Source organism: Salipiger pallidus (assembly GCF_014643635.1).
Classification (GTDB): Bacteria; Pseudomonadota; Alphaproteobacteria; order Rhodobacterales; family Rhodobacteraceae; genus Salipiger; species Salipiger pallidus.
The window spans coordinates 1-55247 of the sequence record NZ_BMJV01000003.1; the positions used below are offsets into that span (position 1 = coordinate 1).

Below are 55247 nucleotides of genomic sequence, written 5' to 3' on the forward strand. Positions count from 1 at the left end.
CCCTACAATGCTAACCTTCTCCATGGACGCTTCCTCCTCGTAGCGAATTTCGACACCGCTACCTTGGCACAGCGATGCCGTGAGGGGGCGTCCACACCATCAAGAAGCCCATCGAGGTGATCGTCGGGTACTCGGCCGGGGGTGGCACCGATGTCATGGCGCGCACCGCCGCGCCCTTCATCGAGAAATATCTCGGCGACGGCGCAAGCCTTGTCGTGAAGAACATGCCCGGTGCCTCCGGCCAGATCGGCGTGACCGAGGCGGCCAATGCCGACCCTGACGGCTACACGCTCGGCACCTTCAACCTGCCGGGCATGATGGCGCGCACCATCGACCGCGAGGCCGGCTACGACCGCGACAGCTTTACCTACCTGGCAAACGTGGTGAACGATCCCAACGTCATCGTCACCTCCAAGGACAGCGGTCTCGACACACTGGACAAATTGCTCGAAGAGGCCAAGGCAAACCCGCTCGCGGTGACCGTCGGCATGTCGAGCCTTGGCGGCGATGACCATTTCGCGCTGATCAAGCTGCAGCAGGCCACCGATACCGAGTATACCATCGTTCCCTTCAAGGGCTCGGCTCCCGCACGGACCGCGCTGCTGGGCGGCCATGTCGCCATGGGCATCCTGAACATTTCGGAAGTGGCTGAATTCCAGGACCAGCTGAACGTGCTGGGCGTCGCCACGAATGAGCGTTCGCAATTCGCCCCCGACCTGCCGACCTTCAAGGAGCAGGGACTGGACCTCGTGAACGGCTCCATGCGCGGCTTTATCGCGCCTGCGGGTCTGCCCGAGGACGTGCAGGCCAAACTGATCGACGCCTTCTCGCAGCTGTCCGATGATCAGGAATTCCTCGATGCCATGGCCGCGACCGCGAACCCGGTTGAAGTGGTGACCGGCGAGGAGTTCAAGCAGCTGACCTCGGATCTCTACGACCTCGCCAACAGCGTGTGGCAGACCACCCCCTGGAACTGAGGCCATGTGCGTGAGGGGGAGGCCTCCCTCACGCCATCCAGTCGGATAGGGCATCGCCCTTAGACATCTCACCCCTCATAGCGAAGGCAATCTCATGCCCGAGAGCCGTAATTCCCGTCTGACAAGGCCCGAAACCCTGACTGCTGTCGGCATCATCGTGGTCGCCGCCGGGTTCCTTGTTCCGACCTATGATCTGCGCGCGATTTCCGCGCTCTTACCCGCCGCCATGCTGATCGGACTGATCGTGCTGTCGGTGTTCCTGTTGCTTGCCGATCAGCGCAAGGCCAGCGCCGGTGAAGACGCCGCGCCCATGACCACCTCGCCCAAGCGGGTGATCGGGGCCTTCCTTATGATCGTCAGCTACGCGCTGGCCTGCGATTTCGTCGGCTTCTACATCAGCACCGCCGTGACGATCCCACTGGTGGCGTGGACCTTCGGCTATCGCAGCCCAGTGGGCCTGCTGATTGCGACCGTGATCGTCGTTGGCACGATCTGGGCGATCTTTGATTTCGGGATGTCGCAGGACTTCCCCACCGGTCGTCTTTGGGGGCGCTGAACCATGTATTCCGATCTTCTCCATGCCCTGCCGGATGTCTTCGCCTGGACGAATTTTGCCGCTGTCGTGATCGGTGTGATCGCGGGCATCGTCGTAGGCGCAATGCCGGGCCTGTCGGCCACCATGGCGATCTCCGTCCTCGTTCCCTTCACCTTCGGCCTTGAGCCACTTGTCGCGCTCGGTCTGATGGCGGGCATCTATAACGGCGCGATGTATGGCGGCGCCATTCCCGCCGTGCTGCTGCGTATTCCCGGCACGCCTGCCGCCGTTGCCACCACATTCGACGGCTACCCGATGGCGCAGAAGGGAGAAGGCGGGTTCGCCCTGCAGGTCGCAGTCGTGTCCTCGTCGATTGGTGGCATCGCTTCGGCCTTTGCGCTGATGCTGCTGGCGCCGCCGCTCTCCAAGGTGACGCTGCTGTTCGGCCCGTCCGAGGTCTTCTGGGTGGCGGTCTTTGGCCTCGCGTCGATCATCTTCCTGCTGGGCGGAAACCCGATCAAAGGCCTGATCTCCGCCTGTTTCGGGGTCTTCGTTTCGGTGATCGGCTCTGACCCGATCTATGGCAACGACCGCTTTACCTTTGGCCAGCTCGAAATGCTGGACGGCATCAACATCGTGATCCTGCTGGTCGGGCTGTACGCGCTGCCGCCCGTGATCGACCTGCTGGAAACGCCGCTCAAGACCGATGGTGTCAACAGTTCCAAGCTGGGGACCGAGCCGATCTGGAAGGCGCTGCCGCGTATGAACTACTGGAAGACCTGGCTGCGTGGTTCCTTTCTTGGCATCTGGATTGGCATCCTGCCCGGCGCGGGTGGCTCCATGGCGGCCTTCATGTCCTACAACGAGGCGCGCCGCACCTCGAAGCATCCCGAAACCTGGGGCGAGGGCGAACCTGAGGGCGTCGCCGCCGCCGAGGTCGCCAACAATGCCGACACCGCATCGGCGCTCATCCCCGCGCTGACACTGGGCATCCCGGGCACCGCCGTGGCTGCGGTCATGTTGGGTGGCCTGCTGGTGCATGGCCTGCAACCGGGGCCGATGCTGTTCCGTGACAACCCGGACATCGTCTTCGGCTTCATGTGGCAGTTCCTGTTCGGCGCGATCCTTCTGGTCCTGTTGGGTGGCTCGCTGGCGACCAACTCCTTCGCCCGCCTGCTGAACCTGCCGCGCCCGCTTCTGGGGTCGGTGATCATCGTGCTCATGCTGATCGGCGTCTATTCGATCCATGGCCGCATGTTCGACGTTTACCTGATGCTCGGCTTCGGCGCGATCGGCTGGGTGATGGACCGGCTCAAATTCCCGCTGCCCCCCGTTGTGCTTGGCCTGATCCTGGGCGGCTTCGCGGAAGAGAACCTGCGCCTTGCCCTGCGGATCGGACGCGGCGACCCGATGGTGCTGTTCCAGAACACCACCAGCCTGATCCTGGTTGCGCTGACCGCCGCCGTGGTTGTCGGCCCGACGCTGAAAAAGCGTTTCATCGACAGCCGCAAGAAAGCATGACCGCGAGCCCGCATCATAAGGTCCGCGAGGATTGGCTGGCCCTGGGGCAGGAGGAAACTCTTGCCCCGGAGCAGCCTATCTTGGACTGCCATCATCATCTGTGGGACCGGCCCGAAGGGCGCTACCGGGCCAAGGAGCTGATGGCGGATGTGGGCGCGGGCCATGACGTGCGGGCGAGCCTTTATGTTCAGTGCCGCACCGGATATCGCGATCACGGCCCAGAAAGCCTGCGCCCGGTGGGCGAGGTCGAAACCGTGCTCGACTGGACGCGCGGGCAGGATCGGTTTCCGGCGGGCATCATCGCCATGGCGGACATGCAACTGGGCGGCGATGTGCGCCCGGCGCTCGACGCGCTGACCGAGGCGGGGCAGGGCCGGGTGATCGGCATCCGCAACACCACCGCCTGGCATGCCGATCCGGCGGTGCGCTCCAATCCCAACCCGCCCCCCGAGGGCCTGTTGCAGACAAGCGCCTTCGTCGACGGTGCACGGGTGCTGGCCGCCCAGGGCCTGCCGCTCGATGTCTGGGCCTACCAGACGCAACTGGATGAGGTCCGCACCTTGGCCGAGGCCGTGCCGGAGCTGACCGTCATCGTCGACCACTGCGGCGGCCCACTTGGCGTTGGCCCGCATGACCGCTTCAACACACAGAATTTCCGCGCCTGGCGTGATGCGCTGGCCCCTGTTGCGGCGCTGCCCAACACGCGCATCAAGATCGGTGGCTTCGGCCTTGGGGTCTTTGGCTGGCGCTACGCCGACGCGGCGCTGCCGCCGCATTCCGAGACACTGGCCGAGGACTGGCGCCCGTGGGTGGACACCTGCCTCGAGCTCTTCGGGCCGACCCGCGCCATGTTTGAAAGCAACTTCCCCGTGGACAAGGGGCAGGTGAGCTACCGGACGCTGTGGAACGCTTTCAAACGCCTTGCCGCTCCGCTGAGCGCGGGCGAGCGCGATAGCCTGTTCTGGCGCAGCGCGGCGCGCACCTACGGCATCGACGACCAGATTTTCGCACATGACACTGGGAGGATACTGTCATGAAAACACCCCTTACCGCGCTTGCGCTGGCCCTCACGGCCACCGCCGCATTCGCCGAATACCCCGACAAGCCCGTCGAGGTGGTCGTCGGCTATTCCGCCGGTGGCGGGACCGACGTGATGGCCCGCACCGTGGCGCAATTTCTTGAGCAGGAACTGGGCGATGGTGCATCCGTCGTGGTCAAGAATATCCCCGGTGCCGGTGGCCAGATCGGCTTTACCGAGGTCTCGGAGGCGGCGCCCGACGGCTACACGTTGGGCACTTTCAATCTGCCAGCGGCCCTTGCCCTGACCAAGGACCGCGCGGCGGATTACGACGTGGACAGCTTCACCTATCTTGCGAATTTCGTCGAGGACCCCAACACGATTACCGTCGCGGCCACATCGCCATTCCAGACGCTGGACGAACTGATCGACGCGGCCGAGGCCGACCCCGGCGCGATCACGCTGGGTCTGTCGAGCCTTGGCGGAAACGATCATTTCGCCGCCAACATGATGCAGGACGCAAGCGGCGCGGAATTCACGCTGGTGCCGTTCAAGGGCGCTTCAAACGCGCGCACCGCGATCATGGGGGGCCATGTGGCCGCCGGAACCATGACGCTGGGCCAGACCTCGAACTTCCCCGACGACCTGCGCGTGCTGGCGGTGCTGGCCGACGAACGCTCGCCCTTCCGCCCGGATGTGCCGACCGCCAAGGAGTTGGGCTATGACGTACAGATGTCCTCCTTGCGCGGCATCGTCGCTCCAGCAGGGCTTGACGAAGCGACAACCGATCGGCTGCGCGCCGCGCTGAGCGCCGTCAACGAAAACCCCGACTTCCAAGCGATGATGGCCGAACAGGGCAACCCGATCGCCTTCATGGTGGGCGATGACTTCGCCGAGACCGCCTCCAAGCAGGACGGCATCGCTGCCCGGATCTGGGCTGAAACACCCTGGAAGTAAGACCGCTGCAGTAGAGAGACGACTGAGTTTGGGGAGGAGAACAGTATGAGATACGGGACGGGCACCGCACTTGCGGCGGCGCTGCTGCTTGGCGCGCTGCCGGCATCCGCCGAGAGCGATCCTGACATGTCGGCACGCCATGTGGAAGCCGCAGAGGCCGCCGCGGGACAGGAGCTTGCGCATGTGCTGGGGCATTGCAAAAAGATCGGCAAATCCTTCACCATCCCCCATGACAAGGGGCACGAGATGCTGGAGCGCCTGATCGGAAAAGGCGATCTGCGGTCCACGGCGATCTTCGACAACCTAGTCTTCCTTGGCACGTCCTGGACCACGACGTGGGCGATCCGCACATCCGATGGCATCATCCTGATCGATGCGCTCAACAACGAAGACGAGGCTAAGCGCTTCATTGAGGGTGGGCTGCGTGAGGTCGGGCTGGATCCGGCTGACATCAAAAAGATTGTCGTGTCCCATGCGCATGGCGACCACTACGGCGGTGCCGCCTACCTCAAGGAGAAGTACGGTGCCGAGATCATCATGTCGGACACCGACTGGCAGGAGCTGGAGAAGGATGAACTTCAGTTCGACGACCCGCTCTGGGGCCGTCCGCCCAAGCGCGACGTCAGTGTTTCCGATGGCGATACGGTGACGCTGGGGGACACGACGATCACCCTGCTGGAAACGCCGGGCCACACGCCCGGGACCCTGTCGACCATCGTTCCGCTGACGGACGATGGCACGGCGCACAAGGCGATCATCTGGGGCGGCAACGGGCTGAACTTCGGGCCGAACGCAGCGCAATTTGTTCAGATGATCGAGTCTCAGCGCCGTCTTGCAGCGATGGCGGGGGAGGAAGGTTTCGACGTGTTCCTGTCGAACCACAAAACCCTTGATGCGACCTACGCCAAACTCGACGCCATGGAGGCTGGGTCCGATGGCAATCCCTTTGTCATCGGGACGGGCCAGGTGGAGCGGGCCTTCACAGCGATGAGCCATTGCGTCGCTGCACAGCTGGCAAGCTTCGACCCTGAGGCCGTTCCAACGCACTGAAACAAGATGGACCGGGCTGCAACGCCCGGACCAATGCTTTGAAACCGGAGGAAAATCAATGACCATCAAAACCCTCGGCGCCGCCGCGCTGATCGCCGCGTCCGCCACCGTCGCGCATGCCGACGACTGGACCGCCTACACCTATTCGTCCGTCTCGACGACGTCTGCCGTCAAGGGCATGCAGCGCATCGTCGACCGCGTCGCGGAAGACAGCGACCTGACCATCGACCTGCACCTTGGCAAGACCTTGCAGATCGCGTCCGCAGACATCACGCAGGCCGTGGGCGATGGCATCATCGACATGGCGGCGGATTTCTTCTTCTCGGGCAGCGTGCCGATCGCGCGGGTGTTGAACCTGCCGATGCTGATCGAGAGCGACGAGGAATGGGCCAAGGCCTATGAGGCGATGGAACCGACGCTGGTCGATGCCTTCGCCCAGCAGGGTGTCGTGCTGCTGGGCAGCTATCGCTACCCGGAGCAGACGATCTTCACCACGTTCGAGATCAGCTCGCTGGCAGACCTCGAGGGCCACAAGATCCGCGTGACCTCGCCCGAGCAGGGCAAGTTCGTCGAGATGTTCGGCGGTGCGCCGATCACTTTGTCCGGCTCCGAAGTGCCGACCTCGCTGGAACGCGGCGTGATCGAGGGCGTGCTGACCGCCTCTGCTGGCGGCGCGAAGAACTGGCACGAGTTCCTGCCCTACAACTACCGCTTCGCAGTCAACTACGGCAACTCGATGATCATCGCCAACGAGGACAGCTTCGACGCGCTCTCCGAGGACACCCAGACCAAGCTGCGCGAGATCGTCGCCGAAGAAGGCCCCGCGACCACCGCGGCCTTCCTTGAAGACGAGGAAGCGCAGAAGGCCTCGCAATCCGAGGCGGGCATGACGCTGCTGGACGCGGCTGAGGGCGACGCAGAGATGGCGGGCGAGAAGCTGGCGCCGTTCTGGGAAAGCTGGGCCGAGGAGAACGGGCCGGAGTATGTCGAAGCCCTTGCCACCGTGCGTGAAGCCATCGGTAAGTAAGATGCAGATGCAGAGCAAAACGGGGCCGGCATCGGCCGGCCCCATTTTCGACGTTGCCGCGCGGATAACGGGCGCGGCAACCGGCTTGGTCCTCGTTGCTCTCGTCTCGCTGGTCTGCCTCGAGGCGCTGCTGCGCGGCGGCTTCAACTACTCGCTGGGCTTTGCCGAGGAACTGACGGGCTACGGCGTGGTCTTCATGACCTTCTTCGGCGCGGCCCTCTCGCTGCGGCGCAATGCGATGTTCCAAGTGCATTTCCTGCTGGACACATGGCCCGAGGGCACACGCCGCTGGCTGATCCGCGCCTTCGTGCTGATCGCGCTCGTGATCTGCGTGATCCTGATATGGAAGACCAAGGACCTGACGCTGTCGTCATTTTCGCGTGGCAAATTTGCCCCGACCGTCCTGCGCACACCGCTGTGGATTCCGCAGATCATCCTGCCGGCGGGCTTCTCCGTTCTGGCGTTTTTCCTGGTCGAGAAGCTGCTGCTGACCTTCCGCAAATCTGAGGAAACCTGACATGGAAGCGATCCTCGCCTTCGGCCTGCTGATCGGCCTGATCCTTGGCGGCATGTGGGTACAATTCGCCGTCGCGGGCGCGGGCCTGACCTATATATGGCTGCTCAAGGGGTTTGGCGGCTGGAAGGCGCTCGGCCTTGTCAGCTGGGGCGCGGCCAACAGTTTCACCCTCGCCGCCATTCCGCTGTTCGTGCTGATGGCCGAGATCCTGCTGGGCTCGGGCCTGTCGACGCGGCTTTACAATGGCGTCGCGCCTTTCATGCGGCGCCTGCCGGGCGGGTTGTTGCACACAAACATCGCGGGCAGCGGCATCTTCGCGGCGATCTCGGGCGGCTCGGCGCCGACCGCCGCCGCAATGTCCACCGTCGCCCTGCCGGAATTGTCCGCGCGCGGCTACAACAAGCGTCTCGTCGCCGGATCGCTCGCTGCGGGCGGCACGCTGGGGATCCTCATCCCACCGTCGATCACCATGATCATCTACGCCACCTTCACCGAAACCTCGATCGCGCGCCTGTTCGCTGCCGGTCTGGTGCCGGGCATCGTGCTGGCGCTTTGCTACATGGGCTTCATCATGGCACGTGTTCTGATCAACCCCAAGCTGGCGCCGAAGACCGAAGCAAAGGCAAGTGTCGGTGACCTGGGACGCGCGCTACTCGACATCGTGCCGTTCCTGATGCTGATCGTCATCGTTCTTGGCAGCATCTACGGCGGTTTCGCCACCCCGACCGAGGCCGGGGCCGTGGGCACAGTCGGCGCAATCCTGATTGCCGCGCTCTATCGCAAGCTCAGCCTGCAACTGCTCAAGGATGCCCTGTCGCGCACTGCCTCGATGAGCGGCAATATCCTCTTCATCGTCTTCACCTCGATGATCTTTGCCTATGCCACCGCTCTGTCAGGCATCGGGGAGGACCTCGTCGGCATGCTGGAAGAAGCCAATGTCTCGCGCCTGACCTTCCTGCTGATCATCATGGTGGTCTTTGCGATCCTGGGCTGCTTCATGGAAGGGCTGGGCATGATCGCGATCATCGTGCCGGTGATCTTCCCGGCGCTGATGGCCATGGACGTTGACCCGATCTGGTTCGGCGTCTTCGTGGTGATCCTGGTGGAACTGGGTCAGCTCACCCCGCCGCTGGGAGTGATCCTCTTCGTCGTCGCCTCCTCGTCGAACGAGGTGAAGGTCGAGGATGTGATCATGGGCACCTTGCCCTTCTTCCTCATCATCGTCGCGTTCATGCTGCTTTTGATCGGCGTGCCCGACATCGCGCTGTTCCTGCCGGAGTTCACGTTCGGATGACTCACACCTATCCTTTTCCCGAGCCGGTCATCATCGATGCCGAGGTCTTCACCGAGCTGCCCGCCGCGCTGCGGCGCACCGGCCAGCCATCCTATTGGGCGGAGAAGAACCGGCGCGGTGCCCCCGCGGACAGTTTCCTTGAAGGACCGTCGTTTGATACGGATGGGAACTTGTGGTTCGTCGACATTCCGTTCGGGCGGGTGTTCCGCGCGGATCCGGCGGGCGAGATCTCCCAGATCGCGGAATACGACGGCCAGCCCAACGGGCTGAAGATCCACCGCGACGGGCGGATCTTTCTGGCGGATTACCAGAATGGCATCATGCTGCTGGATCCCGCCACGGGGGCGGTGACCAAGGCGCTTGGTGATGCGGATACCGAAAGCTTCAAGGGCTGCAACGATCTGCATTTCGGGCGCGACGGGGCGCTCTATTTCACCGATCAGGGCCAGACCGGGCTGCAGGACCCGACGGGCCGGGTCTGGAAATGGCAACCTGAAACCGGCGCGCTGACCTGCCTGATCGACAAGGTGCCCAGCCCCAACGGGTTGGTGCTGGATCTGGCAGAACATGTGCTGTTCCTTGCCGTGACGCGGGCCAATGCGGTCTGGCGTTTGCCCATGTCGCCGTCCGGGCGGGTCAACAAGGCAGGGCTGTTCATCCAGTTTTCGGGCGGTCGTGCCGGACCGGACGGGCTGGCGCTGACTTCTGATGGCGGCGTCGTGGTCTGCCAGACCGGTATGGGCCTTGTCTGGGTGCATGATGTGCTGGGACGGCCCATCGCCGTAGTGCGTAGCCCGCGCGGTCTGGGGTCCACCAACTGCGCCTTTGGCGGGCCGGAGGGGAGGACCCTCTTCATCACCGAAAGCGACAGCGGCAGCATCCTGAAGGCCGAGTTTCCCGAAAGCCTCGGTATTGGTGGCGCACCGATGTTCTCGGGCGCGCTTTAGACCGGGTGCAGGATTCCGGGGCCGATTTCTGACAGGTCCCGGAGACCCAGCAGGCCGAGATTGCGATGCACCTCGGCCTTCAGGATTTCAGCGGCGCGCTCGACCATCGGCTGACCGCCCAGCGTTGCTGCATAGAGAAACGGCCGCCCTACCAGCACCATGTCCGCACCAAGCGCCAGCGCCTTGATGACATCGGTGCCGCGCCGAATGCCTCCGTCGATCAGCAGCGCCATGTCGCCCGCCTGCACCCGCGCCTCGGGCAGGATGCGCAACGGCGAGATGGCGTGATCCAGTTGGCGCCCGCCATGGTTCGACAGGACCACCGCATCACAGCCAAGCGCGCGGGCCTGCGCAACGTCGGCGGGCGCGATCACGCCTTTCAGCACCAGCTTGCCGGGCCAGAGGTCGCGCATCAGCGCCAGGTGATCCCAACTCAGGTGATCCTTGCGCCCGAAATCCCGCGCCGCCTGTTTCGAGATGATCGGCGCGCCGCGCACGGCATCGGAATTCTCGAAATGCGGCATGCCCCGCATCAGCGTGGGCAGGAAGGTGCTTAGCACCCAACGGGGCTTGATTGCGAAGTCCCAGATCAGCCGTGGCTTGACCTTGAGCGGTGTGGAAAAGCCCGCGCGCATGTTGTTTTCGCGGTTGGCCACCACGGCGGTGTCAGCGGTCAGCACCAGCGTGCCGAAACCCGCCGCCCGCACGCGGGCGATCAGGGCGCGGATTCGGTCCTCCTCGCCGGGCAGATAGGCCTGGAACCATGCTTTCGGGTTGGCCTTCACCACATCTTCCATACGAGTGAGAGACGACCCCGAGAGCACGAAAGGCAGGCCCGCCGCCGCCGCCGCGCGGGCGAGGGCCACGTCCCCGTCGCGGGCCATCAGCGCCGAAAGCCCCATCGGTGCGACGCCGAAGGGCGCCGTGTAGCTTTCACCCAGAAGGGCGCAGGCGGTCGAGCGCCCCTCGACCCCGCGCAGCACGTTCGGCGCCAGCCGCCAGGCGTCCAGCGCATCGCGGTTGTCCTGCCCTGCCGCGCCTGTCTCGGCAGCGCCTGAAACGTAACCGAAAAGCGGGCGCGGCAGACGCCGGCGCGCGGCAGGTTCGAAGTCATCCAGAGTCAGAAGCATCAGAAACCGTAGAGCCTTTCAGGGTTGCCCCACATGCACCGCGTGAAGCTATCCTGGCTCAACGCCCCGCGACACAGCTCCAGCATCGGCGGAATTTCGGGGACCGGCTCGGGGGTCATCACATGCGGCCAGTCGCTGCCCCAGATGATCTGGTCGGGGAAGGCTGCGCCAAGGCGTTCTATCAGCGCGCTCAGGTCGCCGTAGGATCCGATATCGGTGCTGACCCGCGTGGGCGACAGCTTGGCCCAGACGCAACCTGTCTCGAGCAAGCGGAACAGGGGGGCCGGTGCGGCAGGATCGACATGACCCATGTGGTCGAGAACCAGCCGCAGCCCCTCGGGCAGACTGGCGACCATATCGGCGAGCCGGTCAAAGCTGCGAGGCTCGGTGTTCAGCTCGATATGCCAGCCGATCTCGGCCACGCGTTTTGCAAGTTCTGGAAGCTGATCAAGCGCGCTGTCCCCGAGCCTTGCACGGTCCTGAATGCGGGTCGCGCGGATTCCTGCAGCGTGCAGTGCTTGCAGGTCGGCATCGGCGTCGATCATCGCAACGCCGCGCAGGGCGACGGGTCCGTCGGTGCTCAGAACCTCCACCAGCCGGCTGTTGTCCGTCCCATCGACCGAGGCCTGCACCACAACCGCACGGCGCACGCCCAGCGGCGCGGCCTCGTCCATATAGTCGCGGATGTCGCGTGCGGGCGGCACATAGGCGCCGGTCTGCGGGGCCTCGGTCTTGGCAAAAGAGTGGATGTGGCAATCGGTGATCATAGGCGGGGCTTTCTCAGGCTGAAGAACAGGCTGATCGCCAGCGATAGCACAGTCAATGCCACAAGCCCGATGGTGATGGGCGAGCCCACAAAGATGCCATAGCCACCGCCCGAGGTCAGAAGGGCCTGCCGCAGGCTTTGTTCGAACGGCGCGCCGAGGATCAGGCCGATCAGCAGTGGTGGCAGGGGGAAGTTTGCGCGCCGCAACAGGAAGCCCAGCACGCCTGCACCCAGCATCACCCAGACGTCAAACAGGCTGTTGTTCACGGAAAACGCGCCGAAGATGGCGAGGATGGTGATCGCAGGCAGCAGGTGGCGCGGCTGGATGCGAGTGACGTGGATCGCCACACGGAAGAACAGCAGGCCAAGGATCACCGTCGGGATGGACGACAGTAGAAGCGCCTCGAAGATGGCATAGACCTCAAGCCCGTGGTCGCGGAACAGGAACGGCCCCGGCGCCAGCCCGTGCAGCATGAAGGCCCCCAGGATCACCGCCGTCACCGCATCGCCGGGGATCCCCAGTGCCAGCGTCGGTACCAGCGCGCCGCCGGTGACGGCATTGTTTGCTGCCTCGGGGGCGGCGACACCTTCGGGCGCGCCCCTGCCGAACGCATCCGGATCGGCAGAGCGCGAGCGGGCGAGGCTGTAGCTCATGAACGCGGGTACGGTGGAGCCGATCCCCGGCAGGATGCCGACAAAGGTGCCGATGAGTGAGGACAAGAACAGCGTCATCCGCATCCGCCACAGTTCAACGAACCTCACGACGAAGCTTTTCAGTGGCGGCACCTCGACATCGCCCACGAGCGTTTCACGGTCGAACGCCTGCAAGAGCACCTCGGACATGGCGAAGAGGCCGATCAGTACCGGGATCAGCTGGAACCCGTTCTCAAAGGCGAAGGATCCGAAGGTAAAGCGCGGCGTGCCGCTGATCGGGTCAAGCCCGACGATACCGGCGCAGGCCCCGACGAGAACCATGATCAGCGCGTCAAGCTTCGATCCGCCACCGAACAGAACGATGACCAGCAGGGCGAACAGCATCAGCATCGCCATCTCGGCCGGGCCGAAATCCAGTGCGAAGCGCGCCAGGGGTTCGGCAAGGGCCATCAGGACGAGGCAGCTGAAGATGTTGCCGACTACGCTGGCATAGAGGGCAAAGCGCAGCGCTCTGCCACCCTCACCACGGCGTGCCATGGCGAAACCGTCGATGGCCGTCGCCGCGGAGGATGGCGTGCCCGGCACGTTCAGCAGAACCGCCGAGATCGACCCGCCGAAGATCGCGCCTTGGTAGACGCCAAGCAGCAGGATGATCGCCGGGATCGGCTGCATCGAGAAGGTGACCGGGATCAGCAGCGCGATGGCCATGGTCGGGCCAAGGCCGGGGATCGCCCCGATGATGATCCCCGAGACGATCCCGACAAGCGCGGCGACCAGCACCCAGAGGTTCAGAAGTTCGAGAAAGGCATCGACAAGCATGGCTTGCGCTCCTTTGAGGTCTGGAATGGATCGGCAGGCTCAGGGCAGGGGGATGTTGAGCCCATGCCGTCCGCCTAGGGTCACGACGGCTGCCACTATCAGCGGCAGGACCAGCAAGAGGGGGCGGCGTTCACCCAGCATGAGCGCCACGACGATCCCGGCACCGGCGGCCCCGAAAAAGAACCCGACCTGCGGCATCGCCCAAAGCGCCGCTGCGCTGCTTGCGGTGACGGCCAGGACGCGGCCGAGCCGGACGGGATTGCCAAGCGGGACATCGTCGGAGCGCAGGCTCAGGACAAGGCGGAGCGCCACGACCGCCGCCAGCAGCCACAGGGCAAGGCGGGGAAAGCTGCGCGCGTCCGGTCCGGAGGCGCCAAAGCCGAACACCTGGATCTGGCTGTCGAGACTGTAAAGCCCCCAGGCCGCTGCCGCCAGCAACAGCCCGGCGGTCAGCATCCGGAAGCCGGGGCGGGCGACCCCGCCCCCGTGGCCGTTGGTGCTCAATTTCCGAGATCCTTGGCGATCTCGCGGTAGGCGGCAAAGTTCTCCTCGATCGTCGCCGCGAGATTTTCGCCCGACATGATCCGCACCGGTTGGCTGAGATCGGTCATGAAGGTCTTGAACCCATCCGACGAGGCCACCTCGGTGAAGGCGGATTCAAGCTTGGCGATGATCGCGGGATCGGTGCCGGCGGGGGCCATGATGCCGACGATCGACGGGAATTCCGCGGCCAGCCCTGCCTCTTTCAGCGTCGGGGCATCGGGGAAGTCCGGGTCGTTTGTGCCGTCAAGCACGCCCAGAAGGCGCAGCTGACCGTCCTGCACAAGGTCACGATAGGCCGGAACCAGTGCCGCATCCACGTGGCCGCCCAGCACCGCCGCGGTCGCCTTCGAGGCACCGTCGAAGGGCACGTGCTGCAGCATCGTGCCGGTGTCCTTGGCAACCGAGGCGAAGGCCAGGTGCGCGCCGCCCATGGCGCCCGCGGTGCCATAGGTCACGGCGCCGGACTTGGCGCCCTCGATCAGCGCGTCGAGCGTGTCGTAGGGGCTGTCCGCCGGAACCACGACGCCGTGGAACGGGCCGGAGTAGTTCAGGATCGGGATGAAGTCGGCCAGCGTGTCATAGCCTACATCGCGCAGCGCCGGGGTGACGAAGGACGGCGACGAGGTCGTCGCGATCAGCGTGTAGCCATCGGGCTCGGCCGACGCGACGGAGCGCATCGCATTGGTACCGCTTGCGCCGGGCTGGTTTTCCACGACGATGGGCTGCCCGAGGATTTTTTCGGCCATTGTCGCCATCTGACGCGCCGAAATATCGGTGGTGCCACCCGCCCCATAGGGTACGACAAGGGTGATCGGACGGGTCGGGTAATCCTGCTGCGCGACGGCGGCAAGCGGCGTGATCGCCATCCCGGCCAAAAGGGCCAAGGTCGAACGGCGTGTGTATCTCATGGTATCCTCCCAAGGATCGAAAGTGCTGGCCGATGGCCGCGGCAGTCGGCTGAAAACCTGCTGGCCGTCGGTGCGTCGATGCGCGGCTTACAGTCCGGCCTCCCACCGGATGGCCAATCATGACCTTAATTATTTTTTACTAAAAGCGTTAAAAACTTAAGCTTATAAACAGATATTCTTCACCAGATGTTCTGTCAAAGTGGGGAAGGGAAGGCGGCCACTTGTCCTGATTACACCTCGACTACCTGTGGACAAGTCTTGGATTCACTCTTTTTCGGAGCCACCTTTTCAACTCACTGCACCCAGCCTTGGGCTTAGGTGAACCAGGCATTCCCAAAGCCTATTTCACTGCCATGTCGCGCTGCAAAAACTGCAGAGACCAATGAAGCCTTCATCGGTCTTCGAAGACGGGAGAGCACCGGTTTACACCGCGATGGAAAATGCTCACAAGTTTTGCGACGTTCCGTTGTTGCGCATAGCTGTCATTTGTCTAAGGCGCAGAGAACGACCGTTTGCCGCCCCCTTCATCTGACTTCGCAACTGCGGCGTAAGATGGGCAAGTCGGCGAACGAGAGGCTGGACTCGCGTCCGCTCTTGAAACTTGGACGCCCCGTTTCCGCCGCGGACTTCCGTGTCTGTCCGGTTCGGGTAAGTTGCCCCCTACCTTAGCCAAAGGCGGGTTCGCCGATGGAAAGTGCTGTGCCCTTCGAGTTGCTCGTGCGCCTAGGTCTGTTTCAGTGACAAGGTTCGCTTCGTGCGCTCAGCGGCCACTTTGGGCTTCGGCGCGCACTGCCGCAGCCCATCGACCTCGCCGGGCAGGTGATGCGGTGGCGGGTGTCTGACTTGGAAGCCATCCTGATCGGCGCCGTTCCCGGCGAAGGCTTCGAGACATGAAGAAGTTGGAGCTTCCCTATCTGGACACCATCACCGTGAAGCGGCACACCTACCACGACTTTCGGAAAGGCAAGACAAGGGTTCGGCTCAAGGCGGCGCCCGGCAGCGAAGCCTTCCTTCGGGAGTACTGACATGTTCGTCGCGGGCAACCTTCTGCCGCGTCCCGTACAACCTGGGACCAGCTAATCGCAAGCTGCTATCAAAGCTCAAAGTACAAGCGCCTCGGCAAGGGAACCGCAGCCAACTACAGACGGCATTGCGAAGCGATCCGTGAGAAGAACGGTGCAAGAGACGTCCGTTTTTTCCGTCGGAAACACGCCATCGAGGCCCGCGATGCACTGCAGGACACGTGGTCAAAGGCCAACGAACGTGTGGCCGTTCTCTCAATCCTCATGCGTCACGCCGTTGACCTCGAATAGTTCGGCCGAAACCCGGTCGTGAACGTAGAGAAACTGACGGGCGGCGAGTATGAGCCATGACCCGAGGGCTCGCTGAAAGCGTTCGAGGCAGCGTGTGCGGCCTCCAGCGTGGAGCGCATTGTATCTGAGCTGGCCGACGCGGGCGTCGATATGCGAGACATCCAGGCCGTGACCGGCCACAAGACGCTCTCGATGGTTCAGAAATACACCACCCAGGCGGACCAGAAAGCAGCATCCAGACGAGCGCAAACCGCACGGGAACAGAGCGAAAACGAAACAGGAAAGTGCTAACAAAGTGCCAAACCTGACCGCTCGATCAGGGCGCAGAATCTCCAGCTCAGAAATTCTTCTCGCAAAATCAATATGGTGCGGGTGAAGGGACTCGAACCCCCACGCCAAAGGCGCCAGAACCTAAATCTGGTGCGTCTACCAATTCCGCCACACCCGCGATCCGCACCCCTGTTAGCAAAGCGCAACGATCAAGGCGAGGGGGAATCGTCGCCTCGGAACAGGCTGTGACATTAACCGGATCTTATCCTGAGCTCGGTAACAGTTACGGGGGTAGGAAGCAGCAAGGCAGCGCCCATGGGATCGAAAATGGAGGCGAATAGGGTCCGGTGTGACGATGGAACCCGGGCGGGCAGATCAATCTCCGCGCGTCATGTCGGGCAGTAGTCCGCTCTCAACACCTCATCACGGGCATGGCCTTGCTTACGATGCACGGGGCGCTTCCGGTGATGTGGCGACCGGGTCATCATCCGCGGCAGCGGTAGCGTGACGTTTCGCGATGTGCAGCATCGCAGCGCGTGGGTGAGACTTGTCTCGGGCCGGGCGGAAACACTTGGTATGTCGCGCCCCTGCAGCGACACAGTTCTTCACGCGGGACAGGAGAGCCTCGTGCGGCACTGGCGGGCAAAGGTGCTCTTCGGCGCTGACCTCACGCTCGTTTACACTGAACGGCTGGCGGATGGCGAATTCATCCGGGTCATCGGTACGCGCGCGGTGGAAAGTGATTGAGCTGGCATTCGATGTTCCGCACATCCTTTGCGGCGACGGGCTGGAACTGGTCTCGGGGCCATTGTCAGGACTTGACGGTCTCATGCGGCGGGGCGGTCACGTCGGCCTGTCTCGGTACGGGGGATTCGTGCGGACTTGGTGCCCAGGTGAGCGGGGAACTCTATCTTGCGACAGCTCTGCTCTGAAGTGGTCACCGGCGCTTCAGGGCTCAGACAGGGCGCGGACAGAGGCTGGGACTGTGGTCGGACTTAGACCATGGTTGGGCCGGCACGAGTGGCCGTGCCGGGACCGTGGTTGGGCCGGGAAGAGGGGCCGTGCAGGGAAGCGTGTTCGAGCAGTGAGCCGTGGCCGGTCATGGTCGGATCGGGGTTCAGCCCTGTGGCGTCATGCCGGGGCGTGCCCTGTGGCGCACCAGCCCAAGGTAGCGTTCGCGCAGGATGAGCGAGACGCCGGAGGCGACAACCACTGCCGAGCCGAGCAACATCATCGCCGTCGGTACTTCGGCAAAGAACACGTACCCAATGAGGATCGCGAAGAGGATCGAGGCATAGTCGAACGGGGCCAGGAGCGCCGCCTCGGCCCCCCTGTAGGCGGAAGTCAGGCAGATCTGCGCGACGCCTCCGATGATTCCGACCATCACGAGGATGCCGAACTCTGTCATGGATGGCATGACCCAGCCGAAGGGCAGGGTCAGCAGGGCCAGCACCGTCGAGGTGAGAGAGAAATAGAACACGATGGCCGAGGTTTGTTCGGTGCGCACCATGCGCCGAATGTGGATCTGCACCAGCGCCCGGAACACCGCAGAGGCAAGAATGAAGCCCACCCCGGTCAGGGCGCGGGCGTCGACCTCGCCCAAGGTAAGCAACGGCCACATCACCAGGCCGACGCCCAGCAGACCGCAGACCACCGCTGAAATCCGGAACAGGCGCACCCGTTCGCCCAGTAGCAGCGCCGCGAAGATCACCGTGAGGGGCGGCGCGGCATAGCTCAGCGCTGTTACCTCGGGCAGGGGCAGCAGCACCAGCGCGGCGAAATTGCAGCCCATGGCCGACACACCCACCACGCCGCGCAGGGCGTGGGCCACGAGGTTGTTCGCCTTGAGCCCCGTGCCCAGGTCGCCGCGCCACAGCAGCCAGACGATAATCACCGGCAGGGCAAAGGCCGATCGGAAGAACACCACCTCGCCGGTGGGAACCTCGGGGACCGCCTTCACGAGCGAGGCCATGATGACGAAGAGGATGACCGAAGCCAGCTTCAGGGCGATGCCGCGCAGGGGGGTCATGGAATCCTCTTTGATGCCGGACCGGGATGGCCTGAACATCGGATACGCCCATAACGGGAGGCGGCGCAACCGCCTCACGCCTGCGTTAGCCGGTCTTGGTGCAGTGGCGGCGGAAGGCGCGCTTGAGCATGTCGAGTTCGGCGCGCAGCAGGGCCATCTCGGCCCGGATGTCATCGCCAAGCGCCTCGCCCGCGATCAGGGTGAAGCTGCCCAGCACTTCGTCGCTCGCAGCATCGAGGATGAGGAAGGTCTGCACCCCGTCTCCCAGCGCCTCGACCGGCACCGGCACCTCGAGCGACCAGCGCCCCGGCTCGGAGCTTTGGGCGACTGTGATGCCGCGTACCGGGGCGTCGTGCAGGGTGACGGCGATCTCGGGCGGGGCGGTGGTGTCCGTGGCGGACAGCAGCCCTTCCCAGGTGCCTTCGAGGAACCGCGTCTTGGTCAGGGTGTAGGCGCTCATGTCATGCTCCGTGCCTGGTGCCGCGCTCAGAACTCGGCCCGGGGGCTGCGGCTGAAGGTCAGGTCCCGCAGGATGACCTGGTTCATTTCGGGGCCCTCAAAGATGAGGTCGACCCACATGCGGTCGACCCGCTTTTCGTTGAGCCGGGTGTAGGCCAGGTCGAACTCGACCACGGTGTTCTCTTCGTTGAGGGGCAGTTCGCGCACGATCTGTTCTGTGTTCGGCCCGTGGCGGATGTTGAGCCGGGCAAAGATCTCGAGCGGTTTTTCCATCTCGACGATGGTCTCGAGCCGCAGCAGGTGCTTGCGTTTCAGGCCGGCACAAGCCTCGTCCGGCAGGTCTACGGCCAGCGACAGATAGGACCCGTCAAAGCGGAACACGTCGAGCCGCAGCCCGAAGGCGGCGATGTCCTGTTCGCGGGTGTTGCGCAGCTGGCGCAGGGCGATCTCAGAGAAGGCGCAATCGTGGAACAGCGCCACTTCCGAGCCCAGCCTCGATTGCGACACAACCGACGAGATGCCCTTTACGGGCAGCGGGCCGCACCAGAGCTCGGGGCGCCACGCCCAGTCTGATTCCGCCGGGCGGGGGAAGGACTGGTTGCCGATCACAGGCAGGGCAAGGCGGGCATCGGCGACATGGATCAGCCGGTCGAGCCGCTGGCGCAGGGCACGCGCGGCGCTGCGCTGGCGGCGGAGCAGGCCGAGATCCGCCTCGCCCGCGTCGTCCGCAGCCCGCGACCATCGCCGAAGCGTTGCCGCCGCAAGCCTGCGCCCCAGCCATCCGTCCTGCCTTGGTGCCATCGGCGGTTCCCGTTTCCCTGTCCCGGCGTGTCCGTGGTGCGACGCGTCCCTGTTCGGGCATCCCCGGTGCGCGCGTGTCAGTCGGACGGGCCGATCCTTTCATCGAACAGCCGGGCGGGCAAGCCGGCTTGCTTGCCTGTTGCGGGGCCAGTCGCACGGCCAGTCGAAGGATTCGCCAGGAAAGCCCTTGCGCCAGGCGCACTGTCCTGCGCACGGCGCGGCGAGGCGGCGACGATGCTGTCGCGGACCTGCCGCAGCATCTGCGCGCCGGTGCCAGCAGCCATGCGGCTGCCCTCGGGCGCATAGAGCGCCAGCCCCACCACGTGGTTGTTGAGCACGAAAGCCGCCCGCCAGTAGCGTGGATCGCCGCCCTCGAGCAGCTCGTTGCCGCCGGCGCCCAGCTGGGCAAGGGTGATGTCTCCGCCATTCTCACCGCCGGCGTAGGGGTGCCCTACCTCTTCGGCCAGAAGCCGGGGCGAGGGCAGAACCGGCGCGCCTTCGAACGGGCCGGTGGTGACGGTCACCAGCACCGGCTCGACGAAATCGCCGCGCTCGCCCCCGGAGAGGATGTTGCATGACGCGATCATGGCAAAGCTGCGGGCGCTGCCTCGGGGCAGGGTCTGGGGGTCGACGCAATAGTTGCGCGGACCGGCCACCACCACGTCGCCACCGGCCAGCGTGGCCTGTTTCAAGGGCGCGTCGCCGACGACTTCGGTGCAGGCGGCAGCCGACAGGGCTGTGACAAGGATCATGCCGAATGCCGCCATTCGGCGGGCCAATCCCGTGCCCTGCATCGTTTTCGTCCGCCCGTGCTGCTGAAGTCCGCCTCGAAGCAGATACCGAAGGGCCTGACGCGAAACAAGAAAGGAATCCCGCTGGCTTGCGGGGCAGCGCTTGTGCGGGGGGCGGAGGGGCTTAGATACCAAACCGAAGTGCCCAAGCCACGGCGGATGTCCATGTCCTATCAGCCCCTGTCCCTGATGACCGCCGCGGCGCGCAAGACCTCGCTGCCTAGGCTGTGCCTCGGGGTCCTGGTGATCGTTGTCGCAAGCGTGGCACTGCAGCAGGGGTTATTTTCGCTGCCGCGCCTGTTCCTGTCCGAGGACGGTTATGCCGATTTCCTGGGCAGAATGCTGTCCGGGGACAACCCGGCCGGGCTGTTCGTGATGCTGCTGACCATGGGCACGCTGGGCCTTGGCTGCTGGGTGGCGGCGCGCTTGGTGCATGGCCGCCCCGGGCGCAGCCTTGGTGGGCCGTGGCCGCTCGGGGTGGCGCAGTTCCTGAGCTGCGCGGTGATCCTCGTGCCGCTCTATCTCGGGATCGGGGCGGTGCAGTCGCTGCCCATGTCGGGCGAGATGCTGCCGGGGCTGCCCGCTGGCCAGTGGCTGATGCTGCTGATCCCGACCCTGCTGGCGCTGCTCATCCAGACCGGCAGCGAAGAGCTTCTGTTCCGGGGCTACCTGCAATCGCAGCTGGCCGCCCGGTTGCCGCATCCCGCCGCATGGCTGATCCTGCCCTCGGCGCTGTTCGCTCTGGGGCACTATGCACCTGGCGTCTACGGCGGCAACGCGCTGCTGGTGGCGCTCTGGGCGTTTGTCTTCGGGCTTGCGGCGGCTGACCTTACCGCGCGGTCGGGGACCATCGGCCCGGCGCTGGCGCTGCATTTCGCCAACAACCTGCTCGCCATCGCCGTGGTATCGCCGCAGGGGCAGATGTCGGGCCTCGCCCTGTGGCAGCTGCCCTTCGATGCCACCGACGAGGCGGCCATGCTGGGTGTGCTGCCACTCGATCTTCTGGGCATACTCGTGGGCTGGCTGGCCACCCGCCTGGCGCTTCGTGTTTAACCGCCTTTGGTGCTACGGGCTGAGCGCCTTTGGCGCTACGGGCTGACCGCCTTTGGCGCTACGGGCTGAGCGCCTTTGGCGCTACGGGCTGACTGCTTCAATCGGTGCTTATCCGAGCGCATGATTGCAATCCTGCGCCACCCGTCATAAGTGGTGCCGCGAACGCAGCTTCAAGAGCGCATGGCATGAACTGGATCACCAACTACGTCCGTCCCCGGATCAACTCGATCTTCTCGCGTCGCGAGATGCCGGACAACCTTTGGACCAAGTGCGACAACTGCGGCACGATGCTGTTCCACCGCGAGGTGACGGACAACCTTGGTGTTTGCACGAACTGCAGCCACCACATGCACATCACGCCGCGTGCCCGCTTTACCGCGCTGTTCGACGGCGGCGTGTTCTCGGAAATTTCGGTGCCCGAGCCGGTCGCCGACCCGCTGCAATTCCGCGATCAGAAGAAATACCCCGACCGCATGAAGGCGGCGCAGAAATCCACCGGTGAACGCGAGGCGATGCTGGTCGCCGCCGGCGAGATCGGTCGTACGCCCGTGGTCTGTGCCGCGCAGGATTTCAGCTTCATGGCCGGGTCCATGGGCATGTACGTGGGCAACGCCATCATCAAGGCGGCGCAAGAGGCGAAGAAGCTCAAGCGCCCGCTGGTGCTGTTCTCGGCCGCAGGCGGCGCGCGCATGCAGGAAGGCATCCTGAGCCTCATGCAGATGCCGCGCACGACGGTGGCGATCCAGATGCTGCGCGAGGCGGGTCTGCCCTATATCGTCGTGCTGACCCACCCCACCACTGGCGGCGTCACCGCGTCCTACGCCATGCTGGGCGACGTGCAGATCTCCGAGCCGAACGCGCTGATTTGCTTTGCCGGACCGCGCGTGATCGAGCAGACCATCCGTGAGAAGCTTCCCGAGGGCTTCCAGCGCGCGGAATACCTGCTCGAGCACGGTATGCTCGACCGGGTGACCGACCGCCGCGAGATGCGCGAAGAGCTGGTGACGATCCTGCGTATGCTCATGCAGATGCCCCCCGCGGTGCATGGCGAACTGCCTCCCCCGGGCGATCTGTCGGTGCCCGCCGAGGACGAGCCCAAGGAATGACCGGGCAGGGATCGACGGGGCAGGGCTCCGACGTCATCCTGCAGCGGATGCTGTCCCTGCATCCCAAGATCATCGACCTGACGCTTGACCGGGTCTGGCGGCTTCTAGACGCGCTTGGCCATCCCGAACGCGACCTGCCCCCGGTGATCCATGCCGCCGGGACCAACGGCAAGGGTTCGACCCTCGCCATGATCCGCGCGGGCTACGAGGGGGCGGGGAAATCCGTCCACGCCTATACCTCGCCGCATCTCGCGCGCTTCCACGAACGCATCCGCGTTGCCGGTGAGCTGATTTCCGAAGCAGACCTGACGGCGGTTCTGGATGAATGCTGGCAGGCCAATGGCGGCATCAGCATCACCTATTTCGAGATCACCACCTGCGCCGCTTTCGTCGCCTTCGCCCGCACCCCTGCGGACGTGACGCTGATGGAGACCGGGCTTGGCGGCCGGCTGGATGCGACCAACGTGTTCGAGGCCCCTGCGCTGACCGTGCTGACGCCGATTTCACTCGACCACCAGCAGTACCTGGGTGAGACGCTTGCCGCCATCGCTGGCGAAAAGGCTGGCATCCTGAAGCGCGGCGTGCCCTGCGTCGTCGGTCCCCAGCCCGAAGAGGTGATGGAAGTGATCGAGGCCCGCGCTGCGAAGCTTGGCTACCCGCTCATCGCGCACGGCCAGCAGTGGCATGCGTGGGAAGAACGTGGCCGTCTGGTGTTCCAGGATGAGAACGGCCTTCTGGACCTGCCGCTGCCGAACCTGCCCGGCGCTCACCAGATCGAGAACGCGGGTGCCGCGATTGCCGCCCTGCGCCACCTTGGGTTCGGCGCAGATGCCTGCGAGGCCGCCGTCACCCGCGCAGAGTGGCCCGCCCGGATGCAGCGGCTAAGGCACGGCCCGCTCGTGGACGCTGCGCCCGAAGCGGACCTGTGGCTTGACGGCGGGCACAACCCGGCAGCGGGCGAGGCGCTGGCGCGCCACCTCGGGCGGCTGCCCGACCGCCCCACGCACCTGGTCTGCGGCATGCTCAACACCAAGGACATCGGCGGCTACCTGCGCCCCATGGCACCCCATGTGGCCAGCCTGACCGCCGTGTCGATCCCCGGCGAGCAGAACACCCTGCCCGCCGAGGATACTGCCGAGGCCGCCCGGGCCGCGGGCATGCAGGCCGGCACCGCCGCGTCCGTGTCCGATGCGCTTGCGGGCATCATCGCGAAGGACCCGCAGGCGCGGGTGCTGATCTGCGGCTCGCTCTACCTTGCGGGCAATATCCTTCGCGAGAACGGCTGAGGCGATCAGGGGAAGACGTCGCTGACGGCCCCTCCTGCCTGCCCCCTCCCGCCCCGCCTGCATGGCAACTCTCTTGGCAGCACTTCTGCGCATCAGCCCTCGATATTGACTGAATCCGTGCCTTGGCCCTATATCTTGGCCCGTTCGGATCGGTTTTCCGGGCTGTAGCAGGATGCGGGCGCGAGGCGCCCGAGGTATGAGTGTGAGGGCGAGCAAATGATCAAGGGTGCAGGCCTCGCCGCGCTGACGTGCCTATCGGCAACCGCCATCGCCGCTGATCCCACTCGCATCAGCTCTGGCATCACATCGGCCACGGTTGCCATCGCGGGTGAGACATCGACCATCAGCCGTGACGGTGCCGCTTGTCCCCCGGCCTGCATTCAGCCCATGATCGCCGCCGAGGGCATCGCCACCATCGGTGAGCTCGAAGTTCTGGCGTTTCTCGAGGGGGCCGTGACGAACGGCACCGGCCTGCTGCTCGACACCCGGTTGCCGGGCGCCTACGCTGCCGGAACCCTGCCGGGTGCGGTGAACGTGCCCGAACCGACGCTTCAGGGCTCCAACCCCTATCGCAGTGACCTGTTGTCGGCGCTCGGCGCGCGGGGGAGCGATTTCTCGGGGGCGTTCGAGCTGGTGCTGTTCGCCGGTGGTGCCGATGGCCCCGAAGCGGGGGAGGGGCTGCGCGCGTTGCTCGAGGCAGGGTATCCCGCCGCACGGCTGCGCTACTATCGCGGCGGACTGGCTGCGTGGCAGGCGCTTGGGCTCAGCGTCTCGGCAGGACAGTGAGGGCGCGCGCATGATCCGGATGGTACTCTTGTCGCTGGCGTTCCTCGGGGTGACCGCGGCGCTGCTGGTGGTCCAGTCAGGTTATACCGAACGGCGTGGATCGGAGGGCAGGGCGCCCGAGGTGACCCGCGCGAGCCTGCTGTCCGAAACCGTCGGCACGCCCGAGGCTCGCGACACCGCGCCCGTGACACCCGAGGCCATGCCGTCCGATGTCGACCGGATCGTCGCACAGGCCCTCGCCGCCACGCCGGAGCCGGAGCCCGTGCCGCCGACCGTCTTGCCAGAGGCATCCCCGGTCCTTTCGCCGCGGGGCGATCTTGATGACGATGCCCTGCGGCAGATGACCTGGGCGACCATGGCGCGGCTCAACGAGGCAGCGGGCCGGTCCGCCGCGCCGGGCCTGCCTGGAAGCCTTCTTCACACCATTGTCCAGCGTTCCCTTAGCGGGCAGGCGGCATCCAAGGTTGCCCCGGAAACCTACGAGGTCCAGCCCGGAGACAGCCTCGCCGGGATTGCCAAGAAGATCTATGGCGACATCAACATGAGCGGCCCGCTGTTTGCCGCCAACCAGCAGCTGCTTCAGCGCCCCGATGACCTGAAGGCCGGCCAGAGGCTGAGCTTGCCGCGGCAATAGGCACAGACATACCACACTTGGTGGTAGTTTGAAAAAGTGGACATCATATCACTTGACCCCATCACAATATGTTGACGCGGCGTTTACCATGTGCCTAGGATTGGAAAGAGTGGTGCAGACGCTGCAGGGACAGGACGGCACCGCAACGGGAAAAGAACAGGGAAAAGATGGTCGGATCGGGCGCGCAGGATGCTTGCAGTCCCGTCTGATACCGCGATCCGGACAAGGGGCTGACAGGGCCCTGACGGATCTCTCGGGATAACAGGCAACAGCAAACCGAGCAGCCTTGGAGGGCCCCGAAAGGGGCCCTTCTTCTTGCACGCCGCCAGGTCAGGGGCCTGCGCGCCTTCGGCTCAGGCGGGGTCGTTGCCCCAGTCCGCATCCTGCATCTCGCGCAGGCGGCTGGCGGTGCGTTCGAACTCAAAGGCGCCGGTGCCTTCGATATAAAGGCTTTCCGGCTCGTCCGCCGCGCTGACGATCAGGCGCACCTTTGCCTCGTAAAGCGCATCCACAAGTGTCACGAAACGCTTGGCCTCGTTGAAGTTGGTGCGCCCCAGCCGTGGAAGGTTTTCCAGCACCAGAAGCCGCAGCGCGTCGGCGATGGCAAGGTAATCCGCCGGGCCAAGCATCTGGCCGCAAAGATCGTAGAACGACACCCGCGCCATGGCGTTCTTGTAGCGCGGCAGTTCGATCTTGCGGCCCTTGACGGTGATCGTGAGGCTTTCATCCTCGCCATGGGTCAGCTCGGTCCAGATGCGGTCGATCTCGGCGCGGGCCTCGGCGTTGGCGGGGGTGAAATAGACCTTCGCGCCCTTCAGCCGGTCCTGCCGGTGATCGCGGTCGGAGGCCAGTTCACGCACCACCAGCCGGTCCTTGATCATCGCGATGAAGGGCAGGAAAAGCTGCCGGTTCAGCCCGTCCTTGTAAAGATCGTCCGGCACCCGGTTCGACGTGGTCACCACCACCGTCCCGGCGGCGAACAGTTGCTCGAAAAGGCGGCCCACCAGCATGGCGTCGGCGATGTCGGTGATCTGCATCTCGTCGAAGGCGAGCACCTTCACCGCGTCGCTGACCTTTTTGGCCATGGGCTTTACGGGGTCTTCGACGCCCTGCTGACGCAGTTCGTGCAGTTCCGACTGGATTTCCTGCATGAAGGCGTGGAAGTGCACCCGGCGCACAGGCACGTCGAGGCTTTCAACAAAGAGGTCCATGAGCATGGACTTGCCGCGCCCGACCCCACCCCAGAGATAGAGGCCCTTGGGCGGCTCTGGCGGCTTGGGCTTGCGGAAGAACCCGGTCTTCTGCGGGGGCGGCGGGTTGGCAAGCTCGGCGCGGATGCGTTCAAGCTCGGGCAGGGCCTCGAGCTGGGCGGGGTCGCGCTTGAGGCGGCCTTCGGCGATGCGCCGATCATAGAGATCCATGAGCGTGGTCATGGGGCCGAGATAGCCCGCGCCACCGGCTTTGGGTAGGCCCCGTTTGCGCGAACATCACCGCCCGCATCACGCGAAGCGATTGTAACCATCACATTTCTTGCGTTGACGCGCCGCGCTGCAGCGATAAGCCTGATCGCGATACGAAAGGAGCCCGCCCATGCAAAAGACAACCCTGTTTACTCCTGTCCTGCTGGTGGGCTGTTTCATCATCCTCGTGTCCTTTGCCGTGCGCGCCAGTTTCGGGGTGTTCCAGATCCCCATCGCCGAGGAATTCGGCTGGCCCCGGGCCGAGTTCAGCCTCGCCATTGCGCTGCAGAACCTGTTCTGGGGGATCGGCCAGCCACTGTTCGGCGCCATGGCCGAGAAGGTGGGCGACCGCAAGGCGATCGTCCTTGGCGGGCTGGTCTACGCGGTAGGCCTTGTGCTGAGCGCGGGCGCCCAGTCGCCGGGGGCGATGCAGGCCTACGAGGTGCTGGTGGGCTTCGGCATTGCAGGCACGGGCTTCGGCGTCATCCTTGCTGTGGTGGGCCGCGCCGCCTCGGACGAGAACCGCTCCATGTCGCTGGCCATTGCCACGGCGGCGGGCAGCGCGGGGCAGGTCATCGGCGCGCCGTTCGCCGAGTTCATGCTGAGCCTCATGAGCTGGCAGAGCGTCTTTCTGCTTTTCGCGGCATTGATCCTTGGGATGCTTCTCGCGTTGCCGCTGATGCGCGCGCCGACCCCGCCCGCGTCCCGCGCCGAGCTCGAAGAAAGCCTTGGCCAGATCCTCGTGCGGGCGGGCAAGGATCCGACCTTCGCAATGATCTTCATCGGTTTCTTCTCCTGCGGTTACCAGCTGGCCTTCGTCACCGCACACTTCCCCGCTTTCGTGACCGAGATGTGCGGCCCGATCCTTGCGGGTGGCATCCTGCACGGGCTGGGCATCACCACCACCTCGGCGCTCGGCGCGGTTTCCATCGGGGTCATAGGGCTTGCCAACATCGTTGGCACGTTGACCGCCGGCTGGGCCGGCAAGCGCTGGCCGCGCAAGTACCTGCTGGCAGGGATTTATGTGGCCCGCACCGTCGCGGCGGCGGCCTTCATCATGCTGCCGATCACGCCCGCCTCGGTGCTCATCTTCTCGGCGGTGATGGGATCGCTTTGGTTGGCCACGGTGCCTCTGACCTCGGGTCTCGTCGCGCATATCTACGGGCTGCGCTACATGGGCACGCTTTACGGCATCGTCTTCCTGTCGCACCAGATCGGAGGCTTCCTCGGCGTCTGGCTGGGCGGCAAGATGTACGACATCACCGGCGATTACACGATGGTATGGTGGATCGGCGTTGGTGTGGGCGCGCTATCGGCTGTCATCCACCTGCCGATCCGCGAGAACCGTGCCCCGGTGGCCGCCGCCGCCTGATCCCGGCCGGGACGGCCCTCGCCGGATCTCAGGCCGTCCAGCACTCGTGGATGTAGCGGCTGGTCATCAGGTCGAGATGGGCGCCGCCGCCATTCTTGAACAGCGTGATCTCGTCATCCGAGCCGCGCCGGAAGGCGTCGGGCGTGTAGTGGTCCGCCAGCACATGGTCGCGCGTTATGGCCCCCGAGGCCAGCGGGATCTTGAGCTCTCCGATATGCTCGAGCGTGGTGTCGTAGCTGTCGACGAAGACCCGCGAGCGTTGCAGTGCGGTGTCGTCCGCCTCGCGCATGTCGGGGCGGTAGGCACCGATGAGATCCAAATGCTGGCCCGGGCGCAGCCAGTCGCCGTTCAGCACTGGGTCGCTGGACATGGTGGCGCAGGTGATGATGTCTGCCTGTGGCACGGCGGCGGCAAGATCTGGGGCCACGTCGATGCCCAGCTCTTCGGCCATCGCCTCGGCCTTCGACAGGGTCCGGTTCCAGACCTTGAACCGTGCGCCGGGGAAGCCGGCGGAATAGGCCTCGAACAGCGATTTGCCCACGTGTCCCGCCCCGACGATGAGGATCTCGCGGCTGTCTTGGCGCGCCAGTTTACGCGCGGCGAACAGGCTGTCCCCGGCGGTCTTCCACTTGGTGACGAGGTGGAAATCCACCACCGCCTCGAGCAGGCCGTGGCTGTCATCGTAGAGGCTTAGCCCGCCGTTCACCATGCCGACGCCCTGAGCGGGGTTGCCCGGAAACACCGTGGCGGACTTCACCGCAAGCCCCAGCCCGTCGATCCAGGCGGCGCGGTTCAGAAGCGTGTCCTTGCCGCGATAGAGGAAACTGTCCACGATCTCGGCCTTGGGCATCCGGTGGCCTGCTTCGAAGGCGTCGCACAGCCCGTCCCAGCTCAGGCGGCTTTCGGCGGCGAATGGGATGAAGGCGGGTTCGGTCACAGGATGTCCTCGGGCAGCAGCCCATGCGCGGCAAGGCAGGCGGCCCAGCCCTCGGGCGTGGTGAAAAGATGGGTCTGCCAGCCGCGCGCGGCGGCGGTGGCGATGTTGTCGGCGCGGTCGTCGGCGAAAAGCAGCGTTTCCGGCGCGAGGCCGCAATCGTCCTCGACCATGCGATAGATGTCCTCAAAGGGCTTGATCGCCTTCATCGCGCCGGAGATGTAGGCGCGGTCGTATTCGGCGAGGAAGGGATAGATCTCCTGCCCTTGCCGCAGGGGGCCTTCACCAATGTTGGACAGGAAGAACACCGGCACATCGCGTTCCCGGAGCGCCCGCAGGAGAGTCACCGACCCGTCGATGGCTGGCGCGGCCAGCTGCACCCAGTTGTCGTGCCAGTGCATGATTTCGGAGGCGAAGGCCGGGTTGGCGGCGGCGCAATCCTCGACTGTGGTGCGGAAATCCTCGCCCGCGTCGATGCGTTCGTTCATAGCGTGCAGGTCGACCGCCTCGAACATGGCGCGGCGGCGGTCCTCACCGATGACGGCATCGTAATACAGTTCGGGTTGCCAGCGGATGAGGACATTGCCGATGTCGAAGATGACAGCCTCTATGCCCATGATCCCTAACCCTTCGTCGCCCTGATTTCGCGTTCCAGCACGTTGAGGAAACGGGACCGGTCTGCCTTTGTAAAGGCCTTGCCGCCGCCGCCTGCGCCCAGCGGGTTCGCGGCGCGCAAGTCTGCCATGAGGTCCCGCATCGCCAGCTGCTGGCCGATGTTGGCGGCGGTGAAGACCTCGCCGTTGTGGCGCAGCACGCGGGCGCCGGCCTCGATGCATTTCGCGGCCAGCGGGATGTCCCCGGTCACCACAACGTCGCCGGGGCCACAGCGCTCGGCGATCCACATGTCGGCCACGTCGGGGCCGTCGGGGACGATCACGGTTTCCACCAGCGGGTTCTGCGACGGGCGCAGCCCGCCGTTCGAGACCACGAACATCTGCACCTTGTGGCGGGTCGCGACCCGTTCCGCCTCGACCTTAACGGGGCAGGCGTCGGCGTCGATGTAAAGGCTCATTGCTGGACCATCCCGATGATGAGGCTGAGGGTGACGATGCTGAACAGGGTCGAGAGCAGGATCGTGGCGGACACCCGGTGGGGCGCGATGCCGTAATGGCTTGCCAGCATGTAGACATTGCCCGCAACCGGCAGGGCGGCGGTGGCCACGGCGACGGAGGCCACGAAAGGATCGACCGGGAAGACAAGGTAGACCCCGATCCCCACCAGCAGCGGATGCAGCACCAGCTTTGCCACGCTGAGCCAGCCGGCGATGGCGACCCGCTCCGCCGACTTGCTGGCCAGCGACGCGCCGATGGCAAAGAGCGCGCAGGGCGTGGCGGCGTTGCCCAGCATCTGAAGGAACTCCGACGCGGGGCCGGGGAGGGGCAGCTTGAGCGCCGAAACCAGCAGTCCGGCCGAGATCGACACGATCATCGGGTTGCGGATCAGCCCGTTGCCGATGCTGGCAAAGATGCGCAGCGACATGCGCCCTTCTCGGCTGCCGCTGATGATGATGACCAGCAGCGAGGCAAAGACAATGAGGTCAATGGTCAGCATCAGGATGATCGGCCCGATGGCAGCCTCGCCGAACAGCAGTGCCAGCATCGGCACGCCTAGGAAGCCAGTGTTGCCGATCACCGCGCATTGCGCCTCGATTGCGGCGGTCTGCATGTCCGTGCCTCGCAGCAGCGCCACGGCGCTGGCGATGGCATAAAGCGCGAGCGAGCCGAAGAGGTAGCCGCCCGCCAACTGCGCGTCAAAGATCTGCCCGATGGTCAGGCTCGCGGAAAAGCGGAAGAGCATCGCCGAAAGGGCGAAGTAGAAGACGAAGCGGGTGAGTGCCGCGGTGGCGGTCTCGGAGAAGAACCGGATGCGTGCGGCGCCGTATCCAAGCCCGATGAGCGCAAAGAACGGCAGGGTCTTCAGGAAGATGGCAAGCATGTCACCCGGTCATGTCTCGGGCGCGGTTGCCGCCCTTGTTGCGGGTGGCTTAGGCCTTGTCGGCGGCGGCGAGCGTGTCTTCGAAATCGCGGTGCACGAATTTCGCGTCGCAGTAGCCGCATTCCACGAAGCCTGTCTCGATCGGGATCGACAGCCAGACGCGAGGGTGGCCGAGCGCCCCTTCGCCGCCGTCACAGGAGACGCGGTAGCTGTCGACGATCTTGGTTTCGGGAGCTTGCGTGGCCATGGCTGCGGTTTCCTTTTGGTGAGACCTGCACTAACTGCGTTATGAGCGAATAAATTGGCAGGAGCAAGGCTGGGGATGACTGGCGACGCGATCCGTATCGAAGGTCTGCGCAAGACGTACGCAGGCGGCAAGGAAGCCCTCAAGGGCGTGGATCTTTCGATCCCCACCGGGTCTATCTTCGGCCTGCTGGGGCCGAACGGTGCTGGCAAGTCGACGCTGATCAACATCCTTGCGGGGCTGGTTCTCAAGACCTCGGGCAAGGTGGACATCTGGGGCTGGGACCAGGACCGCAACCCGCGCCAGTCCCGCGCCGCCATCGGCGTGATGCCGCAGGAGCTGAACCTTGATCCGTTCTTCACCCCGCGCGGCGCGCTCGAGGTGCAGGCGGGGCTTTACGGCGTGCCCAAGGCCGAGCGCCGCAGCGACGAGATCCTGCGCATGATCGGCCTCGAGGACAAGGCGGACGCCTATGCGCGGACCCTGTCGGGCGGCATGCGGCGGCGGCTTTTGCTGGGCAAGGCGCTGGTGCATCACCCGCATATCCTTGTGCTCGACGAGCCTACGGCGGGCGTGGACATCGAGTTGCGCCAGATGCTGTGGAAGAACGTCCGCAAGCTGAACCGTGAGCGTGGGATGACCATCATCCTGACCACCCACTATCTCGAGGAAGCCGAAGAGATGTGCGACGAGATCGCCATCATCAACCAGGGCGCGGTGGTGGCGCGGGACAGCACGTCGAACCTGCTGGGCCAGCTTGATGCCAAGACCATGGTGATCACCCCCGAAGCGCCCCCGATGGAGTTGCCGCAGGCCGCCGGCATCAGCTCCGAGATGCGCGATGGCGGCCTGATCGCGCTGAGCTACAATGCCGGCGAGACCTCGGCAGAGGATGTGCTGGCGCTGCTGCATGGTGCTGGCATCCGTATCCGCGACGTGAGGACCGAACAGGCCGACCTCGAGGATGTGTTCCTGGAGCTCACGCGGTCGCGCCCGGCGGCCTGAGCTGACCGTTTGCTGCACGTGAAACAGGCGGGGTGTGATGCCCCGCCTGTTTGTTTTCATGCCTGGGGCGCAGGGGGCGCGGTATTTCTCCGCATGGCTCTGCCGGCGCGGACGGTACGGGGAACGCCCCCTTGCCGCGCCATATTGGCGCTGCGCCGGGTAGGGGCGTCCAATCTGCGTATTTTCAAACAGAAGAAGACGCGGGCGCCATCAGGCCTTGGCGAGCATGCGGCCGAGGGGGCGACCGCCCAGGATATGAACGTGCAGGTGTGGCACTTCCTGAACGCCATTCTCGCCCGCGTTCGAGATCATGCGGAAACCGTCCGGATCCACGCCCGCGATCTCGCAAACCTTCGAGATGGCGCGGGTGTAGTCGAGGATTTCGGCGTCGGTCGCGTTGGTGGCGAAGTCGTCGTAGTTGACGTAGGCGCCGCGCGGGATCACCAGGATGTGGACCGGCGCCTGCGGCTGGATATCGCGGAAGGCAAGGCTGTGCTCGGTCTCGAGGACGGTGTCGTTCGGGATCTCGCCGCGCAGGATCTTGGCGAAGATGTTCTGGTCGTCATAGCTGTAGGGCATCGGAGGCTTTCCGTGTTCGGGTGGTTTGGCGGCATCAAAGGCGCAATCGGCGCCGTGGTGCAAGGGGGGCGGCGGTCAGTCGGCGAAGAGGTGGTCCGCCGTTGCCAGCTCACGCGCCTTGTCTTCGGACACCGACAGAAAGGCGCCGAGGGCGCGGGCATTGAGCTCGGGGCTGTCGACCTGGCGGATGCGCAGGTGGTGTTCGAGCTCCGCGTCGCGCAGCTGGTCGCTTTCCAGCACCATGTCGTTACGGATCGTCGGCAGCAGCCGTTCGATGGCAGGCTTCGGGGTGCTCTCCCCGGCCAGCCCGACCCGCAGGGCATGTCCCACGAGGTCGTCGTCGGTGTATTGGCATTCCACTTCGAGAACGCGCGAGACCGAGCGGTCGCGGCAGAAATCCTCGATCAAATCGAGGTTTGCCGGGTCGAGGCAGATCAGCAGACGGTTGCTGTCGTAATATTCGTAGAGCATGCGCATCAGCGCCCGGCGGTGGCGATGGCGCTTCTCCACGGTGGACTGGATGCCGCCCAGATCCGGAAGCTCGCAGCTGGCTTCGTTGAACAGGTACTCAATGCAGGGGACGTCGGTGACCTCGCGGGTGCGCTGAACCAGCCGCCTCGCCACGTTCCATTTCTTGCAGACCAGGATCAGCAGCTCGCGGTCGCGGCCCAGCGAGCTTTCGGTTTCCCAGAAACGCGGGGCAAAGCGGCGGCCGATGCGGCCCTTGGCAGTGAGGAAGGTGAACAGCGACCGTCCCTCGTTCGAGATCTCGAACCGCACGCCTTCGGCGGCATAAAGCAGCCCGAGCCGGCGTTTCAGGTCGCGCGCGTCGGGGCTGATCTTGCGGGCAAAGAGGTAATCCTGGCTTAGCAGCAGATCGTAGTGGTCGTTGTGGAACACCGCTGGCATGCCGTAATCGGTGAACAGCAGGAAGGTGAGCGTGCGGCTCTCGATTTCCTGTTCTGGCACGAGGTGGCGCACGAGGGTCTGGAAGAACGTCTCGTCGGGGATCCAAGTGGTCCGGAAGAACCGCAGCACGTCCGGGCGCTGCTTGCAGAAATCTAGGATCCATTCCACGGTGCGCCGCCTCAGGCACCACCATTGCGAGCCGATCATCACCTCGATGTCGGCGGGGATGTCGCGGGTCAGGCCAAGGCGCTTCTGAAGGTTGAACATCGCGTAGAAGCGTTTCTTCTGCGTGCGTTCATTGAACCAGTGGCGGTAGATCAGCCGCTCGTCCTTCCAGCCGGTCTTGATCCAGTCGGATTTGAAGTAATCGAAGCTCTCGATGTAGTCGGCATCGCGGCGGTCTAGGAAAGTATGGGCGTATTGCGCCGACTTGATCGCCATGCAGTCGCCCGACAGCATGTAGAAATGCGTGGCGCGGGGGAACGCGTCTGCCGCGGCCCGAACCGCGTTGAGCGTGGCCTGCACGAGGCTCCATTCCCCCCAGCCGCAGCGCAGGCGGCGGGCGAAGGTGACGTTGGGGTTGTCCGACAGCGCGGCGCGGATGCTCTCGAACTCCGCGCGGGGGGCGTTTGCATCGAAATGGATGGCCATGCAATCGCCAGCGGCGGTCAGACGCTGTGCCTGCTTGATGACGGCGTCAGGGTCCTTGTGGCACAAAAGAATGAAGGCGATCTTGGCCATGCCCGAAACTCTACCCCAAACTTGCCCGACTGGCATAGGTGATAGAGGTCTACGGGCGTTGAAGAAACCGGCTTCTTCTGCTTTTTTGCCCCGCAGGCGCCCGGCCCGAGACAGGAGCGCACAGCGGAGGCGAGAGACCATGGGATTCCCCGGCACCTGGATGACCGAAAGCGAGAGCATGATCTACCGGGTGGTGCCGAAATGCGCCTGCTCGACCATTGGCCAGATCATGTATTATTCCGACCATGGCACCTTCTTCGACGGCGATATCCATGACGCGAAGACCGGGCTGCACAAATGGGCCCGCGATGACAGCCAGAGCGTGATCCGCGCCAATGTGAAGATGGGCAGCGCCTATGCGTTTACCTGTGTGCGCAACCCCTACACACGTGTGCTGTCGAGCTTCTTCGACAAGATCTGCGGCATCCAGCGCAACGGCAAGCGCTACCGGGGCAACCTCGTGCCGCTGCTGACACAGAAATACGGCATCGAGGTGGGCGGCAGCGATGGCACGGGCGACTTCGACCAGATCCGCAGCTTCCGCCGTTTCCTGCTGTTCGTGCGCGACACTATCCGCTGGCGGCGTCCCATGGACCCGGACATCCACTGGTCGGCGGTGTCGGGCCACGTGTCCACCTTCATCGTCAACGGCGGGCGATATGACAACATCTTCTGGACCGAGCGCTTCAACGAGGGCATGAGTTCGGTGCTGGACAAGATTGATACCCCGCATCCCGTTGATCTTGAAGCGATTCCCCGCTTCAATGAATCCGAAGGACACGGGCCGAAGCGGCTGCATCCTGTCGAGGACTACTTCGACGATCTCTCGATGCATCTGGTCTACGAGATCTACAAGCGTGACTTCGAGCTATTCCGCTATGATTTCGAGAACCCCGCCAACAAGTTGCCGGTGGGCGAGATCGACCTCGACGAGGTTCATGCGAAGCTGGGAGACTAAACTTCAGGCCCTTCGTAGTGTGCAGATCGCGGCACCAAGGTAGAGCGGGGTTGGCAGCCCGATCACCATTGCCCTCATCGCCTAGCTCAGCACGGCGCGTCCGTCGCCTGTCAGCACCCTATGCAGGCCGTTGACCAGGGCGCCCAGCGCCATCATCCCCGCGCGGACCAGGCCACAGTCCGGGTCAGCCATGCCAGCATTGGTAAAGGCAGGCTTAGAGGCAGATGTAGGACCGATGAAAGACCCACGGTGGGCGGCTGCTGGCCAACGGTCATGCTCGGGCTCCCCGGGCTGGCAAACAGATCTCGTTCCCGCCTGTCCGGAACGATGCACCACTTGGCCCGGCCCGCGCCACCCGCGATGATGGCAGGGATACTGACTGCGTCCGACGCTTGCCAGCCGACCGAAGCCTACTCTGCCAGCTGGTCGGAGGGGATCACCGGGAAGAACTCACGCGACGACCAGATCCCGAACCAGCTTTGCCCCTCGTGTTCGTGGTGGCTGCACAGTTCCACCAGCCGATAGAAGCTCTTGCGGTCGATCAGCGCCTCGAGATTGTGGCGGACAAGCACGTAAGGGGACGGCTCACCCGTGTCCGGGTCGCGGACAACACGAATCGGATGCTCGGGGCCGGCGATGGCATCGTCGCCCACGTGAGTGGTGAAGGTCAGCACCTGTGCCTCGCCCTCCCCGGTGACGGTGAAGTCGGTGGCGACGAAGGGCGCGTCCTCTACGGTGATGCCGACCTTTTCCACCGGAGTGACAAGGAAGTAGTCGTCCCCATCCTTGCGCAGGATCGACGAAAACAGACGGACCAGTTCGAAACGCCCGATGGGCGTTCCAAGGTAGAACCACGTCCCGTCACGCGCGATACGCATGTCGAGATCGCCGCAGAAGGGCGGATTCCACGAATGGACGGGGGGTATGCCACGGCCCTTAATGGCGCGTGCAGAGGCAGCCAGCCCGTCGGCAGAGGGTGTAACGGAATCTTGTGTCTTCATTGCTTTTGTCATTTCGGAACTCCGCGATACAGTCAAAGAGTGAACAAGGGATTGCAAGGGAGCCGTGCCATGGCCGAAGATCTGGTTGCCGAGATCGAAGCGCTCGAGGAAAAGCTGGCAGAGGCCAAGCGCGCCATCAACAGCCGCTTTATCGGGCAGCAGCGGGTGGTCGAACTGACCCTCGCCGCGCTTTTGTGTGGCGGCCATGCCCTGCTGATCGGGGTGCCGGGGCTGGGCAAGACCCGGCTCGTGGAAACCCTCTCGACGGTGATGGGTCTTGATGGCAATCGCATCCAGTTCACTCCCGATCTCATGCCCGCCGACATCCTCGGTTCCGAAGTGCTGGAAACCGCTGCCGATGGCGGGCGGGCCTTCAAGTTCATTCAGGGTCCGATCTTCTGCCAGCTGCTGATGGCGGACGAGATCAACCGTGCCTCCCCCCGGACCCAGTCCGCCCTGCTGCAGGCCATGCAGGAAAAGGCAGTGACGGTCGCAGGGGAAACGCGTGTGCTCGACAAGCCGTTCCATGTGCTGGCAACGCAGAACCCTATCGAACAGGAAGGCACCTACCCGCTTCCCGAAGCGCAGCTTGACCGGTTTCTCGTGCAGATCGACGTGGCCTATCCGGACCGGCAGACGGAAAGGGACATCCTTCTTGCCACCACCGGCACTGAAGAGGCCGAGGCGCATGCCGTCTTCGATCCCGCCACGCTGATGGCGGCGCAGACTCTTCTGCGGCGCATGCCCGTGGGCGATGCGGTGGTCGAGATGATCCTCGATCTCGTGCGCGCCTTCCGCCCCGCCGAGCCCTCCGCATCGGACCGCGTGCGCGACACCGTGGCGTGGGGTCCCGGTCCCCGCGCGGCGCAGGCATTGATGCTGACCGTGCGCGCCCGCGCGCTGCTTCAGGGGCGGCTGGCGCCGTCGCCGGCGGATGTCATCGACATGGCCCGCCCGGTGCTGGTGCACCGCATGGCGCTGACCTTCTCGGCCCGCGCCCGGGGCGAAGATCTGGGGGCCCTCATCGACGACGTCGCGGCGGGGCTCATGCGCTCCGAGGCAGCGGCTTGAACGAGCGCGTCACCCTTCTTCGGCGCGATGCGCAGGTCGAGGCCAGCCGGTTTCCCGCGCTTCTTGCCCGGGCCCAGCATCTTGCGGGCACCATGCTTCTGGGCGACCACGGGCGGCGGCGCGCGGGCACGGGGGATGATTTCTGGCAATACCGCCCGGTCCGTCCCGGAGACTCCGTGCGCAGCATCGACTGGCGCCGTTCAGCGCGCGGGGACGACCAGTTCGTGCGCGAACGCGAATGGCAGATCGCACAATCGGTCATGCTCTGGGTCGATACCGGAGCCTCCATGCGGTTTTCGTCCCATCAGGATCTGCCAACCAAGGGCGACCGTGCCCGGCTGATCTCGCTTGCTGCGTCGATCCTGCTGATCCGGGGCGGCGAACGGGTGGGGTTCACCGGCTGGTCCCTGCCACCGCGGGGCGGCGACGTGCAGGTGCTGCGACTTGCCGAGGCCCTGTCCGAGGACAGCTCCGAAGACTATTCCGAGCTTGAGGCGCGGGGTATGATCCCCCACGCGCGGGCGATCTTCGTGTCTGATTTCCTTGGCGATCTCGCACAGGTCGAGGCGGCCCTGACCAAGGCCGCCGACCGCGGCGTTCGCGGCGTCATGCTTCAGGTGCTCGACCCGACCGAGGAAAGCTTTCCCTTCAAGGGCCGCACCGTCTTCCACAGTGTCGGCGGGTCCGTCTCGTACGAGACGCTGAAGGCCGGCGATCTGCGCAGCCGCTATCTTGAACGGCTGGCCGAGCGGAAGGCGCGACTTGACCATTTGTCCCGGTTAACGGGATGGCAATACATGTGCCACCATACCAGTGACAGTGCGCAGAATGCGCTTCTCTGGCTCTACCGCGCCATGGACGGAGGCCACGGATGACCATGCTAGGCCCCCTCGGCTTCACTGCCCCCTGGCTCTTGCTGGGCCTTCTGGCCCTGCCGATCCTCTGGGTGATCCTGCGGGCAGTGCCGCCTGCGCCGATCCGGCGCATGTTCCCCGGCGTCGTGCTGCTGCTTGGGCTGAAGGATGACGACCAGGTCACCGACCGGACGCCGTGGTGGCTTTTGCTGCTGCGAATGCTGGCGGTTGCGGCGGTGATCCTCGGGCTTGCCGGGCCGGTGCTGAACCCGGCCGATCGGACTGGTGAACAGGTCGGGGCTGGCCCGCTTCTGGTGGTCATGGATGCCAGCTGGTCCAGCGCTTCGGACTGGTCGCAGCGGATCGACGCGCTGGATGCGCTGCTCACCCGGGCTGAACGGGAAGGGCGACCTGTGGCACTGATGCGCCTCACTGATCCGCAGGCGGTACAGTTCCAGGCGGCAGGCGTCCTGAAAAGCCGCCTCACCGGACTTCAGCCCGAACCCTGGACGCCTGACGACACACTCGTGGAGCGCGCCATCGCGCTGCTGCCCGGCGACGGGTTCGACAGCTATTGGATGTCTGACGGCCTTGCCCGCGATAGCCGCGCGCCGCTGCTTCAGGCGCTCGAGGCGCAGGGCGATGTCACCGTTTTCGAAAGCCCGCGCGCCCATTACGCCCTTGCGCCGCCGACGTACGAGGATGGCCACGTGGTGCTGAGCCTTCAGCGCCTGCGCCCTGGCCCCGAAGCCGAGGTGTCCATCGCCGGCCACGGCCTTGATCCCGCGGGCAACCCGGCGGTTCTGGTACGCAACCCGGTGGTCTTTGAACAATCCGCCACCGAGGCGCGGCTGGAACTCAGCCTTCCCGCCGAACTGCGCGCCCGCCTTACCCGGTTCGAGATCGAAGGCGCCCGCAGCGCCGGCGCCGTGGCGCTGCCCGACGACAGCCTGCGCCGCCGTGAGGTGGCGTTGATGGCCGGGACCGAGAACCGCGAGGGGTTGGAACTGCTGTCGCCACTGCATTTCCTTCAGAACGCGCTCGAACCCACGGCGGACCTGCTGGAGGGCACCCTGACCGAAGTGCTGCCCGCCAATCCCGATGTGATCGTGCTGGCCGATGTCGCGACCCTCTCCCCGAACGAGGAACAGGGCGTGACCGAATGGCTCGAGACCGGCGGCACCCTTCTGCGCTTTGCCGGGCCACGCGTGGCGGCCAGCGATCTCAGCCGCGGTACCGAAGACCCGCTGATGCCAGTGCGGCTGCGCGCCGGGGGGCGCAGCGTCGGTGGCGCCATGAGCTGGGGCGAGCCGAAATCGCTCGCACCCTTCACCGAGGACAGCCCCTTCTATGGCCTCTCCATTCCCGAGGATGTGACGATCACCAGCCAAGTGATGGCCCAGCCCGACCCGACGCTTGCCAGCCGGGTCATCGCGCAGCTGACCGATGGCACGCCCCTCGTCACCCGCAAATCCGTGGGGCAGGGGCAGGTGGTTTTGTTTCATGTGACGGCGAACGCGGAATGGTCCTCCCTGCCGCTGTCCGGCCTCTTCGTGCAGATGCTGGAGCGGTTGGCGATCTCATCGATGCCGGCCGCGCCGGAGGCCGAGGATCTCGAGGGCACCATGTGGCAGCCGATCCGCGTGTTGGACGGCTTCGGCCGCGTGCTCGATGCGGGCAACCTGCCGGGGGTCGAGGGTGAGCGTCTGATTGCCGACCCGCTCGGCTCCGAATTGCGCCCGGGCCTCTACCAAGGCGAAGATCGCAGCCTCGCGCGCAACGTGGTGACGGACGGCATGGTGTTCGAACCCGCCGCCTGGCCCGAGCGCATCACGGTCGAGGGGCTGTCGCGCCCCGAGGAAACGCCTCTTGCGGGCTGGCTCCTGGCCGGGGCCATCGCGCTGCTGCTGGCGGACGTGATCGCATCCCTCGCGCTGTCGGGGCGCCTTTCGGGCAGCCGTGCCGGTGCTTCTGCGGTCATTCTGGCGCTAGCGCTGCTGACGATCCCGGGCCAGGGACACGCGCAGCAGTCGGAACAGCAATCGGCCCAGCAGGAGGCAAGCGGAGACGCGGCGGCGATCCTTGCTGCGTCCGAGGTCACGCTGGCGCATGTGCTCACCGGCGACCGCCAGATCGATGATACCGCGCAAGCGGGTCTTCGTGGCTTGTCAGAAACCCTGTTCTTCCGCACCTCGGTCGAGCCGGCAGAGCCCATGGGTGTCGATCTGGAAACCGATGAGCTGGCGTTTTTCCCGATGCTCTATTGGCCGGTCACCCCAACCCAGCCCACCCCATCTGCCGAGGCTTACGTGAAGCTCAACGAGTACCTGCGCTCGGGCGGGATGATCCTGTTCGACACCCGCGATGCAGACGTTGCTGGCTTCGGCACCTCGAGCCCGGAAGGCCGCAAGCTGCAGCAGCTGGCGGCGCCGCTCGACATCCCCCCGCTCGAGCAGATTCCGGGCGACCACGTTCTGACCCGCACCTTCTATTTGCTGCAGGACTTCCCCGGCCGCTACTCCAGCCGCGATGTCTGGGTCGAGGCGTCGCCTCAGGATGCAGAAATGGTCGAGGGCATGCCGTTCCGCAATCTCAACGACAACGTCACCCCGGTGGTCATTGGTGGCAATGACTGGGCCGCGGCCTGGGCCGTGGACGAACGGGGCAACCCGCTGGTGCGCATGGGCTCGGGCTTTGCCGGTGAACGCCAGCGCGAGATCGCCTATCGCTTCGGGGTGAACCTCGTGATGCATGTGCTGACCGGCAACTACAAGTCGGACCAGGTTCATGTTCCGGCACTACTCGACAGGCTTGGCCAATGACCGGACAGATCGTCTTCGACCCCCTCCTGCCATGGCCCGTGATCTGGGCGCTTGGCGTTGTCGCCCTTTTGGGCGTGGCGCTGGCACTGTGGCGGGGCCTGCACGGCTGGCCGCTGCGGTTCTTGGCGGGCGTCGTGCTGATCGCAGCACTCACCCAGCCGTCGTTCCAGGAAGAAGACCGCGCGCCGCTGTCGGATATCGTCCTGATGATCGTCGACCAGAGTGCCTCGCAACGGCTGGGCGACCGGGTTGGCGTCACGCAGGACGCGGCAGACACGCTTGAGGCGAGGCTGCAGGCCCGCCCTGAGACCGAAGTTCGCCGCATCGAGGTCGGTGATGGTGAGGGCGACACCGGCACCCAGCTGATGACCGCGCTTTCCACGGCCATGGCCGTGGAACCGCGCGGCCGCATCGCTGGGGTGTTCCTTGTCTCGGACGGCCGCCTGCACGATCTGGACCGTGCGCCGAACCTGCCCGCGCCCATGCAGCTGCTGCTGACCGGGCGCGAGGAAGACTGGGATCGCCGTCTCATCGTCCGCAACGCACCGGCCTTCGCCATTCTTGGCGAGCCGGTGACCCTGACCTTGCGGATCGAGGACGAGGGTGCCGCCCCGGGGGTCGCCGAGACTGATCTCGACATCTCGGTGGACGGGGCCGACCCGCAGAGCTTTACCGTGCCCATCGGGCAGGACGTGGAGCTGCCGATAGAACTGCCCCATGGCGGGCTCAACGTGATCCGCTTCTCGACCCCCGAGGCCGAGGGCGAGCTGACCGACCGCAACAATGCCGCGCTGGTGCAGATCAACGGCGTGCGCGACCGGTTGCGAGTGCTGCTGGTCTCGGGTGAGCCGCACGCAGGCGGGCGGACATGGCGCAACCTTCTGAAATCAGACAGCTCCGTCGATCTGGTGCACTTCACCATCCTGCGTCCGCCGGAAAAGCAGGACGGGGTGCCGGTGACGGAGCTTTCGCTGATCGCCTTCCCGACCCGCGAGCTGTTCCTCGAGAAGATCGAGGATTTCGACCTCATCATCTTCGACCGCTACAAGCGGCGCGGCATTCTGCCGGCCATCTACCTCGACAACGTGCGCAACTACGTTGAGAACGGTGGCGCGGTGCTGGTCGCGGCGGGGCCCGATTTCGCCAGCGCGGATTCCATCTTCCGCTCGCCCCTTGGCGAGGTCATGCCCGCCGAACCCACCGCTCGGGTCATCGACGAAGGCTTCCGCCCACAGGTGACCGAGCTGGGTGAACGTCATCCAGTGACCGCAGGCATGGGTGATCCCGAAAGCTGGGGGCGCTGGCTGCGCCAGATCGAGGTCGACCCGCGCCCCGAGGCCGAGGTCGTGATGACCGGCATCGACGACAACCCGCTGCTGGTTCTTGATCGCGTGGGGGAGGGCCGCGTGGCGCTTCTGGCGTCGGATCAGGCTTGGCTCTGGTCTCGCGGTTACGAGGGTGGGGGGCCGCAGCTCGACCTGCTGCGCCGGCTGGCCCACTGGATGATGAAGGAGCCGGAGCTCGAGGAAGAGGCGCTGTGGGCCGAGGCCACCGGCCAGAGCATGCGCATCATCCGGCGCAGCCTGTCAGACTCGGTCAGCACGGTCACGGTGACGCGCCCCGATGGAGAAACCGAGGAGGTCACCTTGTCCGAAGCGTCGCCGGGACGGTTCGAAGCGGTCTACGAAGGCCCTGAGATCGGCCTCTACCGTCTTGAGGAAGGTGACGAAGAAGCGGTGATCGGCCTCGGTCCCGCGGCGCCGAAGGAATTTGAGCAGACCATTGCGAGCGGTGACGCGCTCGAGCCCGTGATCGACACCATGCGCGGCGGCGTGCTGCGGCTGGAGGACGGGGTGCCGACGATCCGGGCGGTGTCTGCCGGGCGGCCGGCGGCGGGGCGGGGCTGGATCGGCATCACCCCGCGCGAGGCGTTCGAGACAATGGACATCCGTCAGATCCCCCTGCTGCCCGCCTGGCTGACCCTGCTGCTCGCGGCGGGTCTCATCATCGGCGCATGGCTTCGCGAGGGGCGACGCTGACCACGGTCGGCCAAATTCCTTTCAAAGGAATTTGACCTCGTGGAGCCGCGCATGCCTCGTGACCGGACCGTCGCCCTGCGTGGCGATGCGGTCCACCGCCGCCGCGAGACCCTCGTAGGCGACGGCCATGTGGTGGGCGTTGGCGTGCAGGATCTCGTCGGGCCCGCTCACCCAGGCGACGTGGCCTTGCCAGAACAGCAGATCACCGCGTTGCGGGGATGTATCTGGTCCAAGCGTCTCTCCCAACTGCGCGGCCTGCAAATCGCTGTCTCCGGGACAGGGCTGACCGAAAGCGGCAAGCGCGGCCTGCACGAGGCCCGAACAGTCGATTCCGAACGCGCTGTTGCCGCCCCACAGATACGGCGTCCCGAGGTAGAGCGCCGCCACCGCAACCGGGTCTGCGTCTTGCGTCGCGGCCCCAAGATGCGCGGTGGGAACCCAGCCCAGCTCGGTCTCGGTAAAGCGGCCCTCCGTCTGTCCTGTGGGGCGAAGCCGTGAGAGATGGGGCAGGGCGAGGCGTTCCGGTGTCTTCATGTCGGGCAGGCCGTAGACATGGGTCTGCCGCGCGAGGACGATGGTCTGTGCTTCGTCGTCGGCCACGGCAGGCCGGACGGTGTCGGCAGCAAGCCAGCCGGCGTACTCCTCGGCCGGAGCATAGCCGAACACCGCGCCATCCCGCTCATCAAGCACATCGAACACCGCACCGTAGCGCAGCTGCCGTTCACGCGCCCCGCCCGGGGTCATGGCGAGATCGGCAACCGGAGCGCTTACCCGGAAAGCGCGTGGATCGACGGGGCGCAGATCGGGGAAACGTTCTGCCAGCGCCCGCGTCACCACCCTGTCATTTGCCGGACGTTCTCTTGCGTCCATCACAGGCCAAGCGCTCCGGGCAGGGCGGCAAGGATGGCGCGCGGCCCCTGTGCCGCGCCGCCCTTTGTGCGCGCGGGAGCAGGGCTGGGGTTCCAGCCATAGATGTCAAAATGCACGTAATTCGGGGTGTCGGTCACGAAGCGGCGCAGGAACAGCGCGGCGGTGATCGACCCGGCCATCCCCCCCGCCGGCGCGTTGTCGAGATCGGCGATGCCCGGCTCGATCTTTGCCTCGTAAGGGTCCCAGAACGGCAGGCGCCAGAGCGGGTCGGCCTGCGCCGAGCCTGCCGCCTGCAGGGCTGCGGCCATGCCGTCATCGTCGCAGTAGAACGGTGCGAGGTCTGGGCCCACCGCCACCCGTGCGGCGCCGGTCAGGGTGGCCATGGAGATGATGAGGTCGGGCGTTTCCTCGTCCGCCAGCGCCAGCGCGTCGGCCAGCACCAGGCGGCCTTCGGCGTCGGTGTTGTTGATCTCGACGGTCAGACCCTTGCGGGAGGTCAGGATGTCCTGCGGCCGGAAGGCATTGCCGGAGACCGAATTCTCGACCGCTGGGATCAGCACCCGCAGCCGCAGCGGCAGGCCAAGCGCCATGATTGATCGTGCAAGGCCGAGCACGTTTGCCGCGCCCCCCATGTCCTTTTTCATCAGCCCCATGGAGCTTCCGGGCTTGAGGTTCAGCCCGCCGGTGTCGAAACACACGCCCTTGCCGACCAGTGTCAGTGTCGGACCAGCCTCACCCCAACGCAGGTCGATGAGCCGCGGCGCACGGGGCGAGGCGCGCCCGACCGCGTGGATCATGGGGAACTCGGCTTCCAGCGTCTCCCCGGTGGTGACCTCGATGCTGGCCGAATAGGTCTGCGCCAGCTCGCGCGCGGCGGCCTCGAGGTCGGCGGGACCCATGTCTGAGGCGGGCGTGTTGATGAGATCGCGGGTCAGCGCTTCGGAGACGGCCAGGACCTCGATGCGGGCAGCGTCGATCCCTTCGGGGGCGACCAGCCCGGCCACCACCGGAGTGGTCCCGGCATAGCGGGTGAAGGCGTAGCCCGACAGCAGCCAGCCAAGGGCCTCTTCTTCGGCGGCGCTTTCCGGCAGGCCCGAGGCGATGCGATAGCTGTGCCGCCCCAGCCGTGCCACGGCGGCGGCCAGTGCGAACCGGGTGCGGCGGCGGGTTGCGGCGGTGCCGTACCCGGCAATCGCAGCCACGGGCGTTCCGGCCGTGCCGGGGATCAGCAGCGCGTCGCCGATGGCGCCTGTGAAACCGGCAGCCTCGACCCAGGCGCGGGCTTCGGGGTGGGCGTCAAGAAAGCCTTCGACGCCGTCGCTTTCAACGACGTGAAGCGGCAGTGTATCGGCGTCGGGTTCGGCAAAGCGGAACGACATGGGCGGACCTTTCGGGGCAATGCGGATCACAAAGGATCGGGCAGTGAAACGTTGCCCGAAACCTAACGTTGCCAGTGCCACCTGCAAGGGGCTGCGCCGTCGCGCGAGCGCTGGAGGGCTTGGTCCCTCGGGTCCGCTCCTCAGGGCTCTTCGGTCGATCAGCTCTACGGGCCCGTCTGACCGCCCTTCTTGTCAGCCCGGCCCCGTCCAGCCAGCCCTTTCAGGTCAGGTCAGGTCAGGTCAGGTCAGGTCAGGTCAGGTCAGGACAACCGTCAGTGTCCGTCCGCTCGCGTCAGACCTTCCAGGGCGAACCGCTGGAATTCCGTGGCTATCGACGCAACTCGTGATCGATGAGGCGTCGCGGGGCGATCATAGAACCGGGACGCAACATTCAAAGTGACAGGTCCTGCAGGTCCCATATGGCGTAGAGTGACCGTTCCCCGATCCGTGACATGCGCGCCAGCGTGGCCGAAAGGGCCACCGCATCGCCATCGTCGATGCACTGCACCACGTGCCCCGCCACGTGGGCCAGTCCGGACATCCCGATCTGGTCGGCGATGGCCCTCAGCGCGCGGGTGCATTTGCGCATGTCCACGTAGTTGTGGTCCGCATGCAGCCGGTCCGCCTGCCCCAGCCTGTAGGCCAGTTCTTCCATGGCACGGCACAGCATGTCCTCGCCATCGCGTGGCCCCATCTGGGCGTACAGCTCCTCGAGCCTGTCGGGATCGAGCCCCGCTTTTTCAAAAGGGGTAATCATCGCCACCTGTTCCACGGCCTCATCCAATCCATCGTCACGTCCCCACGGCGTTGCGGTCTAAGGCTGCCGAGTTCCCAAAACGTTAGACAGAAGGTATTTATTCTCTCGAATTCCGCTCGAATTCGGCCTATTGCCTATCGAAACCCGGATATCGAGGAGACCATGATGCAGGCTGCGAAACCGCTTCCGAACTATCTCGTGCAACGTTTCCATGGCTGGAAGGCCACCAGCTACAGTGAGAACCACGCATGGTTCAAACGGCTTGCGTCCGAGGGTCAGCACCCGCGCGCGATGATCATCTCTTGCTGTGACAGCCGGGTCCACGTGACATCGATCTTCGGCGCGGACACGGGCGAGTTCTTCATCCATCGCAACATCGCCAACCTCGTGCCGCCCTACCAGCCGGACGGCAACCAGCACGGCACCTCGGCGGCGGTGGAATACGCCGTGACCGCGCTCAAGGTCGCGCATGTCATCATCATGGGCCATTCCAGCTGCGGCGGCGTTCAGGGCTGCCTCGACATGTGCTCGGGCAAGGCGCCCGAGCTCGAGGAGAAGTCGAGCTTTGTCGGCCGCTGGATGGACATCCTGCGCCCCGGCTACGAGAAGGTGAAGGATCTCCCCGAAGAGGCCCTGCCCAAGGCGCTCGAACAGCAGGCGATTCTGACCTCGCTCGAGAACCTGATGACCTTCCCCTTCGTGAAGCAGGCGGTCGAGTCACAGGAGCTGTCCCTGCATGGGGTCTGGCACGAGATCGGGACCGGCAGCCTCGAGACCTACGATCCCAAGGCCGGCAGCTTTTCGGGAATCTGAGCCCGTCTCAGTCCAGCGAGGCCGAGCAGCCGTCTCGCCCGAGCCTGAGGACGGGGCGGCCGATCCGGCGTGCAATTGACGCCAGTGGCGCGCCAAAGCCGTGACCGGTGCCGAGGATGGCGCCGGTTTCTGCGCTCATGATGACCATGTGCCCCATCCGGAATCCCAGCGCATAGCCCTTGCGGGCAAGACCTGCCGCGAGGCTGGGCCAGTCGGGTGCCTGTTCGAGGATCGGCAGCAGGGCCTGCCGCAGCAGTGCCGCGGTCTCGGAGTCAAAATTTGCGAAGTCTTCGGGTGTGGCGGTCTGGAAATGCATTGTTGTGCTCCTTGCCTGGTGCGGTCAGCCTGCCATCTCAAGGGGGCACCATTTTGGCGGTGAGATCGTAAAGGCTCCGGGCGCAGCAAAGATGCAACACCGCCTCTGAGCGGGCCTCGTGTGGCCCCGGTGGCCGTCGCCCCGCGGCCGTTCGGGATCGCAACCGTGGGGGGCAGGAAAGGGGGCAATGGCCAGCGAGCCGTCTGCCGGTTTTGCGCGAAACCCGGGCGCCCAAGAGAGAGCGAGAGAGCTGGAGGCCCGGGGACGTGGAAGGCTCGGGAACCGGCGCCCGTGCGAAGGCCCCTACGGATGGGCCTGCGGCGGCAAATCTGACATGTTCAGAGCCCTAGAACGCGCAGCAGCTTTTCAAGCACGCTGGTCTCGAGCCGCTGGGGGCGTTCGTGGCGCTCGCACAGCAGAAGGCTGCGTGCGGTCAGGGCTTCAATGCGGCGCCCGCGGGCGATGGTGACGAGATCTTTGGTCATGGCGTGGCTCCGATGTTGTGGGCCCTTCTGGCCGGGGACTGTGCGTTCTGTCTTCGCTGATGTCGCCGTTGTATCCTGCCGTATGCCGCTCCGCTACGCATCCAAGGGATAACCGGGGGCATCTGAGGGGCAGCGCGGCTATCCGTCCGGGTAAAAACAGCCTCACGAAATGCGAAAAGGGGCCCGCGATGGGGCCCCTTTGCATGATGTCGTCGATGCGCTGAAGCGGATCAGCCTTTCTTCAGCGCCTTCTGGCCAAGCACCTCGGCGATCTGCACGGCATTCAGGGCCGCGCCCTTGCGCAGGTTGTCCGACACGCACCAGAGGTTCAGGCCGTTCTCGATGGTCGAATCCTGGCGGATGCGGCTGATGAAGGTGGCAAAATCGCCGACGCATTCCACCGGGGTGACGTAGCCACCGTCTTCGCGCTTGTCGACGACCATGATGCCGGGTGCCTCGCGCAGGATGTCGCGGGCCTCGTCTTCATCGAGGAATTCCTCGGTCTCGATGTTGATCGATTCCGCGTGGCCGACGAAGACCGGAACGCGCACGCAGGTCGCGGTGACCTTGATGCTCGGATCGACGATCTTCTTGGTCTCGGCGACCATCTTCCACTCTTCCTTGGTCGAACCGTCGTCGAGGAAGACGTCGATGTGCGGAATGACGTTGAAGGCGATCTGCTTGGGGTACTTCTTGGGCGGCACCTCGGTCACCGGGTTGTAGACCGACTTGGTCTGCTCCCAGAGCTCGTCCATGCCTTCCTTGCCAGAGCCGGAAACCGACTGGTAGGTCGACACCACGACGCGCTTGATCTTGGCGCGGTCATGAAGCGGCTTCAGCGCCACGACCATCTGCGCGGTCGAGCAGTTGGGGTTCGCGATGATGTTCTTCTTGGTGTAGCCCATCACGGCGTCGGCGTTCACTTCCGGCACCACCAGCGGCACGTCCGGATCGTAGCGGTAGAGCGAGCTGTTGTCGATCACCACGCAGCCGGCCTTGGCGGCTTTGGGGGCGAATTCCTTGGTGGCCTCGGAGCCTACTGCGAACAGCGCCATGTCCCAGCCGGTGAAGTCGAAGGCGGCGAGATCCTGGGTCTTGAGAGTCTTGTCCCCGAAGCTCACCTCAGTGCCGAGCGACCGGCGCGAGGCCAGGACGGCGATCTCGTCCACCGGGAACGCACGCTCTGCGAGGATGTTCAGCATTTCACGGCCCACGTTACCCGTGGCGCCGACGACGACGACCTTATAGCCCATGTGGCTCTCCTTCCATTTATGTCCCGTCTTGCAGGGCAAGTGCTCTGCGCGGGTTTGGCGCGGGTCTTACCGCATGCGGGGGTGCAACGAAAGAGTGTTCACGGGTACCGGGGCAAAGGCGCTGCCTCGCTGCTTTAAAATGAAAGCACAACTTTTGTGCGAGTGACTTTCATTTAGCCTCGTGAACCATTATGGAAACCGGCATAGGTGAAAAGCCGCTCATTCTTGCAGGTGCAGCAATTCCGCACTTGTCTACTCGTTGAGCAGCCGCCTAAGTGGAACGTGTTTTTTGATGACTGAACTAAGTAATCGAGTCGCTTGCAGCCACCCTAAAGGGTGACCCGGGACTTGGTCCCGTGCGCGATATTTTGATTATGCATTGCGTAACTGCGTTCGAAGAGGAACGACCTGAATGCTATACTGGCTCGTCACGTCGCTGACGCGGACCCAGAAACAGCTGCTTTTCATGCTGGCTGACGCCTTGTCGATCATTCTAGCCATGATCGCCGCGCTTCTCCTTCATGCAGTCGTAAACCCGGATATCGAGAGCGTTTCCGGACTGATGCTTCCGCTGGCGATGATGGTGCTTCTCGGCGGGGCGGTGTCCTGGTGGTTGGGGCTGCCGCATCTGAAGCTCAACGCCTATGACACGCGCGGTATCACGCGATCCGCCTATTTCGCCGCGATCACCGGGCTTGCCGGGGTGGCGTTCAGCCGCTTCGGCACGCCTCAGCTGGCGCTTCCGGTCTATTTCAACTTCTCGCTGCTGCTGCTGGTGACCTGCGTCGGCTGGCGCATCATGATGCGCTACGTCACTCTCGAGATCTACCGCCGCGGTGGCAACCGCATGCGGGTTATCATCTACGGTGCAGGCCAAACCGGTCAGCAGCTGGCGCTGGCACTGCGCCACGACAATCGCATCGACCCGGTCGCCTTCGTTGACGACAATCCCACCATGCAGAGCCAGGTCGTGGCCGGGCTGAAGGTGCATGCCTCGTCTGCAATCCAGGACCTGATCTCCAAGAAGAGCGTTCAGCGCGTGGTGCTGGCAATGCCCTCCATCAGCCCGCCGCAGACCGCCCGCATCGCCCATGGCCTGCGCAAGATAGGGGTCGAGGTTCATGCCCTACCGAGCTTTGCCCAGATGGTTGGCGAGGGCGAGCTGCGCAAGCGGGTCACGCCGGTGTCGCTTGATGACCTGCTGGGCCGCAACCGGCTGGAATCGCAGCTTCCGGGTGTCAGCCACGCCTATACCGGACGCCGCATCATGGTGACCGGGGCAGGCGGCTCCATCGGGTCCGAACTGTGCCGTCAGCTCATCGCCTGCAAGCCCGATTGCGTGGTGCTGGTGGATCACTCGGAACTGAGCCTCTACAACATCGAGAAGGAATTGCGCGAGACATCGCAGGGCATGTCCGTGGTGCCGATCCTCGGGTCCATCCTCGACGAGTCTCTGATGTCCGATGTCATGGCACAGCACGATATCGAGGTGGTTCTGCATGCCGCCGCCTACAAGCACCTGCCTTTGGTCGAGTGCAACGTCCTGGCCGGTCTGCGCAACAACGTGCTGGGGACAAAGGTTCTGGCCGACTGCGCCCGCGAGGCCGGGGTCGAGCGCTTCATCCTGGTATCCTCGGACAAGGCCGTGCGGCCGACCAACGTCATGGGCGCCTCCAAGCGCCTGGCCGAGCTGGTCGTGCAGGATCTTGCGACCCGCAGCACCGGCACGCGGTTTTCCATGGTGCGCTTCGGAAACGTGCTGGGTTCGTCGGGGTCCGTCATTCCTTTGTTCGAAGAGCAGATCGCCCGCGGCGGTCCGGTGACGCTCACCGATCCCAAGGTGACACGCTTCTTCATGACTATTTCCGAGGCGGCGCGGCTTGTGCTGCTGGCGGGGTCCTTTGCCCGGGGCGGCGATGTCTTCGTGCTCGACATGGGCAAGCCCGTGGCGATCCGAAAGCTGGCGCGCCAGATGATCGAGGGCGCAGGCTATACCGTCAAGGACGAGGAACACCCCGAGGGTGACATCGAGATCAAGGTCACAGGCCTGCGCAAGGGCGAGAAGATGCACGAAGAGCTTCTGATCTCGTCCGACATGCTGACCACGCCGCACCAGAAAATCCTGCGCGCACAGGAAAGCTACCTGTCCGAGTTCGAGCTGGCGACGGCACTGAAGGACCTGCGCATGGCGATCTCGAGCCTCGACGAGGAGATGGCGCGGGGCGTCATCGCACGCTGGGTCGAGCAGGGCGAGAAGCCTGCCGTCGAGAAACAGCGCGTCTGATCGGCGTGCTGGCCGTGGCCGGGACCGTGCTGGTGCGTATTTGCAAAGAGAAGAAGATGTAAGGGGGCGCGAAGCCCCCTTTTTCGTGCCCGGTGGTTAACGGCCCGGGATGTCTTCGCGGGCAGGGGCGGTGCTCCATTCCTCGATGATCGCGGCGGCCTCGTCGGCGGTCTCCACGAAGCGGAAGAGGTCGAGATCCTCGGGACTGATGGTGCCCGCGTCCTCGAGCGCCTCCCAGTTGATGACCTTTTCCCAGAAGGCGCGGCCAAACAGCAGGAAGGGCACGCGGTTCATGCGGCCGGTCTGGATCAGGGTGAGCGCCTCGAACATCTCGTCGAGGGTGCCGAAGCCGCCGGGGAAAACGCAGATGGCGCGGGCGCGCATCAGGAAGTGCATCTTGCGGATGGCGAAGTAGTGGAAGTTGAAGCACAGGTCCGGGGTCACGTATTCGTTCGGCGCCTGCTCGTGCGGCAGTACGATGTTGAGGCCGATGGACACGCCGCCCGCCTCTTGGGCGCCGAGGTTGCCCGCCTCCATCACGCCGGGGCCGCCGCCGGTGGTGACCACGTATTCGCGGTTGCCGCTGGCAATGGATTTCTCGGTCATCCGGTGTGCAAAGAGGCGGGCCTCCTCGTAGAAATGCGACAAGTCGGCGAGGGTCTTGGTGCGCGCGCCGTCCTTTTCCGCCGCCGAGGGGATGCGGGCGCCACCGAAGAGAACGATGGTCGAGTCGATCTGGTGCTCGTCGAGGACAAGCTGCGGCTTGAGCAGTTCGAGTTGCAGGCGGACCGGGCGCAGCTCGTCCTTGCACAGGAATGCCTCGTCCGCGAAAGCCAGCCTGTAGGTGGGCGCGCGGGTCTGCGGCGTGTCGGGAATCGCCTCGGCGGTCTGGCGGTCGTGGCCTGCGTCGCGGAAGTTCGAGTGGCGGTCGTCATGCATGTAATCTTGGATCCTTGTCCTGCCCGGTTCCGTGCCGGGTGTTCTGCCCTTTTGTTCGACTATAGCGCGGGCAGTGGTGGCGTCATCATCAGAGCATCGGGCGGACCGTGAAAGCTGCGGTTTGCCCGGGGGTCACGGCAGCAACAGCGTCTCGAGGCTGCGGCCCATGACGCGGGCGCTGCCGAGCATGTCGTCCACGCCAACCCATTCGTCCGGCTTGTGCGCCAGTTCCAGAACGCCCGGCCCATAGGCAATGCAGTTCTTCAGCTTGCCGATGCGGTCGATGTGCTTCTGGTCATAGCTGCCGGGCGAGGCGACATAGGTCGGGTCCACCCCCAGTTCATCGCGGATCGCCTGTGCCACGGTGGTCACCACGGGCGCATCACGGTCGGTCATCGAGGGGATCACGCGGTTGAGCTCGCGCAGCTCATAATCGAAATTCGCCCGCCGTGCCTTGAGGTCATCCAGCAGCGCGATCACCTCATCCCGCACGCCGTCGGCGGTTTCTTCCACGAGAAAGCGGCGGTCGATCACGATGCGGCAGCTGTCGGGCACGCAATGCGCTGGAAGGCCGTCGAAATCGGGCGGATTCTCGGGCTGGCCGCCGTGGATGGCGTTGATGTTCATGGTCGACTGCCGCGCCCCCTCGGGCACCACCGGCATATCCGTGTGACGGGCGGCCATGGCGGGGAAAAGCCGGTCCTCGAAGGCCTGAAGCACCGCCCCCATGTGGCGCACGGCGCAATCCCCGAGGAAGGGCATGGAGCCGTGGGCGATCTCGCCCTTCGTCTCGATCTCGGCCCACCAGCCGCCCCGGTGGCCAAGGCAGATCCGGTCCTTGTCCAGCGGCTCGGGGATGATGACATGCTGCACCCGCTCGGGCGCGAAATAGCCCTGTTGCGCAAGGTAGGCGACGCCGCCGTAGCCGCCGGATTCCTCGTCTGCGGTGGCGCTGATCTCGATGGCGCCGGCGAAATCGGAGTGCTGTTCGAGGAACGCCTCGACGGCGATGACAGAGGCCGCCAGCCCGCCCTTCATGTCGCAGGCGCCGCGCCCGTAGATGCGGCCCTCGTCAAGCTCGCCGCCGAAGGGATCGCGGGTCCAGCCCTGGCCGACCTCGACCACGTCGTGGTGGCTGTTGAAATGGACGCAATCGCCGGGCCGCGTGCCGTCGCGCCGGGCCACGAGGTTCCAGCGCGGATAGGTGTCGCTGTCGCCCGGCGCGCCGTGGGCGCGGATCAGCTCGCAGGCAAAGCCACGGGCCGACAGGCGGCATTCGAGCAGTTCGCAGATGTCGCGGTAGTGGGTGCCCGGCGGGTTCAGCGTGGGCACCCGGATCAGCGCCTGGGTGAGGTCAATCAGGTCGTCGCGCTTGGCGTCGATGCGGGAGGAAAGCTTTGTCATGTGGACAGCTTTCCCGGGTTTGCCGTCCGGCGCAAGGCTCAGAACAGGTCGGGGGCCGGGCCTATGGGCAGGATGCCCAGCCATGTGCGCCCGCCGCGGAACTCGAGCCCCACGTCGATGCTGTCCTCGCGGCCCGACAGGCCCGAGAGCAGCTGCGCCGTGCCTTCGATCAGCGTCAGGACCTCGGACGGCATCCGCCCCGCCTCGCGTTCCGCCGCGATGGCTGCCGAAAGGTTGTCTGCGCGGATCGTCAGCTCGCCCTCGATCTCGCCATCCTCGGCCACGTCGAGATCGGCGGCGAGCGCGAGGTCGAGCGCCCCCTGCGTCAGGTCGAGCCGGCCCACGCGGATGCGGCGCAGATCCTCGATGGTGACGGTGCCCCCCATGGCCTCGGGGGCGATCCCGGCCTCGCCTTCCAGCGCGAGGCTGCCGCTGCCGGACGCGCCCGCTGCGGCAAATTCGGTGGCGTTGAAGGCGACGCTGTAGGCGGGCTGATCCGGCACGCGGCGCAGGGCGCCGGTGACACCGGACATGGCCGCCGAGGCCGTGCCGGAGACATTCACCACCTCCGCCTCGAGGTTGAACCGCTGCAGCGCACCGCCGTCTTGCACCGCACTGGCGCGCAGGCCTGTGGCGTCCACGTCGTAACGGTCCTCCCCCTGCGTGACCGAGAACCCGTCCGGCAGGGCGAGGATCACGTGGTCGCGGTTCCACACCATCTGGAGCACCTGCAGCACCGGTACCTCGGCGTCATACCCCGCCGAGGCATCACTTCCACGCAGGCCGGTAAAGGTGGTGTCGATGCGGTTGGGGAAGCCGTCGATGCTCAGATCGTCCCAAGCAACTTCGACCCCATCCGCGCGGCGGTCCTCGGCCCAGGCCTCGATGGCGGACCGCTGGGCGGAGGCGGACCAGAACCAGAAGGCCGACCATGCGAGCGCGGCGGCGACGACGACGAGGACAAGGCGTTTCACGGGTAAGGGCCCTTTCATGGCTTTGCGTCATGGTGTTTACAGCGCAAGAGATGAAAGGAAAAGAAATGGCGCTCTGGGTCTTCGGCTATGGCTCGCTTTTGTGGAACCCGGGATTCCCGGTGGCGGAACGCCATCACGGCATCCTGAACGACTACCACCGCAGCTTCTGCATGCGCTCGATCCACCATCGCGGCACGCCCGACCACCCCGGCCTCGTGCTGGCGCTGGACGAACGGCCCGGATCGTTCTGCGAAGGGCTTGTGCTGCGCGCCGAGACGGGGACCGAGGAGGCGACACTGGACTACCTGCGCGAGCGTGAACTGGTGTCCTCGGCCTATCTGGAAAAGCGCCTGCCGGTGAACCTGAAGGACGGACGCACCGTCGAGGCGGTCACCTACGTGATCGACCCGGGCCACGTGCAGTACTGCGGCGGCCTCCCGCTCGAGGAGCAGGCGATCGCCATCGCAACCGCCGTGGGAGGCATGGGGCCGAACACCGAATACCTTCTCAACACCGCCGACCACCTCGACGAGTTGGGGATACCCGATGCGGAACTGCACTGGTTGCGGGATCGCGTGGGGCAGATGGCCGATAACCG

The 55247-nt window shown here is 65.2% G+C and carries 54 protein-coding genes and 1 tRNA gene (1 of these 55 running past the window's edge); 27 read left to right on the forward strand and 28 right to left on the reverse strand.

Annotated elements, in window-relative coordinates:
• Positions 1-116: 116 nt before the first annotated feature.
• The 10 genes from IEX41_RS07980 (at position 117) to IEX41_RS08025 (ending at position 9843) form a co-directional block, all read left to right on the forward strand.
• Positions 117-977, forward strand: a complete 861-nt coding sequence (locus IEX41_RS07980) for a tripartite tricarboxylate transporter substrate binding protein (RefSeq protein ID WP_229673049.1) — start codon at positions 117-119, stop codon at positions 975-977.
• A 94-nt stretch (positions 978-1071) separates the two neighbouring features.
• Positions 1072-1533 carry a tripartite tricarboxylate transporter TctB family protein gene (locus IEX41_RS07985; RefSeq protein WP_188789723.1) on the forward strand — a complete coding sequence of 154 codons (462 nt, stop codon included), beginning with the start codon at positions 1072-1074 and terminating at the stop codon, positions 1531-1533.
• A gap of 3 nt (positions 1534-1536) precedes the next feature.
• Positions 1537-3033, forward strand: a complete 1497-nt coding sequence (locus tag IEX41_RS07990) for a tripartite tricarboxylate transporter permease (RefSeq protein WP_188789724.1) — start codon at positions 1537-1539, stop codon at positions 3031-3033.
• 80 nt (positions 3034-3113) lie between these two features.
• Entirely contained in the window at positions 3114-4070 is a 957-nt protein-coding gene (locus tag IEX41_RS07995; protein WP_229673050.1) for an amidohydrolase family protein, read from the forward strand.
• A complete protein-coding gene (locus IEX41_RS08000) occupies positions 4067-5008 on the forward strand; it encodes a tripartite tricarboxylate transporter substrate binding protein (RefSeq protein WP_188789726.1) in 942 nt (313 codons plus the stop codon). Before IEX41_RS07995 ends, IEX41_RS08000 begins: the two co-directional genes overlap by 4 nt.
• A gap of 45 nt (positions 5009-5053) precedes the next feature.
• Positions 5054-6058, forward strand: a complete 1005-nt coding sequence (locus IEX41_RS08005) for an MBL fold metallo-hydrolase (RefSeq protein WP_188789727.1) — start codon at positions 5054-5056, stop codon at positions 6056-6058.
• A 58-nt stretch (positions 6059-6116) separates the two neighbouring features.
• Positions 6117-7085 carry a TRAP transporter substrate-binding protein DctP gene (gene dctP / locus IEX41_RS08010; RefSeq protein ID WP_188789728.1) on the forward strand — a complete coding sequence of 323 codons (969 nt, stop codon included), beginning with the start codon at positions 6117-6119 and terminating at the stop codon, positions 7083-7085.
• 7 nt (positions 7086-7092) lie between these two features.
• Entirely contained in the window at positions 7093-7602 is a 510-nt protein-coding gene (locus tag IEX41_RS08015; protein WP_229673052.1) for a TRAP transporter small permease, read from the forward strand.
• Between the two features lies 1 nt (position 7603).
• The gene (locus IEX41_RS08020) at positions 7604-8896 is read left to right on the forward strand and encodes a TRAP transporter large permease (RefSeq protein ID WP_188789730.1); all 1293 of its coding nucleotides are present in this window, start codon (positions 7604-7606) and stop codon (positions 8894-8896) included.
• The gene (locus IEX41_RS08025) at positions 8893-9843 is read left to right on the forward strand and encodes an SMP-30/gluconolactonase/LRE family protein (protein WP_188789731.1); all 951 of its coding nucleotides are present in this window, start codon (positions 8893-8895) and stop codon (positions 9841-9843) included. The genes IEX41_RS08020 and IEX41_RS08025 overlap by 4 nt, the downstream gene beginning before the upstream one ends.
• Here the strand turns inward: IEX41_RS08025 and IEX41_RS08030 are convergent.
• From IEX41_RS08030 to IEX41_RS08050, 5 genes are read right to left on the reverse strand one after another with little or no spacing between them, the layout of a single operon-like run.
• Positions 9840-10973 (reverse strand): alpha-hydroxy acid oxidase, encoded by a 1134-nt coding sequence (locus tag IEX41_RS08030; RefSeq protein WP_188789732.1) that lies wholly within the window; start codon positions 10971-10973, stop codon positions 9840-9842. The genes IEX41_RS08025 and IEX41_RS08030 overlap by 4 nt on opposite strands.
• The gene (locus IEX41_RS08035; RefSeq protein ID WP_188789733.1) at positions 10973-11740 is read right to left on the reverse strand and encodes an amidohydrolase family protein; all 768 of its coding nucleotides are present in this window, start codon (positions 11738-11740) and stop codon (positions 10973-10975) included. The genes IEX41_RS08030 and IEX41_RS08035 overlap by 1 nt, the downstream gene beginning before the upstream one ends.
• Complete coding sequence (locus IEX41_RS08040; protein ID WP_188789734.1) at positions 11737-13212, reverse strand: tripartite tricarboxylate transporter permease; 1476 nt, start codon at positions 13210-13212, stop codon at positions 11737-11739. Before IEX41_RS08040 ends, IEX41_RS08035 begins: the two co-directional genes overlap by 4 nt.
• 39 nt (positions 13213-13251) lie before the next feature.
• Entirely contained in the window at positions 13252-13716 is a 465-nt protein-coding gene (locus tag IEX41_RS08045) for a tripartite tricarboxylate transporter TctB family protein (protein WP_188789735.1), read from the reverse strand.
• Complete coding sequence (locus IEX41_RS08050) at positions 13713-14663, reverse strand: Bug family tripartite tricarboxylate transporter substrate binding protein (protein WP_188789736.1); 951 nt, start codon at positions 14661-14663, stop codon at positions 13713-13715. The genes IEX41_RS08045 and IEX41_RS08050 overlap by 4 nt, the downstream gene beginning before the upstream one ends.
• 890 nt (positions 14664-15553) lie before the next feature.
• Between IEX41_RS08050 and IEX41_RS21690 the strand changes: the two genes are divergently transcribed.
• Entirely contained in the window at positions 15554-15688 is a 135-nt protein-coding gene (locus tag IEX41_RS21690) for a hypothetical protein (protein ID WP_277874168.1), read from the forward strand.
• 652 nt (positions 15689-16340) lie between these two features.
• Here the strand turns inward: IEX41_RS21690 and IEX41_RS08055 are convergent.
• A tRNA-Leu gene (locus IEX41_RS08055) sits at positions 16341-16424 on the reverse strand.
• Between the two features lie 398 nt (positions 16425-16822).
• On the opposite strand from IEX41_RS08055, the gene IEX41_RS08060 reads away from it, so the two are divergent.
• The gene (locus IEX41_RS08060; RefSeq protein ID WP_188789737.1) at positions 16823-16993 is read left to right on the forward strand and encodes a hypothetical protein; all 171 of its coding nucleotides are present in this window, start codon (positions 16823-16825) and stop codon (positions 16991-16993) included.
• 370 nt (positions 16994-17363) lie between these two features.
• Here the strand turns inward: IEX41_RS08060 and IEX41_RS08065 are convergent, their stop codons facing one another.
• From IEX41_RS08065 to IEX41_RS08080, 4 genes are all read right to left on the reverse strand, one after another.
• On the reverse strand, positions 17364-18275 hold the full coding sequence (locus tag IEX41_RS08065) for a DMT family transporter (protein ID WP_188789738.1): 912 nt from the start codon (positions 18273-18275) through the stop codon (positions 17364-17366).
• A gap of 85 nt (positions 18276-18360) precedes the next feature.
• On the reverse strand, positions 18361-18735 hold the full coding sequence (locus IEX41_RS08070) for a hypothetical protein (RefSeq protein WP_188789739.1): 375 nt from the start codon (positions 18733-18735) through the stop codon (positions 18361-18363).
• Between the two features lie 26 nt (positions 18736-18761).
• Positions 18762-19535, reverse strand: coding sequence for a DUF6478 family protein (locus tag IEX41_RS08075; RefSeq protein ID WP_188789740.1), 774 nt, complete (start codon positions 19533-19535; stop codon positions 18762-18764).
• Positions 19536-19612: 77 nt separating this feature from the next.
• The gene (locus IEX41_RS08080) at positions 19613-20287 is read right to left on the reverse strand and encodes a dihydroxy-acid dehydratase (protein WP_188789741.1); all 675 of its coding nucleotides are present in this window, start codon (positions 20285-20287) and stop codon (positions 19613-19615) included.
• A 204-nt stretch (positions 20288-20491) separates the two neighbouring features.
• On the opposite strand from IEX41_RS08080, the gene IEX41_RS08085 reads away from it, so the two are divergent.
• From IEX41_RS08085 to IEX41_RS08105, 5 genes are all read left to right on the forward strand, one after another.
• On the forward strand, positions 20492-21379 hold the full coding sequence (locus tag IEX41_RS08085) for a CPBP family intramembrane glutamic endopeptidase (RefSeq protein ID WP_188789742.1): 888 nt from the start codon (positions 20492-20494) through the stop codon (positions 21377-21379).
• Positions 21380-21564: 185 nt separating this feature from the next.
• Complete coding sequence (gene accD, locus IEX41_RS08090; RefSeq protein WP_188789743.1) at positions 21565-22485, forward strand: acetyl-CoA carboxylase, carboxyltransferase subunit beta; 921 nt, start codon at positions 21565-21567, stop codon at positions 22483-22485.
• Positions 22482-23771, forward strand: a complete 1290-nt coding sequence (locus IEX41_RS08095) for a bifunctional folylpolyglutamate synthase/dihydrofolate synthase (RefSeq protein WP_229673054.1) — start codon at positions 22482-22484, stop codon at positions 23769-23771. The genes accD and IEX41_RS08095 overlap by 4 nt, the downstream gene beginning before the upstream one ends.
• Positions 23772-23987: 216 nt before the next feature.
• Positions 23988-24557, forward strand: coding sequence for a rhodanese-like domain-containing protein (locus IEX41_RS08100; protein WP_188789744.1), 570 nt, complete (start codon positions 23988-23990; stop codon positions 24555-24557).
• Between the two features lie 10 nt (positions 24558-24567).
• Positions 24568-25191 (forward strand): LysM peptidoglycan-binding domain-containing protein, encoded by a 624-nt coding sequence (locus IEX41_RS08105; protein ID WP_188789745.1) that lies wholly within the window; start codon positions 24568-24570, stop codon positions 25189-25191.
• A gap of 353 nt (positions 25192-25544) precedes the next feature.
• Here the strand turns inward: IEX41_RS08105 and zapE are convergent, their stop codons facing one another.
• A complete protein-coding gene (gene zapE / locus IEX41_RS08110) occupies positions 25545-26624 on the reverse strand; it encodes a cell division protein ZapE (RefSeq protein WP_188789746.1) in 1080 nt (359 codons plus the stop codon).
• A gap of 157 nt (positions 26625-26781) precedes the next feature.
• Between zapE and IEX41_RS08115 the strand changes: the two genes are divergently transcribed.
• Positions 26782-28023, forward strand: a complete 1242-nt coding sequence (locus IEX41_RS08115; RefSeq protein WP_188789747.1) for an MFS transporter — start codon at positions 26782-26784, stop codon at positions 28021-28023.
• A gap of 28 nt (positions 28024-28051) precedes the next feature.
• On the opposite strand, the gene IEX41_RS08120 is transcribed toward IEX41_RS08115, so the two are convergent.
• From IEX41_RS08120 to IEX41_RS08140, 5 genes are read right to left on the reverse strand one after another with little or no spacing between them, the layout of a single operon-like run.
• A complete protein-coding gene (locus IEX41_RS08120; protein WP_188789748.1) occupies positions 28052-28960 on the reverse strand; it encodes an ornithine cyclodeaminase family protein in 909 nt (302 codons plus the stop codon).
• Positions 28957-29574 (reverse strand): HAD family hydrolase, encoded by a 618-nt coding sequence (locus tag IEX41_RS08125; RefSeq protein WP_188789749.1) that lies wholly within the window; start codon positions 29572-29574, stop codon positions 28957-28959. Before IEX41_RS08125 ends, IEX41_RS08120 begins: the two co-directional genes overlap by 4 nt.
• A 5-nt stretch (positions 29575-29579) precedes the next feature.
• Complete coding sequence (locus IEX41_RS08130; RefSeq protein ID WP_188789750.1) at positions 29580-30029, reverse strand: YaiI/YqxD family protein; 450 nt, start codon at positions 30027-30029, stop codon at positions 29580-29582.
• On the reverse strand, positions 30026-30952 hold the full coding sequence (locus IEX41_RS08135; protein ID WP_188789751.1) for an AEC family transporter: 927 nt from the start codon (positions 30950-30952) through the stop codon (positions 30026-30028). The genes IEX41_RS08130 and IEX41_RS08135 overlap by 4 nt, the downstream gene beginning before the upstream one ends.
• 49 nt (positions 30953-31001) lie before the next feature.
• Positions 31002-31199: a zinc-finger domain-containing protein gene (locus tag IEX41_RS08140; RefSeq protein WP_188789752.1), complete on the reverse strand. Its 198-nt coding sequence runs from the start codon at positions 31197-31199 to the stop codon at positions 31002-31004.
• A 75-nt stretch (positions 31200-31274) separates the two neighbouring features.
• Here IEX41_RS08140 and IEX41_RS08145 point away from each other — a divergent pair, with 75 nt between their 5' ends.
• Entirely contained in the window at positions 31275-32201 is a 927-nt protein-coding gene (locus IEX41_RS08145; protein WP_188789753.1) for an ABC transporter ATP-binding protein, read from the forward strand.
• A 210-nt stretch (positions 32202-32411) separates the two neighbouring features.
• Here IEX41_RS08145 and IEX41_RS08150 read toward each other — a convergent pair whose 3' ends face one another.
• Positions 32412-32780: a histidine triad nucleotide-binding protein gene (locus IEX41_RS08150; protein WP_188789754.1), complete on the reverse strand. Its 369-nt coding sequence runs from the start codon at positions 32778-32780 to the stop codon at positions 32412-32414.
• Positions 32781-32855: 75 nt separating this feature from the next.
• Positions 32856-34430, reverse strand: a complete 1575-nt coding sequence (locus tag IEX41_RS08155; RefSeq protein WP_188789755.1) for a DUF5928 domain-containing protein — start codon at positions 34428-34430, stop codon at positions 32856-32858.
• Positions 34431-34569: 139 nt separating this feature from the next.
• On the opposite strand from IEX41_RS08155, the gene IEX41_RS08160 reads away from it, so the two are divergent.
• Positions 34570-35388: a sulfotransferase family protein gene (locus IEX41_RS08160; protein ID WP_188789756.1), complete on the forward strand. Its 819-nt coding sequence runs from the start codon at positions 34570-34572 to the stop codon at positions 35386-35388.
• 410 nt (positions 35389-35798) lie between these two features.
• Here IEX41_RS08160 and IEX41_RS08165 read toward each other — a convergent pair whose 3' ends face one another.
• Complete coding sequence (locus IEX41_RS08165) at positions 35799-36389, reverse strand: DUF1285 domain-containing protein (RefSeq protein WP_188789757.1); 591 nt, start codon at positions 36387-36389, stop codon at positions 35799-35801.
• 69 nt (positions 36390-36458) lie between these two features.
• Here IEX41_RS08165 and IEX41_RS08170 point away from each other — a divergent pair, with 69 nt between their 5' ends.
• The 4 genes from IEX41_RS08170 to IEX41_RS08185 are packed head-to-tail and all read left to right on the forward strand — an operon-like array spanning position 36459 to position 43175.
• Positions 36459-37460 (forward strand): AAA family ATPase, encoded by a 1002-nt coding sequence (locus IEX41_RS08170; RefSeq protein ID WP_188789758.1) that lies wholly within the window; start codon positions 36459-36461, stop codon positions 37458-37460.
• On the forward strand, positions 37457-38335 hold the full coding sequence (locus tag IEX41_RS08175; RefSeq protein WP_188789759.1) for a DUF58 domain-containing protein: 879 nt from the start codon (positions 37457-37459) through the stop codon (positions 38333-38335). The genes IEX41_RS08170 and IEX41_RS08175 overlap by 4 nt, the downstream gene beginning before the upstream one ends.
• Positions 38332-41136, forward strand: a complete 2805-nt coding sequence (locus IEX41_RS08180) for a DUF4159 domain-containing protein (protein ID WP_188789760.1) — start codon at positions 38332-38334, stop codon at positions 41134-41136. Before IEX41_RS08175 ends, IEX41_RS08180 begins: the two co-directional genes overlap by 4 nt.
• Entirely contained in the window at positions 41133-43175 is a 2043-nt protein-coding gene (locus IEX41_RS08185; protein WP_188789761.1) for a glutamine amidotransferase, read from the forward strand. The genes IEX41_RS08180 and IEX41_RS08185 overlap by 4 nt, the downstream gene beginning before the upstream one ends.
• Before the next feature lie 21 nt (positions 43176-43196).
• On the opposite strand, the gene IEX41_RS08190 is transcribed toward IEX41_RS08185, so the two are convergent.
• From IEX41_RS08190 to IEX41_RS08200, 3 genes are all read right to left on the reverse strand, one after another.
• Positions 43197-44045 (reverse strand): C40 family peptidase, encoded by an 849-nt coding sequence (locus IEX41_RS08190; protein ID WP_188790114.1) that lies wholly within the window; start codon positions 44043-44045, stop codon positions 43197-43199.
• Entirely contained in the window at positions 44045-45424 is a 1380-nt protein-coding gene (locus tag IEX41_RS08195; RefSeq protein ID WP_188789762.1) for a leucyl aminopeptidase family protein, read from the reverse strand. Before IEX41_RS08195 ends, IEX41_RS08190 begins: the two co-directional genes overlap by 1 nt.
• Before the next feature lie 391 nt (positions 45425-45815).
• Positions 45816-46181: a hypothetical protein gene (locus IEX41_RS08200; protein WP_188789763.1), complete on the reverse strand. Its 366-nt coding sequence runs from the start codon at positions 46179-46181 to the stop codon at positions 45816-45818.
• A 165-nt stretch (positions 46182-46346) separates the two neighbouring features.
• Between IEX41_RS08200 and IEX41_RS08205 the strand changes: the two genes are divergently transcribed.
• On the forward strand, positions 46347-46994 hold the full coding sequence (locus IEX41_RS08205; RefSeq protein WP_188789764.1) for a carbonic anhydrase: 648 nt from the start codon (positions 46347-46349) through the stop codon (positions 46992-46994).
• 7 nt (positions 46995-47001) lie between these two features.
• Here the strand turns inward: IEX41_RS08205 and IEX41_RS08210 are convergent, their stop codons facing one another.
• The 3 genes from IEX41_RS08210 to IEX41_RS08220 all read right to left on the reverse strand — a co-directional run bounded on the left by IEX41_RS08210 (position 47002) and on the right by IEX41_RS08220 (position 49048).
• Positions 47002-47310 (reverse strand): hypothetical protein, encoded by a 309-nt coding sequence (locus tag IEX41_RS08210; protein WP_188789765.1) that lies wholly within the window; start codon positions 47308-47310, stop codon positions 47002-47004.
• A gap of 338 nt (positions 47311-47648) precedes the next feature.
• A complete protein-coding gene (locus IEX41_RS08215; protein ID WP_188789766.1) occupies positions 47649-47795 on the reverse strand; it encodes a hypothetical protein in 147 nt (48 codons plus the stop codon).
• A gap of 230 nt (positions 47796-48025) precedes the next feature.
• The gene (locus IEX41_RS08220; protein ID WP_188789767.1) at positions 48026-49048 is read right to left on the reverse strand and encodes an aspartate-semialdehyde dehydrogenase; all 1023 of its coding nucleotides are present in this window, start codon (positions 49046-49048) and stop codon (positions 48026-48028) included.
• A 412-nt stretch (positions 49049-49460) separates the two neighbouring features.
• Here IEX41_RS08220 and IEX41_RS08225 point away from each other — a divergent pair, with 412 nt between their 5' ends.
• Positions 49461-51332, forward strand: coding sequence for a polysaccharide biosynthesis protein (locus tag IEX41_RS08225; RefSeq protein ID WP_188789768.1), 1872 nt, complete (start codon positions 49461-49463; stop codon positions 51330-51332).
• A gap of 96 nt (positions 51333-51428) precedes the next feature.
• Here the strand turns inward: IEX41_RS08225 and IEX41_RS08230 are convergent, their stop codons facing one another.
• The 3 genes from IEX41_RS08230 to IEX41_RS08240 all read right to left on the reverse strand — a co-directional run bounded on the left by IEX41_RS08230 (position 51429) and on the right by IEX41_RS08240 (position 54649).
• Positions 51429-52271 (reverse strand): LOG family protein, encoded by an 843-nt coding sequence (locus IEX41_RS08230; RefSeq protein WP_188789769.1) that lies wholly within the window; start codon positions 52269-52271, stop codon positions 51429-51431.
• A gap of 132 nt (positions 52272-52403) precedes the next feature.
• Positions 52404-53675, reverse strand: coding sequence for an acetylornithine deacetylase/succinyl-diaminopimelate desuccinylase family protein (locus IEX41_RS08235; RefSeq protein ID WP_188789770.1), 1272 nt, complete (start codon positions 53673-53675; stop codon positions 52404-52406).
• Positions 53676-53713: 38 nt separating this feature from the next.
• Positions 53714-54649: a DUF2125 domain-containing protein gene (locus tag IEX41_RS08240; RefSeq protein ID WP_188789771.1), complete on the reverse strand. Its 936-nt coding sequence runs from the start codon at positions 54647-54649 to the stop codon at positions 53714-53716.
• Positions 54650-54714: 65 nt separating this feature from the next.
• On the opposite strand from IEX41_RS08240, the gene IEX41_RS08245 reads away from it, so the two are divergent.
• On the forward strand, positions 54715-55247 hold the 5' portion of the coding sequence (locus tag IEX41_RS08245) for a gamma-glutamylcyclotransferase (protein ID WP_188789772.1). It continues 10 nt past the right edge of the window; 533 of the gene's 543 nt are visible here — the first part of the coding sequence; the start codon lies at positions 54715-54717; its stop codon lies off the right edge, out of view.

Bases quoted from the DNA above. Each gene is read 5' to 3' on its own strand.
- IEX41_RS07985 (WP_188789723.1), top strand. From the start codon at position 1,072: ATGCCCGAGAGCCGTAATTCCCGTCTGACAAGGCCCGAAACCCTGACT.
- IEX41_RS07990 (WP_188789724.1), top strand. From the start codon at position 1,537: ATGTATTCCGATCTTCTCCATGCCCTGCCGGATGTCTTCGCCTGGACG.
- IEX41_RS08000 (WP_188789726.1), top strand. From the start codon at position 4,067: ATGAAAACACCCCTTACCGCGCTTGCGCTGGCCCTCACGGCCACCGCC.
- IEX41_RS08005 (WP_188789727.1), top strand. From the start codon at position 5,054: ATGAGATACGGGACGGGCACCGCACTTGCGGCGGCGCTGCTGCTTGGC.
- dctP (WP_188789728.1), top strand. From the start codon at position 6,117: ATGACCATCAAAACCCTCGGCGCCGCCGCGCTGATCGCCGCGTCCGCC.
- IEX41_RS08015 (WP_229673052.1), top strand. From the start codon at position 7,093: ATGCAGAGCAAAACGGGGCCGGCATCGGCCGGCCCCATTTTCGACGTT.
- IEX41_RS08020 (WP_188789730.1), top strand. From the start codon at position 7,604: ATGGAAGCGATCCTCGCCTTCGGCCTGCTGATCGGCCTGATCCTTGGC.
- IEX41_RS08025 (WP_188789731.1), top strand. From the start codon at position 8,893: ATGACTCACACCTATCCTTTTCCCGAGCCGGTCATCATCGATGCCGAG.
- IEX41_RS08030 (WP_188789732.1), bottom strand. From the start codon at position 10,973: ATGCTTCTGACTCTGGATGACTTCGAACCTGCCGCGCGCCGGCGTCTG.
- IEX41_RS08035 (WP_188789733.1), bottom strand. From the start codon at position 11,740: ATGATCACCGATTGCCACATCCACTCTTTTGCCAAGACCGAGGCCCCG.
- IEX41_RS08040 (WP_188789734.1), bottom strand. From the start codon at position 13,212: ATGCTTGTCGATGCCTTTCTCGAACTTCTGAACCTCTGGGTGCTGGTC.
- IEX41_RS08050 (WP_188789736.1), bottom strand. From the start codon at position 14,663: ATGAGATACACACGCCGTTCGACCTTGGCCCTTTTGGCCGGGATGGCG.
- IEX41_RS21690 (WP_277874168.1), top strand. From the start codon at position 15,554: ATGAAGAAGTTGGAGCTTCCCTATCTGGACACCATCACCGTGAAGCGG.
- IEX41_RS08060 (WP_188789737.1), top strand. From the start codon at position 16,823: ATGTCGCGCCCCTGCAGCGACACAGTTCTTCACGCGGGACAGGAGAGC.
- IEX41_RS08065 (WP_188789738.1), bottom strand. From the start codon at position 18,275: ATGACCCCCCTGCGCGGCATCGCCCTGAAGCTGGCTTCGGTCATCCTC.
- IEX41_RS08070 (WP_188789739.1), bottom strand. From the start codon at position 18,735: ATGAGCGCCTACACCCTGACCAAGACGCGGTTCCTCGAAGGCACCTGG.
- IEX41_RS08075 (WP_188789740.1), bottom strand. From the start codon at position 19,535: ATGGCACCAAGGCAGGACGGATGGCTGGGGCGCAGGCTTGCGGCGGCA.
- IEX41_RS08080 (WP_188789741.1), bottom strand. From the start codon at position 20,287: ATGATCCTTGTCACAGCCCTGTCGGCTGCCGCCTGCACCGAAGTCGTC.
- IEX41_RS08085 (WP_188789742.1), top strand. From the start codon at position 20,492: ATGTCCTATCAGCCCCTGTCCCTGATGACCGCCGCGGCGCGCAAGACC.
- accD (WP_188789743.1), top strand. From the start codon at position 21,565: ATGAACTGGATCACCAACTACGTCCGTCCCCGGATCAACTCGATCTTC.
- IEX41_RS08095 (WP_229673054.1), top strand. From the start codon at position 22,482: ATGACCGGGCAGGGATCGACGGGGCAGGGCTCCGACGTCATCCTGCAG.
- IEX41_RS08100 (WP_188789744.1), top strand. From the start codon at position 23,988: ATGATCAAGGGTGCAGGCCTCGCCGCGCTGACGTGCCTATCGGCAACC.
- IEX41_RS08105 (WP_188789745.1), top strand. From the start codon at position 24,568: ATGATCCGGATGGTACTCTTGTCGCTGGCGTTCCTCGGGGTGACCGCG.
- zapE (WP_188789746.1), bottom strand. From the start codon at position 26,624: ATGACCACGCTCATGGATCTCTATGATCGGCGCATCGCCGAAGGCCGC.
- IEX41_RS08115 (WP_188789747.1), top strand. From the start codon at position 26,782: ATGCAAAAGACAACCCTGTTTACTCCTGTCCTGCTGGTGGGCTGTTTC.
- IEX41_RS08125 (WP_188789749.1), bottom strand. From the start codon at position 29,574: ATGGGCATAGAGGCTGTCATCTTCGACATCGGCAATGTCCTCATCCGC.
- IEX41_RS08130 (WP_188789750.1), bottom strand. From the start codon at position 30,029: ATGAGCCTTTACATCGACGCCGACGCCTGCCCCGTTAAGGTCGAGGCG.
- IEX41_RS08135 (WP_188789751.1), bottom strand. From the start codon at position 30,952: ATGCTTGCCATCTTCCTGAAGACCCTGCCGTTCTTTGCGCTCATCGGG.
- IEX41_RS08140 (WP_188789752.1), bottom strand. From the start codon at position 31,199: ATGGCCACGCAAGCTCCCGAAACCAAGATCGTCGACAGCTACCGCGTC.
- IEX41_RS08145 (WP_188789753.1), top strand. From the start codon at position 31,275: ATGACTGGCGACGCGATCCGTATCGAAGGTCTGCGCAAGACGTACGCA.
- IEX41_RS08150 (WP_188789754.1), bottom strand. From the start codon at position 32,780: ATGCCCTACAGCTATGACGACCAGAACATCTTCGCCAAGATCCTGCGC.
- IEX41_RS08155 (WP_188789755.1), bottom strand. From the start codon at position 34,430: ATGGCCAAGATCGCCTTCATTCTTTTGTGCCACAAGGACCCTGACGCC.
- IEX41_RS08160 (WP_188789756.1), top strand. From the start codon at position 34,570: ATGGGATTCCCCGGCACCTGGATGACCGAAAGCGAGAGCATGATCTAC.
- IEX41_RS08165 (WP_188789757.1), bottom strand. From the start codon at position 36,389: ATGAAGACACAAGATTCCGTTACACCCTCTGCCGACGGGCTGGCTGCC.
- IEX41_RS08170 (WP_188789758.1), top strand. From the start codon at position 36,459: ATGGCCGAAGATCTGGTTGCCGAGATCGAAGCGCTCGAGGAAAAGCTG.
- IEX41_RS08180 (WP_188789760.1), top strand. From the start codon at position 38,332: ATGACCATGCTAGGCCCCCTCGGCTTCACTGCCCCCTGGCTCTTGCTG.
- IEX41_RS08185 (WP_188789761.1), top strand. From the start codon at position 41,133: ATGACCGGACAGATCGTCTTCGACCCCCTCCTGCCATGGCCCGTGATC.
- IEX41_RS08190 (WP_188790114.1), bottom strand. From the start codon at position 44,045: ATGGACGCAAGAGAACGTCCGGCAAATGACAGGGTGGTGACGCGGGCG.
- IEX41_RS08195 (WP_188789762.1), bottom strand. From the start codon at position 45,424: ATGTCGTTCCGCTTTGCCGAACCCGACGCCGATACACTGCCGCTTCAC.
- IEX41_RS08200 (WP_188789763.1), bottom strand. From the start codon at position 46,181: ATGATTACCCCTTTTGAAAAAGCGGGGCTCGATCCCGACAGGCTCGAG.
- IEX41_RS08205 (WP_188789764.1), top strand. From the start codon at position 46,347: ATGCAGGCTGCGAAACCGCTTCCGAACTATCTCGTGCAACGTTTCCAT.
- IEX41_RS08210 (WP_188789765.1), bottom strand. From the start codon at position 47,310: ATGCATTTCCAGACCGCCACACCCGAAGACTTCGCAAATTTTGACTCC.
- IEX41_RS08215 (WP_188789766.1), bottom strand. From the start codon at position 47,795: ATGACCAAAGATCTCGTCACCATCGCCCGCGGGCGCCGCATTGAAGCC.
- IEX41_RS08220 (WP_188789767.1), bottom strand. From the start codon at position 49,048: ATGGGCTATAAGGTCGTCGTCGTCGGCGCCACGGGTAACGTGGGCCGT.
- IEX41_RS08225 (WP_188789768.1), top strand. From the start codon at position 49,461: ATGCTATACTGGCTCGTCACGTCGCTGACGCGGACCCAGAAACAGCTG.
- IEX41_RS08230 (WP_188789769.1), bottom strand. From the start codon at position 52,271: ATGCATGACGACCGCCACTCGAACTTCCGCGACGCAGGCCACGACCGC.
- IEX41_RS08235 (WP_188789770.1), bottom strand. From the start codon at position 53,675: ATGACAAAGCTTTCCTCCCGCATCGACGCCAAGCGCGACGACCTGATT.